This is a genomic window from Streptomyces sulphureus DSM 40104, assembly GCF_000381025.1.
Classification (GTDB): Bacteria; Actinomycetota; Actinomycetes; order Streptomycetales; family Streptomycetaceae; genus Streptomyces; species Streptomyces sulphureus.
Genome location: NZ_KB905813.1, coordinates 411,154 through 468,824, shown reverse-complemented (window position 1 = coordinate 468,824; position 57,671 = coordinate 411,154). Strand labels below are relative to the sequence as shown.

The 57,671-nt window shown below is 72.8% G+C and carries 45 protein-coding genes and 1 pseudogene (2 of these 46 only partly in view); 11 read left to right on the top strand and 35 right to left on the bottom strand.

All coding sequences use genetic code 11. The features are described 5' to 3' along the window. Together F603_RS0102110 and F603_RS0102105 are read left to right on the top strand one after the other, a co-directional pair. Positions 1 to 1,179 carry the 3' portion of a uracil-xanthine permease family protein gene (locus F603_RS0102110; protein ID WP_019544360.1) on the top strand. Its footprint begins 231 nt before the window's first position, so the window shows 1,179 of its 1,410 coding nt (coding positions 232–1,410); its start codon lies beyond the left edge, outside the window; the stop codon is at positions 1,177 to 1,179. A 381-nt stretch (positions 1,180 to 1,560) separates the two neighbouring features. Beyond that, the gene (locus F603_RS0102105; RefSeq protein WP_019544359.1) at positions 1,561 to 2,430 is read left to right on the top strand and encodes an alpha/beta hydrolase; all 870 of its coding nucleotides are present in this window, start codon (positions 1,561 to 1,563) and stop codon (positions 2,428 to 2,430) included. A 307-nt stretch (positions 2,431 to 2,737) separates the two neighbouring features. Here F603_RS0102105 and F603_RS0102100 read toward each other — a convergent pair whose 3' ends face one another. Further along, positions 2,738 to 3,652: a LysR family transcriptional regulator gene (locus F603_RS0102100; protein ID WP_019544358.1), complete on the bottom strand. Its 915-nt coding sequence runs from the start codon at positions 3,650 to 3,652 to the stop codon at positions 2,738 to 2,740. Between the two features lie 164 nt (positions 3,653 to 3,816). Here F603_RS0102100 and F603_RS0102095 point away from each other — a divergent pair, with 164 nt between their 5' ends. Next, positions 3,817 to 5,283, top strand: coding sequence for an MFS transporter (locus F603_RS0102095; protein WP_019544357.1), 1,467 nt, complete (start codon positions 3,817 to 3,819; stop codon positions 5,281 to 5,283). 540 nt (positions 5,284 to 5,823) lie between these two features. Further along, positions 5,824 to 6,498: a DUF5995 family protein gene (locus F603_RS0102090; protein ID WP_019544356.1), complete on the top strand. Its 675-nt coding sequence runs from the start codon at positions 5,824 to 5,826 to the stop codon at positions 6,496 to 6,498. Positions 6,499 to 6,523: 25 nt separating this feature from the next. Here F603_RS0102090 and F603_RS0102085 read toward each other — a convergent pair whose 3' ends face one another. The 7 genes from F603_RS0102085 to fmt form a co-directional block, all read right to left on the bottom strand. Then, positions 6,524 to 7,960: a GuaB1 family IMP dehydrogenase-related protein gene (locus F603_RS0102085; protein WP_019544355.1), complete on the bottom strand. Its 1,437-nt coding sequence runs from the start codon at positions 7,958 to 7,960 to the stop codon at positions 6,524 to 6,526. A gap of 170 nt (positions 7,961 to 8,130) precedes the next feature. Continuing rightward, positions 8,131 to 9,360, bottom strand: a complete 1,230-nt coding sequence (locus tag F603_RS0102080; protein WP_019544354.1) for a cation:proton antiporter — start codon at positions 9,358 to 9,360, stop codon at positions 8,131 to 8,133. 414 nt (positions 9,361 to 9,774) lie between these two features. Beyond that, positions 9,775 to 10,257 (bottom strand): cation:proton antiporter regulatory subunit, encoded by a 483-nt coding sequence (locus tag F603_RS0102075; RefSeq protein WP_019544353.1) that lies wholly within the window; start codon positions 10,255 to 10,257, stop codon positions 9,775 to 9,777. A gap of 823 nt (positions 10,258 to 11,080) precedes the next feature. Continuing rightward, positions 11,081 to 12,082 (bottom strand): sugar-binding transcriptional regulator, encoded by a 1,002-nt coding sequence (locus F603_RS0102070; protein WP_019544352.1) that lies wholly within the window; start codon positions 12,080 to 12,082, stop codon positions 11,081 to 11,083. A gap of 127 nt (positions 12,083 to 12,209) precedes the next feature. Further along, the gene (rpe, locus tag F603_RS0102065) at positions 12,210 to 12,878 is read right to left on the bottom strand and encodes a ribulose-phosphate 3-epimerase (RefSeq protein ID WP_019544351.1); all 669 of its coding nucleotides are present in this window, start codon (positions 12,876 to 12,878) and stop codon (positions 12,210 to 12,212) included. Between the two features lie 1,367 nt (positions 12,879 to 14,245). Continuing rightward, positions 14,246 to 15,679, bottom strand: a complete 1,434-nt coding sequence (locus tag F603_RS0102060; RefSeq protein ID WP_019544350.1) for an RsmB/NOP family class I SAM-dependent RNA methyltransferase — start codon at positions 15,677 to 15,679, stop codon at positions 14,246 to 14,248. A gap of 124 nt (positions 15,680 to 15,803) precedes the next feature. Further along, positions 15,804 to 16,736: a methionyl-tRNA formyltransferase gene (gene fmt / locus F603_RS0102055; RefSeq protein WP_019544349.1), complete on the bottom strand. Its 933-nt coding sequence runs from the start codon at positions 16,734 to 16,736 to the stop codon at positions 15,804 to 15,806. 307 nt (positions 16,737 to 17,043) lie between these two features. Here fmt and F603_RS0102050 point away from each other — a divergent pair, with 307 nt between their 5' ends. Beyond that, a complete protein-coding gene (locus F603_RS0102050) occupies positions 17,044 to 17,550 on the top strand; it encodes a hypothetical protein (RefSeq protein WP_019544348.1) in 507 nt (168 codons plus the stop codon). A gap of 136 nt (positions 17,551 to 17,686) precedes the next feature. Here the strand turns inward: F603_RS0102050 and F603_RS0102045 are convergent, their stop codons facing one another. The 12 genes from F603_RS0102045 to F603_RS0101990 all read right to left on the bottom strand — a co-directional run bounded on the left by F603_RS0102045 (position 17,687) and on the right by F603_RS0101990 (position 31,768). Next, a complete protein-coding gene (locus tag F603_RS0102045) occupies positions 17,687 to 19,813 on the bottom strand; it encodes a primosomal protein N' (protein ID WP_019544347.1) in 2,127 nt (708 codons plus the stop codon). 528 nt (positions 19,814 to 20,341) lie between these two features. Continuing rightward, positions 20,342 to 21,094 (bottom strand): maleate cis-trans isomerase family protein, encoded by a 753-nt coding sequence (locus F603_RS0102040; protein ID WP_019544346.1) that lies wholly within the window; start codon positions 21,092 to 21,094, stop codon positions 20,342 to 20,344. A 14-nt stretch (positions 21,095 to 21,108) separates the two neighbouring features. Continuing rightward, on the bottom strand, positions 21,109 to 21,591 hold the full coding sequence (locus tag F603_RS0102035; protein ID WP_026328061.1) for a MarR family winged helix-turn-helix transcriptional regulator: 483 nt from the start codon (positions 21,589 to 21,591) through the stop codon (positions 21,109 to 21,111). A gap of 60 nt (positions 21,592 to 21,651) precedes the next feature. Continuing rightward, the gene (locus tag F603_RS0102030; RefSeq protein ID WP_019544344.1) at positions 21,652 to 22,518 is read right to left on the bottom strand and encodes an alpha/beta fold hydrolase; all 867 of its coding nucleotides are present in this window, start codon (positions 22,516 to 22,518) and stop codon (positions 21,652 to 21,654) included. Positions 22,519 to 22,571: 53 nt separating this feature from the next. Beyond that, positions 22,572 to 23,231, bottom strand: a complete 660-nt coding sequence (locus F603_RS0102025) for an isochorismatase family protein (protein ID WP_019544343.1) — start codon at positions 23,229 to 23,231, stop codon at positions 22,572 to 22,574. Then, complete coding sequence (locus tag F603_RS0102020) at positions 23,228 to 23,974, bottom strand: SRPBCC family protein (RefSeq protein WP_019544342.1); 747 nt, start codon at positions 23,972 to 23,974, stop codon at positions 23,228 to 23,230. The genes F603_RS0102025 and F603_RS0102020 overlap by 4 nt, the downstream gene beginning before the upstream one ends. Continuing rightward, positions 23,965 to 24,510 carry a (2Fe-2S)-binding protein gene (locus F603_RS0102015; RefSeq protein ID WP_019544341.1) on the bottom strand — a complete coding sequence of 182 codons (546 nt, stop codon included), beginning with the start codon at positions 24,508 to 24,510 and terminating at the stop codon, positions 23,965 to 23,967. The genes F603_RS0102020 and F603_RS0102015 overlap by 10 nt, the downstream gene beginning before the upstream one ends. Then, entirely contained in the window at positions 24,510 to 26,873 is a 2,364-nt protein-coding gene (locus tag F603_RS0102010; RefSeq protein WP_019544340.1) for a xanthine dehydrogenase family protein molybdopterin-binding subunit, read from the bottom strand. Before F603_RS0102010 ends, F603_RS0102015 begins: the two co-directional genes overlap by 1 nt. After that, positions 26,870 to 27,748 carry an FAD binding domain-containing protein gene (locus F603_RS0102005; RefSeq protein ID WP_019544339.1) on the bottom strand — a complete coding sequence of 293 codons (879 nt, stop codon included), beginning with the start codon at positions 27,746 to 27,748 and terminating at the stop codon, positions 26,870 to 26,872. Before F603_RS0102005 ends, F603_RS0102010 begins: the two co-directional genes overlap by 4 nt. 103 nt (positions 27,749 to 27,851) lie before the next feature. Beyond that, a complete protein-coding gene (locus F603_RS0102000; protein WP_019544338.1) occupies positions 27,852 to 29,318 on the bottom strand; it encodes an MFS transporter in 1,467 nt (488 codons plus the stop codon). Positions 29,319 to 29,372: 54 nt separating this feature from the next. Then, positions 29,373 to 30,644 carry an FAD-dependent monooxygenase gene (locus F603_RS0101995; RefSeq protein ID WP_019544337.1) on the bottom strand — a complete coding sequence of 424 codons (1,272 nt, stop codon included), beginning with the start codon at positions 30,642 to 30,644 and terminating at the stop codon, positions 29,373 to 29,375. 92 nt (positions 30,645 to 30,736) lie between these two features. Beyond that, entirely contained in the window at positions 30,737 to 31,768 is a 1,032-nt protein-coding gene (locus tag F603_RS0101990; protein ID WP_019544336.1) for a 2,5-dihydroxypyridine 5,6-dioxygenase NicX family protein, read from the bottom strand. Between the two features lie 657 nt (positions 31,769 to 32,425). Here F603_RS0101990 and F603_RS0101985 point away from each other — a divergent pair. The 4 genes from F603_RS0101985 to F603_RS0101970 are packed head-to-tail and all read left to right on the top strand — an operon-like array spanning position 32,426 to position 37,768. Continuing rightward, positions 32,426 to 33,805: a helix-turn-helix domain-containing protein gene (locus tag F603_RS0101985; RefSeq protein ID WP_019544335.1), complete on the top strand. Its 1,380-nt coding sequence runs from the start codon at positions 32,426 to 32,428 to the stop codon at positions 33,803 to 33,805. 2 nt (positions 33,806 to 33,807) lie between these two features. Beyond that, positions 33,808 to 34,614, top strand: coding sequence for a toll/interleukin-1 receptor domain-containing protein (locus F603_RS0101980; RefSeq protein ID WP_019544334.1), 807 nt, complete (start codon positions 33,808 to 33,810; stop codon positions 34,612 to 34,614). Beyond that, positions 34,611 to 36,575 (top strand): hypothetical protein, encoded by a 1,965-nt coding sequence (locus F603_RS0101975; RefSeq protein WP_158678591.1) that lies wholly within the window; start codon positions 34,611 to 34,613, stop codon positions 36,573 to 36,575. The genes F603_RS0101980 and F603_RS0101975 overlap by 4 nt, the downstream gene beginning before the upstream one ends. A gap of 20 nt (positions 36,576 to 36,595) precedes the next feature. Beyond that, positions 36,596 to 37,768 carry a hypothetical protein gene (locus F603_RS0101970; RefSeq protein WP_019544333.1) on the top strand — a complete coding sequence of 391 codons (1,173 nt, stop codon included), beginning with the start codon at positions 36,596 to 36,598 and terminating at the stop codon, positions 37,766 to 37,768. 577 nt (positions 37,769 to 38,345) lie between these two features. Here F603_RS0101970 and rbsK read toward each other — a convergent pair. Genes rbsK through F603_RS0101955 form a run of 3 tightly spaced genes read right to left on the bottom strand, consistent with a single transcriptional unit; the run spans position 38,346 to position 41,785 of the window. After that, positions 38,346 to 39,287 (bottom strand): ribokinase, encoded by a 942-nt coding sequence (gene rbsK / locus F603_RS31400; protein ID WP_019544332.1) that lies wholly within the window; start codon positions 39,285 to 39,287, stop codon positions 38,346 to 38,348. After that, positions 39,284 to 40,804, bottom strand: coding sequence for a uridine transporter UriT (gene uriT / locus F603_RS31395; RefSeq protein WP_051096098.1), 1,521 nt, complete (start codon positions 40,802 to 40,804; stop codon positions 39,284 to 39,286). The genes rbsK and uriT overlap by 4 nt, the downstream gene beginning before the upstream one ends. A gap of 9 nt (positions 40,805 to 40,813) precedes the next feature. Then, entirely contained in the window at positions 40,814 to 41,785 is a 972-nt protein-coding gene (locus tag F603_RS0101955) for a nucleoside hydrolase (RefSeq protein WP_019544330.1), read from the bottom strand. 376 nt (positions 41,786 to 42,161) lie between these two features. Between F603_RS0101955 and F603_RS0101950 the strand changes: the two genes are divergently transcribed. Both F603_RS0101950 and F603_RS31390 read left to right on the top strand, forming a co-directional pair. Further along, positions 42,162 to 42,977 carry a GntR family transcriptional regulator gene (locus F603_RS0101950; RefSeq protein WP_019544329.1) on the top strand — a complete coding sequence of 272 codons (816 nt, stop codon included), beginning with the start codon at positions 42,162 to 42,164 and terminating at the stop codon, positions 42,975 to 42,977. Between the two features lie 59 nt (positions 42,978 to 43,036). Then, positions 43,037 to 43,387, top strand: a pseudogene (locus F603_RS31390) (HAD family hydrolase); the annotation flags it as partial. Between the two features lie 159 nt (positions 43,388 to 43,546). On the opposite strand, the gene metK reads toward F603_RS31390, so the two are convergent. From metK to F603_RS0101885, 12 genes are all read right to left on the bottom strand, one after another. Beyond that, a complete protein-coding gene (metK, locus tag F603_RS0101940; protein ID WP_019544327.1) occupies positions 43,547 to 44,755 on the bottom strand; it encodes a methionine adenosyltransferase in 1,209 nt (402 codons plus the stop codon). A 597-nt stretch (positions 44,756 to 45,352) separates the two neighbouring features. Next, the gene (gene coaBC / locus F603_RS0101935; protein ID WP_019544326.1) at positions 45,353 to 46,606 is read right to left on the bottom strand and encodes a bifunctional phosphopantothenoylcysteine decarboxylase/phosphopantothenate--cysteine ligase CoaBC; all 1,254 of its coding nucleotides are present in this window, start codon (positions 46,604 to 46,606) and stop codon (positions 45,353 to 45,355) included. 180 nt (positions 46,607 to 46,786) lie between these two features. Next, on the bottom strand, positions 46,787 to 47,068 hold the full coding sequence (gene rpoZ / locus F603_RS0101930; protein ID WP_016905512.1) for a DNA-directed RNA polymerase subunit omega: 282 nt from the start codon (positions 47,066 to 47,068) through the stop codon (positions 46,787 to 46,789). A 163-nt stretch (positions 47,069 to 47,231) separates the two neighbouring features. Then, a complete protein-coding gene (gmk, locus tag F603_RS0101925) occupies positions 47,232 to 47,831 on the bottom strand; it encodes a guanylate kinase (protein ID WP_016905511.1) in 600 nt (199 codons plus the stop codon). A gap of 49 nt (positions 47,832 to 47,880) precedes the next feature. Further along, positions 47,881 to 48,204 (bottom strand): integration host factor, actinobacterial type, encoded by a 324-nt coding sequence (gene mihF / locus F603_RS0101920; protein ID WP_019544325.1) that lies wholly within the window; start codon positions 48,202 to 48,204, stop codon positions 47,881 to 47,883. A gap of 214 nt (positions 48,205 to 48,418) precedes the next feature. Beyond that, entirely contained in the window at positions 48,419 to 49,279 is an 861-nt protein-coding gene (pyrF, locus tag F603_RS0101915; protein WP_019544324.1) for an orotidine-5'-phosphate decarboxylase, read from the bottom strand. Beyond that, positions 49,276 to 50,394 (bottom strand): quinone-dependent dihydroorotate dehydrogenase, encoded by a 1,119-nt coding sequence (locus tag F603_RS0101910; protein ID WP_019544323.1) that lies wholly within the window; start codon positions 50,392 to 50,394, stop codon positions 49,276 to 49,278. Before F603_RS0101910 ends, pyrF begins: the two co-directional genes overlap by 4 nt. Positions 50,395 to 50,472: 78 nt before the next feature. Continuing rightward, positions 50,473 to 53,796 (bottom strand): carbamoyl-phosphate synthase large subunit, encoded by a 3,324-nt coding sequence (gene carB / locus F603_RS0101905; protein ID WP_026328058.1) that lies wholly within the window; start codon positions 53,794 to 53,796, stop codon positions 50,473 to 50,475. After that, complete coding sequence (gene carA, locus F603_RS0101900; protein WP_019544321.1) at positions 53,789 to 54,931, bottom strand: glutamine-hydrolyzing carbamoyl-phosphate synthase small subunit; 1,143 nt, start codon at positions 54,929 to 54,931, stop codon at positions 53,789 to 53,791. The genes carB and carA overlap by 8 nt, the downstream gene beginning before the upstream one ends. Next, entirely contained in the window at positions 54,928 to 55,563 is a 636-nt protein-coding gene (locus F603_RS0101895) for a PH-like domain-containing protein (protein WP_019544320.1), read from the bottom strand. Before F603_RS0101895 ends, carA begins: the two co-directional genes overlap by 4 nt. Then, on the bottom strand, positions 55,560 to 56,849 hold the full coding sequence (locus F603_RS0101890; RefSeq protein WP_019544319.1) for a dihydroorotase: 1,290 nt from the start codon (positions 56,847 to 56,849) through the stop codon (positions 55,560 to 55,562). Before F603_RS0101890 ends, F603_RS0101895 begins: the two co-directional genes overlap by 4 nt. After that, on the bottom strand, positions 56,849 to 57,671 hold the 3' portion of the coding sequence (locus F603_RS0101885) for an aspartate carbamoyltransferase catalytic subunit (RefSeq protein WP_019544318.1). The gene runs 176 nt beyond the window's last position; the window shows 823 of its 999 coding nt (coding positions 177–999); its start codon lies beyond the right edge, outside the window; it ends in the stop codon at positions 56,849 to 56,851. The genes F603_RS0101890 and F603_RS0101885 overlap by 1 nt, the downstream gene beginning before the upstream one ends.

Below are 57,671 nucleotides of genomic sequence, written 5' to 3'. Positions count from 1 at the left end.
GCGACGCGCGGCCGCGTCCCCAGCTACCTCGGGTGCAGCCTCTCCTTCGTCGGCGTCGCCGCCGTGATCCGGGCGCAGGGCGGCGACGCGGCGACGATCACCGGCGCGATCCTCGTCGTGGGAGCGGTGCTCTTCCTCGTCGGCCTCGCGGTGAAGGCGTTCGGCGCGCGCATCGTCCACGCCTCGATGCCGCCCGTGGTCACCGGTGCCGTCGTGATGCTGATCGGCTTCAACCTCGCGCCGGTGACGGCGAGTACGTACTGGCCGCAGGACCAGTGGACGGCGCTGCTGACGATGCTGCTCACCGGGTTCGCGGTGGTCTGCCTGCGCGGGTTCTGGTCGCGGATCGCGATCTTCCTCGGCCTCGTCGTCGGCTACCTCCTCTCCTGGGTCTTCGACCGCGCCTTCGGCAAGATCCACTCGCCGGACGCCAGCGGTGAGACGGTCGACCACTGGCGGCTCGACCTCTCGGGCGTCGGGGACGCCGACTGGTTCGGGCTGCCGTCCTTCCACGGGCCCTCCTTCAGTTGGTCGGCGATCCTCGTCGCACTCCCCGTGGTGATCGCGCTCATCGCCGAGAACACCGGGCACGTCAAGGCCGTCGGCGAGATGACCGGCGATCCGCTCGACGACAAGATGGGCACCGCGATCGCCGCCGACGGCGTCGGCAGCATGGTCTCGACCTCGGTCGGCGGCCCCGCCAACACCACGTACTCCGAGAACATCGGCGTCATGGCGGCGACCCGCGTCTACTCGACGGCCGCCTACTGGGCGGCGGCGATCTTCGCGCTCCTCTTCGGCCTCTGCCCGAAGTTCGGCGCCGTCGTCGCGGCGATCCCCGGCGGCGTACTCGGCGGCATCACCGTGATCCTCTACGGCATGATCGGCCTGCTCGGCGCCCAGATCTGGACGGCCAACAACGTCGACCTGCGCAACCCGCTCAACCTGGTGCCCGTCGCCGCAGGGATCATCATCGGCGTCGGCGGCGTGAGTCTGAAGATCAGCGACAACTTCGAGCTCAGCGGGATCGCGCTCGGCACCCTCGTCGTCATCACCGGCTACCACGCGCTGCGCGCCCTGGCACCCGCCCACCTGAAGGGCCAGGAACCCCTCCTCGACGAGGGCACCAGCAGCTACGACCCCGGGCGCGGGGAAGCGGGACCGTCCCAGCAGGGGTGAACTCCGCACGCCACGTGCGGTGTTGCGTCGCTGGTCGGGTGCGACGTGCATCGGGGCTCCACTGCACACGGAGGGTGACCGCCCTCGTCCCCCGGCGGCGCGTCTCGGCGTTGCCCGCGGGACGGCGGCGTGCTGCCGACGGCAGCTTCCTGACAACTACGTGCCGCCACCCGCGCTCTGTCCCCTCCCGAGGAAGGACGCGCACAAGCGGAACGCCCCGCACCAGTAGTGCGAGTGATCTTCCGTGACTAGTGTGACCACGCGGTGCGCTCGGGCAGCCGCCCGTAAACGTCCGTCGCACCACGGCATTTGACCACTCGACGCCGCCCGGAGGGCGGCGCGCACCGGCTATGCCTCGATGTTCGGAGAGTGAGCAGACAGATGCAACCGACGTTCGTCCTGGTCCACGGCGCCTTCGCCAACTCCTTCTCCTTCGCGCCGCTCCAGGCCGAACTCGGCCTCCTCGGGCACCGTTCGGTCGGCGTCGACCTCCCGGGCCACGGCTTCGGTGCCACCTACCCGCGTGCCTACCAGGCACCGCAGGACCCGGGCGCCCTCGCCACCGCACCGGGCTCGATCGAGGGCGTCACGCTCGCTGACAACGCGGCGCACCTGACGGGCGTGCTGGAGCGGGCCAAGCGGAACGGCCCGGTGGTCCTCGTCTCGCACAGCCGCGGCGGCATCACGGCGACGGCCGCGGCCAACGCACGGCCCGATCTGATCGACCACCTCGTCTACGTCTCGGCCTGGTGCCCGACCGCCCTCGACGTCGGCGAGTACCACGCCGAACCCGAGATGGCGACGGCCGACACCGCCGGCCTGGCGGCCGCGGTCGTCGGCGACCCGGCCCGACTCGGCCTGCTCCGCAGCAACTTCCGCACCGCCGACCCGGAAGCCCTCGCGGCGCTCAAGGCCGCCATGCTCGCCGACGGCACCGACGAGGAGTTCCTGGTCTTCCTGAACACCTTCCAACCCGACGAGAACCTCGACATCGGCGGCCCCGCCGACCGCGCGCAGGCCGAAACCTGGGGCCGCATCCCGAAGACGTACGTACGCCTCACCGACGACGCGAGCATGCCGCTCGCCGCGCAGGACCGGCTGATCCGCGAGGGCGACGAGCTGACGCCTGACAACCCCTACACGGTCCGCACCCTCGAGGGCAGCCACCTGAAGTGGCTCGTCGAACCGGCACCGGCGGCCCGTCTGCTGGCAGAGGTCGCCGCACCGCTCACCGCCCCAGCCGGCTCCTGAGCCCGAGGGCACCGGCCGGCGCGCCCTTCGGCCGTCCGACGGGGCGCCGCGCATCCGTTGACGCGCCTCCGCAGCGCGTGCTCGTGGGTGACGGTCGATGCCGCAGAACCCTGCGTATGCAGCGAGTCGGCAACCGCCCGTCGACGGACCGGCCGACACCTCGACCGGAAGCGTCAGGCCGCGCGGCCAACGGAGCGCCCTTACGAGCTTCCGCGACGGGAGCCCGAACCACCCACAGGCCGAGCCCCGGAAAACCCCACGCCCCACGAGCCGTTGACCACCGGAAGCCGAGGCCCCGCGGCGCTCGTCAACGCTCGGGCAGCAGTTGCGCGGCCGTCGTCGAGATCGTCTCGACGGCGTGGGTCAGGGTGGGGTTCTCCCGCGCTCCGAGGCGGGTGACGGCCATGATGCGGCGGGCCGGCGCGGAATCCCCGTGCAAAGGCAGGCGTGCCAGTGGTGCGTCCTCGCGGAGCTGCGCCAGACGGGGCACGAGGACGACGCCGAAGCCGTGGGCGACGAGCGCCATACCGGTGTCCCACTCGTCCGAGTAATGCGCGATGTGCGGTGTGAATCCCGCGCTCATGCAGGCGGCGAGGACGAGTTGGTGGTAGGTCGACGCTGGGTTGCCGACGATCCAGGGCTCCCTCGCGGCGTCCGCGAGCGTGACCCGCTGCTGTCGGGCGAGGGGGTGGTCGCGGGGGACGACGAGGTCCAACGGGTCGTCGAGGAGGGGCCGTTGGTCGAAGCGCTCGTCGGTCATGGGGGGCGAGTCCGCCGTCACCACGAGGAGGGCGAGATCCGCCTCCTCGGTGAGGAGCAGGTCGAAGCAGCGGTCGGGCTCGGCCTCGATGATGCGCACCGACAGGTGGGGGTGCGCGTCGCGGAGCCCGGCCGCCGCGGGCGGCAGCAGACGGCTCGCCGCGGTGGAGAAGCCGCAGAGCGTGACCTGCCCGCTCGGCTCCGTGCCGGCGGCTGCCAGCTCGCCGCGGGCGAGCTCCCACTGCGCCTGGAGGCGCTCCGCGTGGCGCAGCAGGACGCGGGCCGCATGGGTCAGGCGTATGCCTCTGCCTTGGTAGGCCAGCAGGTCGACGCCCAACTCGGCGGCGAGTTGCCGCAGTTGGTAGGAGACCGCGGAGGGTGTGTAGTGCAGCGCCCGAGCGGCGGCGGTCACGGTACCGTGCTCGGCGACCATCTGGAGGATGCGGAGACGCGAATCAATCATGCAAAAATTTTGCACGATTGAGAGCGGAATCGTTTGATTCCGCTCGCCGGTCCTCCGGACGCACACTGACCGACGTGACTGATGAGCGTTGTGCAACGGCGCGAAGCGCCTTTCGGAACCACACCGTCGTCGCCCCATCGAATCCACAGGACCGACCGCGCCGCATGCCGCGTGCGCGCGTACCCGCGGAGCACGTCGATCGGCGGACGGTGCGCACGGCCGTCCTGCTCGTCGTGGTGCTCACGGCCGGCGCTTACCTGCCGAGCCCGCTCTACCCGGACTACCAGCGTTTGTTCGGCTACGACGACCTCGTGATGACGCTGCTCTTCGCCACGTTCGCTATGGTCAGCGCCCCCGCTCTGCTGCTCTGCGGCCCCGCGGCCGACCGTCTGGGGCGTCGCCCGCTGCTGCGGCTCGGCGCATTGCTCGCGGCGGCGGGCTCGTGCTGCTTCCTCTTCGCCACCTCCCCGGCCTGGCTCTTCGCGGGACGCGTCGGCCAGGCGCTGGCGCTCGGGGCGGCAACGGGCGCCGCCCAGGCGCTCATCGCCCGGCACCGGACGGTCACGGCAAGCATCGGCGGGCCGCTCCTCACCAGCCTCGCCTTCACCGCGGGCACCGCGCTGGGTCCGGCCGTCGCCGGGGCGCTCGCCCGCTACGCGCCGGGGCCGCTCGTCGTCCCGTACGTGCTCCACCTCGTGCTGCTGGCGTGGGCGTGGTGGCGGCTGCGCACCGTGCCCGGCCCTGCACCTGCCCGCGTCGACTCGGCGCGGTGGCGCCCGACTTGGCCGCGCATCGCTCCCGGCACGCGGAAGCTCTTTCTCGCGGCGGGGTTCAACGGGTTCCTCGTCTGGGCCGGCGTGGGTGTCTACCTCGCCCTGGTGCCCGCCCTGCTGGAGCGCACCCTGCGCAGCGACGACCCGGCTCTGAGCGGCGGGGTGCTGGGGGCGGTGCTGGCGCTGTCGCTGCTCGCCCAACTCGCCGGGCGACGCTGCGATCCCGGCGCCGCTCAGCGGCTCGGCGTCGCCGCCGTCACCGTGAGTCTGCTGCTCCTCGCTGCGACGGGGGCCGCCTCGCTGCCGGCCACGCTCGGCGCGGCCGTGCTCGTAGGCGTGGGGCACGGGCTGGCGTTCAGCGGCGCCGCGCGGGCCGTCGACGCGCGGACACCGGCCGAGCAGCGCGCCGGCACCGGTGCCGCGCTCCACCTCCTCTTCTACCTCGGGTCGGGGGTGCCCGCCGTCGCCGTCGGCCTGATGGCCTCCTGGATGCCCCTCACCGTCTCGGTGACCCGGCTCAGTTGGGCCGGCGCGGGGCTCGGCGTGCTGGCGGTGCTCGTCACGGCCCGGCTCGGCGTCCGCACGGGCGCGGCCGAGCAGGAGACGTCCGAGCCGCGCCCTGCAAGGCCGCTGCGCGCCGGTGTCCGCCCGCGGCGGGTCGTCCTCCGCCGTCGCCCGTCGCCCGCCGAGGCCGCTTCCGCTGCCGGGCGGCCCCGCCCCGAGAGCCCGACGGGTGCCTCGCCGCCCCGGCTCCGCTCCCGCCGGGCAGGGACACGGCGGAGGCGGGGACGGGCACCTCGGGGAGCGGTGCGGGACCGCTCCGACGCCGAGCGCCCGCGGAGCGCCACTCGCGGGTGACCGCCCGCGAGCACACAACCGGAGCGGCACGGTGCCGTGCCGCTCCGGCCTCCCGGTTCGGCCTGCCCGGCAGCCAGGGGGCGGCGCGGGTCACCGCCCGCGTGCACGAGCGGGACGCACTCCCTGACCGCTCTGCGGTCCGACGCCCTGGGGGCCGTCCCCGACTCGGCGCGCTGGACGCCGAATCCGCGCATGGCGGTGTCGCCTGTGTTCATGGGACGGACGCTGGCCGCCGCCTCTGACAACGCCGGCTCGGAGAAAGAAGCCGTCCGGGCGAGGAGACTCTGCCCTGCCGTCCTGCCAGTGCCGGCGCCGACGGCCGCCTCTAGACGCCGGAAGGTGAGCCGGCACGCAGTGCTCGGAGGCGGTAACGACCCTGGCTCAGCAACCGAGTTGAGGACCGGGACACGCGGTCGACAAGCCCTCGGTCCCGCAGACGGCAGGTGTCCCGTCACACCCTGCACCCACCGCTTCCCTCGTACGAGCTACATGCCCCGCTCTCACACCTGTGTACCGGGCCGGCTCTGCAACTGTGCGTCCATGACGACAGCCACGAGCCACCCCCCGGCTCCCCCACCACCCCTCGCCGATTCCGCGCACGCACTGCGCACCGTCACGCAGTCCCTCCGCACCGACGACGGCCTCGTCTTCTTCAACTGGCTGTACCTCGCCGCGATCGAGTCCTTCGAGGAGCCGAGCCCCGTCGCAGGCGCACTCGCAGCACGCCTCACCCGCCGGTACCTGGACGCACTCGCCGCCGACGACACCGGCGCCGCACTCCCCGCGTGCTGGCGCCCGCTCCTCCGCTCACGCCGCCACCCGGCCGTGCGCGGCGTGCAGTTCGCACTGAGCGGCGTCTACTCGATGGCGGCGCACGACCTCCCCCTGACGCTGCTGGAGACCTGCCGACTCGACGGCCTCGAACCGCAGGCGATCGAGCGCGACTTCGCGCGCGCCTGCGAGCTGCTCGCCGGCGTCGAGGAGCGGGTGCGCGAGGAGCTGACGTCGGGCCCCGAGACCCTCGTCGTCACGGAGCCGCTGGCCCACCTCGTCGGCGCGTGGAACCTCGACCGGGCGTTGCGCGGCGCGTGGGCGGCGTTCCGTGCGCTGTGGGAACTGCGCGCCGCGCCGTCGCTCGCAGCGGAGTTGGCCGAACGGCTCGACGCCGACGCCGGGACGACGGCACGCTGCCTGCTCACCCCGCTCCCCCGCTGACGCCGCGAGGGAACGGGGCACGGCCTCACCAACTGGCGTGCAGCGGCTTGCCCTCCGCGTATCCGGCGGCGCTCTGGATGCCGACGACCGCACGCTCGGCGAACTCCTCGACGGTCGCCGCACCTGCGTAGGTGCAGGAGGAGCGCACCCCGGCGATGACCGAGTCGATGAGGTCCTCCACCCCGGGGCGGGTCGGGTCGAGGAACATCCGCGAGGTGGAGATCCCCTCCTCGAAGACGGCCTTGCGCGCCCGGTCGTACGCCGACTCCTCGCTGGTGCGGTGGCGCACCGCACGCGCCGAGGCCATACCGAACGACTCCTTGTAGAGGCGCCCCTCGGAGCTGACCTGAAGATCGCCGGGCGACTCGTAGGTGCCGGCGAACCACGAGCCGACCATCACGTTCGACGCCCCGGCCGCGAGCGCCATCGCGACGTCGCGCGGGTGCCGTACGCCGCCGTCGGCCCACACGTGCTTGCCGAACTTCCGCGCCTCGGTGGCGCATTCGAGCACCGCGGAGAACTGCGGCCGACCGACGCCCGTCATCATCCGCGTGGTGCACATCGCGCCGGGCCCGACGCCGACCTTCACGATGTCGGCCCCCGCCTCGACGAGGTCGCGCACCCCCTCGGCCGAAACCACGTTCCCCGCGACGAGCGGCACCTCGGGACCGAGCGCCCGCACGGCCCGCAGCGCCTCGACCATCCGCTCCTGGTGGCCGTGCGCGGTGTCGACGACGAGGGTGTCGACACCGGCGTCGAGGAGCGCGCGGGCCCTTCCCGCCACGTCCCCGTTGATGCCGACGGCCGCCGCCACCCGCAGCCGTCCCTGGGCGTCGGTGGCGGGGGTGTAGAGCGTCGCGCGCAGGGCGCCCTTGCGCGTGAGGATGCCGACGAGGCGGCCGTCCTTGTCGACGGCGGGCGCGAGCTTGCGGTGCGCCTCGTCGAGGCGGTTGAAGGCCTCACGCGGGTCGATCTCGGCGTCGAGGACCAGCAGTTCGGACGACATCACCTCGGAGAGCTGGGTGAAGCGGTCGACCCCGGTCAGGTCCGCCTCGGTGACGACGCCGACGGGCCGCCCGTCCCGCACCACGATGCCGGCGCCGTGCGCCCGCTTCGGGAGGAGGGAGAGCGCGTCGGCGACGGTCTGCCAGGGGTCGAGGGTGATGGGGGTGTCGAGCACCAGGTGGCGGCGCTTCGTCCAGTGGATGACGTCGGTGACAACGTCGAGCGGGATGTCCTGCGGGATGACGACGAGGCCCCCGCGGCGGGCGACGGTCTCGGCCATGCGGCGGCCCGCGATCGCCGTCATGTTGGCGACGACGAGGGGGATGGTGGTCCCCGTCCCGTCCGGCGTGGAGAGGTCGACTCCCTGCCGGGAACCGACCGTTGAACGGTTCGGGACCATGAAGACGTCGTCGTACGTCAGGTCGTACTGCGGCTGCTGGTCATTGAGGAAACGCACGTACTTCAGTCTCCCACGCCGCGGCGAGAGACCGCGAACAGACGATCGACCGAAGGTGTGCGCCGGAGCCCTGTGCCTTTCTACGGAGCACCGGGTTGCCGCTCGCGCTCCGTACGTACCCGCGTACGGAGCGCGAGCGGCAACCCGGTGAACTGCACCGCCGGGAACGCTCAGCGCGGGACGGCGGGCGGCGCCCCTTCGGTCTGCTGCGGCACGGCCTCCGGCGTCGCGGACGAGGGGGACCGCGCGAGCAGGCGTCGGAAGCGGCGGACCGCAGGCTCCGTCCAACGGGCCGCCACGGGCCCGACGATCACCATGATCAGCACGTACGCCGTGGCGAGCGGCACCAGCCGGTGGTCGACCCCCGCGGCGAGCCCCGCGATGACGATGGAGAACTCCCCCCTGGCCGCGAGCCCCGCGCCCGCGCGGAGCCGCCCCGGCAGAGCTACCCCGGCACGATGTGCGGCGTAGGAACCCGTCGCGATCTTGGTCACGGTCGTCACGGCGGCGAGGATCAGCGCGGGGACGATCACCGGCACGATGTCGGCCGGCACGGTGCTCAGCCCGAAGAAGACGAAGAAGACGGCGGCGAAGAGGTCCCGCAGCGGACTCAGCAGGCTCCGTGCGTTCTTCGCCGTCTCGCCCGAGAGGGCGATCCCGACGAGGAAGGCCCCGACGGCGGCCGACACCTGGAGCTTCTGCGCAAGCCCCGCGACGAGCAGCGTCAGCCCCAGGACCACGAGGAGCAGCATCTCCGGCACGTCGGAGCTCACCGCGCGGCTGATCAACCGCCCGTGGCGCAGCGCGACGAAGAGGACGATGCCGACCGTGCCGATCGCCACGAGCAGCGCGACGCTGGTGCCGGCGAGGCCGAGCCCCGCGACGAGCGCCGTGAGCAGCGGAAGGTAGACGGCCATGGAGAGGTCCTCCATGACGAGGACGCCGAGGATGACCGGCGTCTCACGGTTGCCGAGCCGCCCCAGGTCAGTGAGGACCTTGGCGATGACCCCGGAGGACGAGATCCAGGTGACGCCGGCGAGCGCCACGGCGGCAACGGGGCCCCACCCCATGAGCAGGGCGGCGACGGCACCGGGAAGCGCGTTGAGGAGGAAGTCGACGATCCCCGAGGGGTACTGCGTCTTGAGGCTGGTCACCAACTCGGAGGCGCTGTACTCCAGTCCGAGGAGGAGGAGCAGCAGGATGACGCCTATCTCCGAGCCGACGCTGATGAACTCCTCGCTCGCGGTGAGCGGGAAAAGACCCCCTTTGCCGAAGGCGAGCCCGGCGAGCAGGTAGAGGGGGATCGGCGAGAGACCGATGCGGCCGGCGAGCCGGCCCACGAGCCCGAGGCCGAGGATGACTGCGCCCAACTCGATTAGGAGGACGGTGGTTTCGTGCATATAGGGGGCCCCTCTCCCGCATTGCCGGTGCTGTCCGGCTAGTCGCTTACCTTCCGTCAGGCTCCTGTGCAGGCTCCTTCGTCAGGCGGGTTTGTCGGTCGGACGGTTTGTCGACTGGGCAGTTGCTGTCTTGGCGTGGCTGCGGTGCGGACGCGTCGCCGGGGCCCGTGTGGGGCGCGGCGGTGGGGTTCGCCCGAGCTCCGTCGGTGCGTTCGAGTTCTCGCGGTCGTCGGGTTGTCGGTCGTCGGGTGACCGGACCTCTGGGCCGGTCACGGCGCTGTGGGGTGCGCCGCAGATGTGGGCGAACCCCCTTGCCGTGTAAGGGGGTTCGGGTGCTGCGCGGTGTGCTCGACGCCTCCTCTGCTGCGTGGGACCGGGTGAGCCGGGAGTCCGGCGGTGCTGTGTTTCGGCGGTTCAGGTTCCGGAGATGATCCGGGTCAGCTCGTCCACGCCCTCTTTGGTGCCGACGGCGACCAGTACGTCACCGGTCTCCAGCCGGAAGTCCGGCGTCGGCGAGGGGACGGGACCGGTCCGCCGGAGCACGGCGACGATCGAGGCGCCGGTCCTCGTGCGGGCCTTCGTCTCCCCCAACACCTCGCCGCTGTACGGCGAGTGACCGGTGAGCGGGATGCGGACGGTGACCAGGTCGATGTCGAGGCCGCAGGTGCCGAGCCCGGGTGTCTGCGCTTCACCGGGTTCGAGGATCTTCGCCAGCGAGCCGGCCTCGTCCGGGTCGAGCGGGACCGTGGCCTGGCAGGCGTCCGGATCATCCGGCGTGTAGAAGGCGAGGAAGCGACGCCCGTCCTGGTGCGCGACGACCGAGACGCGGCGGCCGGCGCGGGTGGAGATGTCGTACTGCGTGCCCACCCCGGGCAACTTCGTGCTGCGGGTGGTCATTGCGCTTGCCTCCTCGAACGGGTGCGGGGCCGACCGCCTGCGGCCCAGGACGGGAAGCATCTTAACGCTTTCTTAACGCATCTTTGTTGCCGGGGCGTGAATCGACGCCTGATCTCGGTCAGTTGGGTGACGCGGAGGACCGCGCGCGAACAGCCCGCGCGCCGGCGTGCGGTACCGGAGGAAAGAGCGGCTTCAACACCGCGTAATGCCGGGGCGCTTGGGTCCACCGAGCTCCGGCGAGGCAAGGCCGTGTCCTGTAGCGGTGCCCTTCCTGGGCCGCCGCGGTGCAAGAGGGCGGTGTTGGATCAGCGGGACCCAGCGCCGAGTTGGGGTTGCCACGTTGTCGGGCGAGCCGTGCGCCGACGAGGCGGAGTGCCGTATCAGGCGCGGCGAATTCGGCGCAGAATCGGCGAAGAGCTCGGCCGTGCGGCGGTGCAGAACGTGCCGTCATCGGACAGGCGTGCCCGACGGCCTGTGGAACAAAAGGAGTTGGGAGAGGACGGCTCGCTGAGGAGTTGTCACCAGTAGCTGGAACGTCTCCCCGGCGGTACAAAGACACCACCGCGGCGCCGAGGCTCAGGCGACGGGCTGCCGAAGGGAAGGAACCGTCGTCCCCCCACGGCACCGCGCCTCCGGATACGCCGGACCCTGCTCCGGCCTCGTAGCCAACAGCCGGACTTCCCGGGCGCCGCGCAGACGTGCCACAAGCGACGTCACCACCGCGCAATGCCCGATGCCCCGACGGCGGCCAAGAGTTGCACTGGCCAAGTCCGCAGAGACGGAAGCGCCGCGCGCCCTCGGGCACGCGTACGCTCCCGCGTGGTCAGCTTTGCAGAGCCGCGCCGTCGGGGTCCGCGCGCTCCAACGCCGGACGGGGGCCCGGCTGTTCGCCGAGGAGGAGGGCGTCGGCCGCGGCGGTGTCCGTGACGAGGCTGGTCACCAGGCCGGAGCGGAGGACGGCGCCGATCGCGGCCGACTTGCGCTGGCCGCCGGCGATCGCCACGACCTCCGGGATGCGCCGCAGCCGCTCCGCCTCGACGGTGATGCAGCGCTCCCCCAGGTCCCTGCCGATCCTCCGGCCCTCCGAGTCGAAGAGGTGGGCCGACATCTCGGCCGCGACGCCGAGCGAGGAGTAGTGCTCCCGCCCGGTGTCGCTGAGCATGTCGTGGACGGTGGAGATGCCCGGCTCCCAGGAGCCGATCGAGACGGCCGCCACCGTCACCTTGTCGAAGTAGTCGAAGGCGCGCGCGATGCCTGTCTGGCTGCGCAGTGCCGCCGCCGTGCCCGCGTCGGGGAGGAGCATCGGCGCGTAGATCGGGTGGGCCTCGCCGCCCGCGACCTCGGCCGCGCGGCGTACCGCCTCGACGGAGCCGCGGTCGGCGGTGCCAGCGTCGTAGACCCCGGTGAGTTGGACGACGGTGCACGGCGGAAGCTGCCGCAGCGCCGCGGCCATGTGGATCGTGGAACGTCCCCACGCGAGGCCGAGGACGTCCCCCTCGGTGACGAGTTCACCGAGCAGGTCGGCCGCCACCTCGCCGAGGTTCTCCGGGTCGGCGGCGTCGTCCGCCGCCTCGGCGGGCGACTCGACAACCACGACATGCCGCAGGCCGTACCTGGCGCGGAGCGCGTCGGAGCGCTCCGCGTCGAGCTCGGCCGGCACCCGGATCTCGATCCGGATCAGGTCGCGTTCGAGCGCCGTCTCCAGCACACGCGCCACCTTGAAGCGGCTCACGCCGAACTCGTCGGCGATCTGGATCTTGGATTTCCCCTCCAGGTAGAAGCGGCGCGCCATCGCCGCCGCCTGCATCAGCTCGGCGGGTCCCATACGCGTGGCTCGGCCCGACGACACCGCATTCACCTCACAGTCTTGCCTTGTGCGCACTCTGCGCGCTCTGGCGCCGGCGCGTTCATCCTTGCAGATTGCCCCGGTCCCGGAGCCTGTTCGTACTCGCTCAACGGCAGGCGTGGCGCGCGTTCTCGGCCTGCGCGCGCAGTGCGCGCACCGCCTCCGCCGGGTCCTCTGCGCTGTAGACGGCGGACCCGGCGACGAAGACGTCGGCCCCGGCCTCCGCGCACCGCTCGACGGTCTCGGCCGAGACGCCGCCGTCGACCTGGAGCCACATCTCCAGGCCGTGCTTCTCGATCAACTGCCGGGTGCGGCGGATCTTCGGGAGCATGATGTCGAGGAACGCCTGCCCGCCGAAGCCGGGCTCGACCGTCATCACGAGCAGCATGTCGAGCTCGGGAAGGAGGTCCTCGTACGGTTCGATCGGCGTCGCGGGCTTCAGCGCCATCGACGCGCGCGCCCCCTTCGCCCGGAGCTCCCGCGCCAGACGGACCGGCGCAGCGGCCGCCTCCGCGTGGAAGGTGACGGAGCCGGCGCCCGCCTCGACGTACGCGGGGGCCCAGCGGTCCGGCTCCTCGATCATCAGGTGGCAGTCGAGCGGGGTCCGCGTCGCCTTGTGCAGCGACTCGACCACGGGCACGCCGAGCGTGAGGTTGGGGACGAAGTGGTTGTCCATCACGTCGACGTGGAGCCAGTCAGCACCCCGCACCGCCTCCGCCTCTGCGGCGAGGTTGGCGAAGTCCGCGGAAAGGATGCTGGGGTTGATCTGAGCCATACCTGAAACCTATCACAAAGCCGCAGGTCAGAGCCGTGTGGCGGGATTTGCTCGGGCACTTTGCGCGGGCCGGTGCACGACTCTTCCCGGCATCGGGAAAACCGCCGGAGAAACGACCTGGGCACGATCCTGTGCGCTGGGAATATCGACGCGGACGGCCTGGTAAGGCCGCGAATTGCCGGGCGTTCGAAAGGGCGCGGCACGGTCGCCTCTCGCGGGCCGCCCGCGGCGCGGCCTCCGCTCCGAGCAGGCCCGACGGGAGCCTCCCTGTAATGCAGTTCCCCGAATGCGCCGCGCGGCATCTCCTCAACCCGGGTTCTTACCGCACGCCTGTACTCTTTTGCAGCCTGCCTAATTGGCCATGGCGCACCTGGAATATCCGATGTCGCCGGGTCGGAACCGCGGGCGACACCTCCGCGAATTGCGCGAACTCACTGCCGCAACAAGCCGAGTCCGAGCGGTTGCCTCACGGCCATCGATCCGTTACCGGCCGGACGTCTTCCGCTTGCGGTGCCTGCCCGGCCCTCCGCGCCGTCGGCCTCCCTGCTCGTCGTGCGCAGGCACGGCTCCGGGATGCGACTCACGCCGGGCGGCGGCCGCGACTGTGCGTCCTCTTCAACTGCGCCGCTGAGCACGGGAGTTCGGGCGCCCAGCTTCTGAAAAGCCGTCGGTCGCCAGCGGGGGGGGGCGTCAGGCCGTCGTGAGCAGACGCGGTGTCCGTATCGCGCCTTGCGTGAAGTCGCCCTGGCGGACGGGCCGCCACGGCGGCCGACCGCACGGTACTGCCGGACGGCGGCGGGGCAGCCGGCAGTGAGCGCTCCGCAGCCGCAACCTCGCGGCACACACCGCGCGACCCGAGGCGGGAGGACTCCAACTCGACCACAGGCGGCCGGAGTTCGCGCAACTCCGAGCCGGCGCTCCCGACTCCGGCGCGCCGGCACGTCGTTGCCCTGGCCGGCCGGCACACACGGGAAGATTCGACGGCGACCGGCCCACCGCACGTCTTCGCGGGCCGCCTTCGCCTCAAAAGCGCCGGGTGCCCTCCTCGGCGCCGCGACCGGCCCTGCACCACCACTCCCCGGCCCGTACGTCGACGCAGCGTTCACAGCACTCGCGCCCCTGCCGCACCCGGCACAGCAGCGATCGGCACAGCGGTGACCGACCGTCGAGCACCGCCTGCTCCGACCGTCAAGAACGGTACGGCTCTTGCCCGATCACCGGCGGCCGAGGGGCCGCACGCCGAGGCACAATCCGGTCGCAGCGGCGGTGCACACCCCCGCCTCTCCCGGCCTGTTGGTCACCAGCCGTTGGACCACTCCGGTCCTCGCCCAACCGCCCCCGCTCCGGGCAGAGTTGGCGTCGACCCGTCAGGCCGTACGCCGCAGCAGCGCCAGGTACATCGCGTCCGTGCCGTGCAGGTGCGGCCAGAGCTGGACGTCGGGACCTTCGCCGAGGTCGGGGACGCCGGGCAGCAGCGGACGCGCGTCAAGCCGCTCGGCCGCCAGGCCGCCGGGGAGCCGCTCCAGGACGTCGTCCACGACGAGGCGGGTCTCCGCCAGGTGCGGCGAGCAGGTCACGTACGCGACGACGCCGCCGGGGCGCACCGCGCGGAGCGCCTCGTGCAGCAGGCTCCGCTGGAGCGGCGCGAAGCCCTGAAGGTCCTCGGGGCGGCGCCGCCACCGGGCCTCGGGGCGCCGGCGGAGCGCGCCGAGACCCGAGCACGGCACGTCGACGAGGACGCGGTCGAAGCTGCCCGGCTGCCACGGCGGGCGCGTGCCGTCGGCCGTGACCACCGTGTAGGGCCCGGGGTTGCCTGCGAGCGACCGCGCGACGAGCCCGGCGCGGTGCGGCTGCTTCTCCGCCGCCACGAGGCCGGCACCGCGCTCGGCCGCGAGCGCACCGAGCAGTGCGGCCTTGCCGCCCGGGCCCGCGCAGACGTCGAGCCAGGCGCGGTCGTCGCCGTCCACGGGCGCGTTCGCGAGGGCGAGCGCGACGAGTTGGCTCCCCTCGTCCTGCACGCCGGCGCGCCCCTCGCGCACCGCGTCGAGCGCTCCCGGCTCGCCGCCCTCGTCGAGGTGGGCCGCGTACGGCGACCAACTGCCCGCGGTGGCCGTGCCGTTGAGGAGCTCCTCCCGGGTGGCGCGGCCCGGGCGAGCGACGAGAGTGACGGCGGGGCGCTCGTTGTCGGCTTCCAGCGCCTCGGCGACCTGCTCGACCGTCGCCTCGCCCGTGCCCGCGGCGGTGAGCGCGTCCCAGAAGGCCGAGACGATCCACCGCGGGTGCGCATGGTGGACGGCGAGGTGCTCCTCCGGGTCCTCGTCGAGCGGCGGGGCGACCCGGTCGAGCCACTCGCCGTACCCGCGTGCCGAGATGCGCCGGAGCACGGCGTTGACGAACTTCGCGCGGCCGTCCCCCAGCACGGCGCGGGCCAGCTCGACCGTCGCGCTCACCGCCGCGTGCGGGGGGATGCGCGTGCCGAGTAGCTGGTGGGCGCCGAGCGAGAGCACGTCGAGCACCGGCGGGTCCACCTCGCGCAGCGGACGGTCGACGCACTCCGCGATCACCGCGTCGTAGCTGCCCTGGCGGCGCAGGGTGCCGTAGACGAGCTCGGTCGCGAGGGCGGCGTCGCGCTCGTCCAACTCCCCTTTGTCGCGCGCCTTTTTGAGCATCGGGGGGAGGACCAGGTTGGCGTACGCGTCGCGCTCGTCGACGGCGCGCAGCGCCTCGTAGGCAAGGATGCGGACGGGGTCGCGGCGGGGGCGCCGGTAGGGCTTGGCTGGACGCTGCTGCCGGGTGCTCACGGGTGAAGGTGCTCCGGGGGTACTGGGTCCCGCAGGGGCGGGACAGGGTTCTGCGTACGCCCCAGCCTACGTCGGACGGCGCAGCACCGGTGCGGGCGCCCGGCGCCGGCGGCAGCGCCCGTGCCTACTCGCCGAGCCGGGCTCCGTCGGCGAGCCGCAGCCCGCGGGCCCAATCCGCCGCCGCCATGGGCTTCTTGCCCTGCGGCTGCACCCACTCCAGGACGACGGGGTGCGAGCCCGTGCCGACGTGGACGGAGTGCTTGCCCACCCGGAGCTCTCCCGAGGGAAGCGGCGCGGCCTCGGCGTCCGGAGCGAGCGCGCGTACCTTCAGGCGCTCTCCCCGGAAGAGCGTCCACGCGCCGGGCGCGGGCGAGCAGCCGCGCACCACCCTGTCGATACGGAGCGCGGGCGCGCCCCAGTCGATGCGCGCATCCTCGACGGTCAGCTTCGGCGCCAGCGAGACGCCCTCGGCCGGTTGCGGCTTCGGCTCCAGCGTGCCGTCCGCGATGCCGTCCATCGTCGCGCCGAGCAGGCCGGCTCCGGCGAGCGCGAGCCGGGTGAGCAGGTCGCCGCTGGTGTCGGTGCGGCGGACCTCCTCCGTGACGACGCCGTAGACGGGGCCGTCGTCGAGCCCCTCGCCGATGAGGAAGGTGGAGGCACCCGTGACCTCGTCGCCCGCGAGGAGCGCGTGCTGCACGGGGGCCGCGCCCCGCCAGGCCGGGAGGAGCGAGAAGTGCAGGTTCACCCAGCCGTGCCGGGGGACTTCGAGCGCACGCTTGGGCAGCAGCGCCCCGTACGCGACGACGGGGCAGCAGTCGGGCGCGATCTCCCGCAACCGCGCGAGGAACTCGGCGTCCCCGGGCTTCGCCGGCTTGAGGACCTCGATGCCCGCCTCGGTCGCGCGCTCGGCGACCGGGCTCGGGGCGAGCCTGCGCCCCCTTCCGGCACGCGCGTCCGGTCTGGTGACGACCGCGGCGACCTCGTGGTGCGCGGACGAGAGCAGTGTGTCGAGGGCGGGGACGGCGACCTCGGGGGTGCCGGCGAAGACGAGCCTCATCGGTGGCGGACTACCTCTCGGAGGGCGGCTGGCGAGCGGGCCGACCGCAGCGGCCGGGCGCACCAGTCTAGGTACGCGCGAGGGCGCCGTTGCGGCCGGTACGCGCCCGCGTTACGAGCGCCCGGGTACGCCCGGCGCTCGTACGGCGCGGACCAACCCCGACGCGCCCCACCTCGGTTGAGCACACGCCCCAGCAGCGTGACCACAGTGACCGCTCATGCGTTGGTCAAGTCAGATTGACCGATTCCGACCGCTTCGCGGTCCGGTCTCGCCCCCCACTTGTACAGCCGGTTCGAGAGGCTCCTTCATGGCCGATCACGTAACGCACGACGCCCAGGCCCGGGCCACCCTGCACCTCCTGGTACGGGACATCGAACGGGTCCGCCGCCAGGTCGACGCCCTCCGCACCCTCACCGCGCAGCTCGGCAACGTCTACCGCCCCCGGCGTACGGGCCCCTCGACCGGTTTCGTCGTCTACGGCAGGGCGCCGGCCCCGACTGTCCGGCTTGCCCAGGAACTCCGTGACAGTGTCGAAACGCTCGTCACCGCAGCCGTCGACTTCGACCGCTCGCTCGGCTTCTCTTGGGACGCCGTGGGGTCTGCGCTCGGCGTCACCAAGCAGGCCGTCCACCGGCGTTACGGCGCGAGGCGCGCCCCCGCGCGCGAGACCGCCTCCGAACCGCGCCCCGCGCCCGAGGGCGAGGCACCGCGCCCCGCGACGGCGCCCTCCGTGCCCGCGCAGTCCTCGGGGCCGGCCCGGGAGCCCTCCCGCGAATCGCGGACCGGCGCCTTTCCGGGGCCCCGCACGGGCTGAAGGGTGCGCGCGTGCGGGACTCCGCCGTACGTCGGAGTCCCGCACGCCGTGCGCCCCCGTCCTGCCCGGGGAGGCGTCGGCGTGCGAAGAGCAACCCCAGGGCACAGCAGTACGGTTCGCTCCCGGGCGCGGACCGTCATCCGATGTCGATCGGGTCGACCCTGATCTGCACCGGCGGCCCCTCCCGCCGCGTCAGCCGCTGCACCTGGGCCGTCTTCAACGCCGCCGCCATGGCCGCCCCCGACCCGGGCGGCACGCGCACCAGAGCGCGCTCCCACGTCTCCCCCACGGGCGGACCGCCCACCCTGCGCATCCGCGGGGACTCCGCGACCGGCAGCGCAACCGGGCCCAACACCTCGCTCTCCGGCGGGAGTTCGGCGTCGGCGAGCAATCCCGCAACCGCCTCGGGACGCCCGCTCACAGCCGCCATCCGGGAGACCGGAGGGAAACCGAGCTGGGCGCGCTCGGCCAACTCCCGGGCCGCGAAGCCGGACGGGTCCCACCGCACCAGCGCCTGCACCGGCCGCTGCGCCGCATCCGCGACCACGACGACCCGACCGCCGTCCTCGCTCCCGCGCACCAGCGCCGCCGCGCCGAGCCACCGCCGCAGCGCCTCCTCACCCGCGCGCAGGTCGGCGCGGCCGAGGAGCGCCCAACCGTCGAGGAGGAGCGCGGCCGCGTACCCGCACCCGCGCGTCGGCGGCTCGGCGCCGGGGGTGGCGACGACCAGGCCAGGGGCGTCAGGGACGTCGTCGAGGAGGTGGTCGCCGCCCGAGGTGCGCACCGGCACGGAGGGGAAGGCACGCCCCAACTCCTCGGCCGTGCGCAGCGTTCCGAAGACGCGGCCGCGCAGCCGCGCCCCGCCGCAGAACGGGCACCGCCACGGCTCCCGCACCCCGCACCAGCGGCAGCGGGGCGCCTCCTCGCTCCCCGTCAGCTCCAGGGGCCCGGCGCATCGAGCGCACCGCGCCGACTCGCGGCACCGCTCGCACGCCAGCCCCGGTACGTAGCCGCGCCGCGGTACCTGGACCAGCACGGGGCCCGACGCCAGCGCCTCGCGGGCGGCCTGCCACGCGACGCTCGGCAGCCGCGCGGCACGGGCCGCCGCGTCCCGCGCCTCGTCCCCTTCGCCGACCGTGCGCACCTGCGGCGCACGGTCCCTCAGGACACCGCGCGGCGCGACCAACTCGCCCGCCCACCCGGACTCCACGAGCTGCTCCGCCTCGACCGTGCGCCCGTGCGCCCCCAGCAGAAACCCGCACCGCTCGTGGACCGCGCGGAGCAGCAGCACCTCGCGGGCGTGCGGCTGCGGCGCGTGGTCGTCGCTGTGCGCCAGGTCGGCGTCGTCCCAGATCGCGGCGAGCCCCAACTGCTGTACGGGCGCGAACATCGCAGCCCGCGTACCGACGACGGCGCGCACGGCTCCGCGCTTCACCGCGAGCCACCTGCGGTACCGCGCGTCGGGGCCGGCGTCGGCCGTGAGCAGGACGTGGTGCCCCTCGCCGAGCAGCTCCGTCAGCGCGGCGTCCACGCGCCGGGCCGCCCTTCCGTCGGGCAGCACCGCGAGCGCGCCGCGGCCCCCGGCGAGCGTCGCGGCCATCGCGCGGGCCAGCTCCTCGGGCCAGGCACCGGGGAGCGCCGTCCACACGGCACGGGGCGCCTCCCCGCGCTCCAGCGCCGCCAGGTACCCGGGGCCCTCCTCGTACCGCGACCAACCGGCTGGTTCGGGCGCCGCGGGCGGCGGAAGCCGCTCGGGCGACGGCTTCTTCTCCACCCGGGCCACCCGCGGCGGCACCGCCAACTGCACGACGTCGGCGAGCGATCCGGCGTACCTGTCGGCGACGGCCCGGCACAGCTCCCGGAGTTCGGGCGTGAAGACGCGCTCGGTGGAGAGCACCTGCGCGAGCGGCGCGAGCGCCCCCGGAAAGTCGCTGCGGGCCGCCCGCTCGACGATGAAGCCGCCCGTGAGCCTGCCGCCCTCGCGGCGTCCCTCCCGCTCCCCCGCCCCGAACCTCACCCGCACCCGCACCCCGGGCTGTGCCTCCTCGTCCATGGCGGCGGGGACGGCGTAGTCGAAGTACCGGTCGAGGTGGACGAGCCCCTTGTCCACGAGGACACGCGCCACGGGCAGCTCAGGCGCGAGCTCCACGCCGCGCCATGTCCGGGGCTTCGCCTTCGGCGCACGCTTCTTCCGCACCGTCTCCCGGATCAACGCCAACTGCTCGGGCGGCGCCCCGCCCTCCCGCTCGTCCTCGCTGCTCACCCGCCCAGTCTTAGCAGACCACTCCGACAATCGACCCCCGAGCCGGACGGCCTCGGCGCACTTCACGTGCGCTGCAAGTGGCGGTGGGGCGCACGAAGAAGCATGGGAGCTACCGGGGCTCAACGGCCTGGAGGCAGGCACGTCGACGACAGGGCTGCGAAGTGGCGCCCCGTTCTCGGTCCCTCGCGGTCAGCCAGGGAGGGCAGCAGGACGGTCCTCGTCATCACCGCTCCCACCGCACGAGAGGCACGGCGTCGCCATGCCGCACGACCCAACCAGGCGCCGGCCGCGCTCGCCCGCAACTCGGAACGGCGGCTCGGTCGATCGACCCCGGGCGAAGGCGAGTTGAGGCCGGGTAACCGAGGGCGCCGACGTGACAGCGTCGTGGCCGACGTGCGGCCCGCGCCGACGTTTCGGCCACGGGAAGCCCGCCGCGGGCACCCGCTCCCCCGCCGCGCCCCCGCAAGGGAGCGGGACGCGCGGCGTCGGAGGGTGATCTACGGCAGTAAAACGCCCGGTTCGTCCAGGTCAGCCCCGATCTGCGAGCAGACGCCCCGCGTTCGGCACGTAGGGACGCAGCCCGAGTGCGGTGAGGAGACCGTGCACCGTCGCCGTCGCGGCGGAGAGGACGGGGAGCCCCGAGGCGTCCTCGACGTACTGGACCGCGGAGAGCGAGGGCATCTGCACGCACGCGGAGAGGACGATCGCGTCGGCGTCCGCGAGGTCGAGGCGCTGCCAGTGGGTGCGCAGGTCGTCGGGGTCGAGGCGGGCCACGTCGAGGTTGTCGGGGACCTGGAGGCTGAGCGAGTCGACGACCTTGACGCCCGCGTCCTGGATGTAGTCGACGACCTTGCCGGTGAGGTCCTTCATGTACGGGGCGACGAGCGCGACCCGCTCCGCGCCCAGCGCCTCCAGCGCCCCCAACAGCGCCCCGGCGCTGGAGAGGACGGGCGCCGCGCAGTCGCCCGCACGCAGACCCGCGGCGATCTCCCGCTCGGCGGTGCAGTGGTAGCCGGGACCCTGTGCCATCAGCGCCACGAGGCACGCAGAGGCCACCACGTCCGGCTGGGCGTCGGCGAGTTCGAGCGCCGCCCGCTCGGTCTGCGCGTTCATCGCCCGCAGTTGCTCCGGCGTGACGTGCTGCATCCGCATCCGGCTGCTGTGGAAGAGGAACCTGTCCTCCGGAAGCTCCTCCTGTCGGGCGCGCAGCATGCGCGGCAGCTCGTCCTCCATCGTCAGGTTGGAGCTGGGCACGATCATGCCGATGTGGTGGTCTGTCACGGGTCCTCCGGGGGTCAGGATTCGTCGGCCAACTGAACCCAGTGGTCGGCGAGGGCGGTCAGCTCCGCGAGGAGCTCGGTACGGCGCGCGGGTGGGTACGGCGCGAGCAGCGACTCGTCCAACTCCCGTGCGCGGTGGTGCGCCTCACGGAGGGTCCGGGCGCCGAGTTCCGTGAGGTAGAGCAGCTTGCGCCGGCCGTCGGCGGCGGCCGTGCGGCGCTCCAGCAGGCCACGGCGCTCCAACCGCCGTGCGACGTCCGCCATGGTGGAGGTGTCGAGTGCGACGGCGGAGGCCATGGACGACTGGTCCTGGCCCGGATCGGCGTCCACCGCGGTGAGGACCGCGAACTGCGGTCCGGTCAGCGTGGCGTCGACGGTGTGCAGCCAGACGGCGAGGTACGCCTGGTACAGCCGCCTGACCTGGTATCCGGGCGCAGCGGTCAGCGCAGCCGGTGGCACGCTCTCCGAGCGCGTAGCAGGGGGGGTGTTGTCAGCCATGAGCCCACTTAAGCACGGCAGTTGGGCCCTCGAGCGGGCGCCCGACAGCCGGCCGGCCGCTCAGTCGAGGAGGCCGCGCAGCGTCTCGCGCAGCAGGTCGAGGGAGGCTTCCGGGTTGTCCCAGAAGACCATGTGCCCGGCATCCGGTATCTCCCGGAATGTCGCCGTGGGCAGGGCGCGTGCGGCCTCCGCGACGGCCTCGGCGGGCATGACCGGGCTGTCCGCGCCGTACAACAGCGTCGTCGGGCTCGGGACGTCGGGCCAGAGGTGGAAGAAGTCCTCGGTCTCGAAGCCCTCGTGGGTGCCGACGAGCGCCGCCTCGCCGCAGCTCGCGAGCCACCGGGCGCGCAACGCGCGCTCCCGCAGCGGCCAGCGGGGCCAGGAGCGGCCGACCTCCTCCGCGTCGGTGCCGCGCCGCGCCTCGGCGAGTTGGCCGAGGAACGCCTCCCGGCTCGTCGGATAGGCGCCGCGTCCGGGGCCGCTCGTCGGCGGGTCCACCAGCACGGTGCCGGAGAGTTCGACGGTGCCGCGCACCGCGGTGGCCGCGGCGATCCGGGCGCCCATCGAGTGGCCGAGGAGCAGCGGCCGGTCGAGCGCGAGGCCGTCGACGACGGCCTCGACATCGGTCGCGTACTCCGTCAGCGAGTACCCCTCGCCGTCGCCGGAGAGGCCGCGTCCGCGGACGTCGAGGACCAGCGGGCGGACCAGGTCGGTGAGTCGGCGTGCCACGAAGTCCATCGTCACGGCCGGGCTGGTGATGCCGGGGAGGATCAAGAGCGGGGGTGCGTCCCCGCCGTAGTCGAGAAGGTGCAGCGGGAGGGAGCCGGCGCGTACCCAGCGGCTGTGCGCCGGGAGGTCGGCGAGGTCGGCGAGCGCCTCCGGGGTGAGGAAGCGGTCGGGCGGAGTGGCGTGGGCGGGCAGGGACACTGCTGCTCCTGACGGTGGTGGAACGGTGCTGGGGAATCGGGGAGTTGGTCGGGTCAGGCGGTCGCGGTCGGCGGCAACCCGCGCAGGTAGTCGAGCGCTTCCGCGTCGTCGACGACGTCACCGTACTTCGCCTGGATGTCGAAGAGGGCGGCGTCGTGCGGCCCCCGCGCGCGGTCGCCGACGCAGCCGCGCGGCACCAGCACCGGGTAGCCGTACTGCACCGCGTCGACCGCAGTGGCGCGCACACAGCCGCTGGTGGTGGCGCCGCAGACGAGAACGGTGTCGCAACCGAGGCCGGTGAGGGCGGCGGCGAGCGAGGTGCCGAAGAACGCCGAGGCGCCCTTCTTGACCACGAGCAGGTCCTCCTCCCGCCGCGGCAACCGCGGGTCGAGCGCCACCTGCTCGCTCCCCTCCACCAGCGCGCGCATCCCCTGGGCCTTCTCCAGCCAGGTCACCGAGTGGCCCGTGGCCTCGGCCGGGCTGTAGGCGATCGCCGTCCAGAGCACCGGGACGCCGGCGGGCCGCGCCGCCTCGACGAGCGCGGAGGTCGCGGCGACGACGTCGGTGAGGTCGGCCCCGGAGGGGAAGCCCGGTTCGGTGAAGCCGCGGGTGAGGTCGACGACGACCAGCGCCGGGCGACCGCCGCGTCGGACCGGGGCGCCGAAGCCCGCGCGGGAGTAGGTGCGGTCGGTCTCGACGTCGTAGTGGTTCATCGGGCCCTCCCGCGCAGCGCCTGCTGCTTCTCACGCGTCAACACCCGGCCGAGCAGCCAGCCCTCGAAGAGGCCGAAGGCGAACGCGCCCGCGAGCGGCGCGTACTTGGCGACCTTCGGCGGCACGAGCATCGCGAGGCCGTTCAACTCCTCGTCGCCGAGGGGGGACCGGGCGACTGCGGCGGGCGTGGCCGCCGCGGGGGCGGCCGCAGGAACGGGCTGCGCAGTGGCGGCGGGCGTCGTCCCGGCGGCGGGGCTGTCCGGCCCGCCGGACGGAGCCGGCGTCGCGGCCGCCGCGCGGTCCTGGTCGAGGAGGCTGCCGAGGTTCTGCGCGAACTGCTGCAGGAGCTTGTCCGAGACGGTGTTCACCGCGCTCTTGCCGAACTGGGCTATCTTTCCGCGGATCACCAGGTCCGTCTCCAGCCGGAGTTCGGCCCCCTCGGGTGCCGGCGCCACCTCCAGCGCGACGGCCGCCTCCGCGTCGCCGCTGCCGTGCGTGTCCGCGCCGGTGGCCTGCACCCGCAGCGTCCGGCGCTCCTCGTCGACTTCGAGGAACCGCACGGTGCCGGCGTAGGCGGCCGTGATCGGGCCCACCTTGACCTTCACCCGCCCCTGCCAGGCCTCGCCCTCGCGACCGGTGAGGGCGGCGCCCGGCATGCAGGAGACCACCCGCTCGACGTCGTTGACGAGGGCGAAGACCTCCTGCGGCGACGCCTTCACGGTGACGTGGTTGCTCAGTTGCACGGGCCCTCCTCGCTCGTGGCCGCCCGACGCCGGGCGGCGCAGTCCTCGATCGCGTCGACGATCGTCTGGTAGCCGGTGCACCGGCACAGGTTCGCTGCGACCACCTCGCGGATCTCCTCCCTGCTCGGCGCCGGCTGCTCGGCGAGGTGTCCTTCGGCGAGCATCAGGAACCCGGGCGTGCAGAAGCCGCACTGCAACGCGTGGTGCTCCGTGAACGCCTGCTGGAGATCCGAGAGTCGGCGCCCTGGTGCACTGCCCCCACCGCCCCCGTCGAGCGACTCGACGGTCTCGACGGCGCTCCCCTCCGCCTGCGCGGCGAAGGTGAGGCACGCGCGCGCCGGCGCTCCGTCGATCAGGACGGTGCAGGCGCCGCAGATGCCGTGCTCGCAGCCGACGTGGGTGCCGGTGAGCCCCAGGTCGTGCCGGAGGACGTCGACGAGGGTGCGGCGGGACTCGACGAGCACCTCGTGCGCCTCGCCGTTGACCTCCAACGTCAACAACTGCCGGTCCGGCGGCTCGTGGGTGATCTGGGACATCAGGCACGCTCCAGGGCGTCGGCGACGGTTTCCGGGGTGATGGGGGTCTGGTCGAGCTCGACGCCGGTCGGGCGGAGCGCGTCGTTGACGGCGTTGAGCACCGCGCCGGGCGCGCCGATGGTGCCGCCCTCGCCGGCGCCCTTGGCGCCGGTCTCGGTGAAGGCGCACGGCGTCTCCAGGTGGGCGATGCCGATCTCGGGGATCTCCAGGGCGGTGGGCACCCGGTAGTCCATGAAGCTGGTCGCCGAGGGCTCGCCCTGGGCGTCGTAGGTGATCTCCTCGAAGAGCGCCCCGGCGATGCCCTGCGCGATCCCGCCGCGGCACTGGCCCTCGACGACCTGCGGGTTGATCGCCACCCCGCAGTCCTCCACGCAGACGTACCGCACGATCTCCACCTGGCCGGTCGCCTCGTGGAGCTCCACCACGACGCCGTGTGTGGCGTTGGAGAAGGTGCCGTCGTTGAAGACGTCGAAGCTCGCCGTGGCCGAGAGTCCCGGCTCGACGCCCTTCGGCAGCAGGTGCGACTTCAGGTAGGCGATCTCCGCGAGCTCCGGATAGCTGAGCGTGCTGCCGTCGTCGGCGTTGCGCGCCCGGCCGTCGCCCAACTCCACGCGGTCCGGGGCGACTTCCCACCGGGAGGCGGCGAGCAGCCGCAGCTTCTCGCCGAGTTTCCCGGCGGCGAGCCGCACGGCGCTGCCGCCGACGGCGATCGAACGGCTGGCGAAGGTGCCCCAGCCGTAGGTGACGCGGTCGGTGTCGCCCTGGTGGATGCGGACGCGGGCGAGGTCGAGGCCGAGCTCGTCCGCGGCGATCTGCGCCATCGTCGTCTCGTGGCTCTGACCGTGGCTCATCGTCCCGGTGGAGACGGTGAGGGCGCCGGTGACGTCCATGCGCGCCTCGGCGATGTCGAAGCCGGGGACGACCTCCATCTTCCGCTGCGCGAAGGCCGTCGAGCCGTAGCCGGTGCGCTCGCTGAAGCAGGCGTAGCCGATGCCGAGGTGGCGGCCCTCGGCGGCGGCCTCCTCGCGGCGTGCGTACCACCCCTCCTCGCGGAGCGTCCGCTCGCACAGGTCCAGCGACTCCAGGTAGGAACCCGGGTCGTAGGTGACGTTGTTGACGCCTGTGTAGGGGAAGTCGGTGATCAGGTTCCGGCGGCGGATCTCCACCGGGTCGATCCCCAACTCCCGTGCCGCGCGCTCGAAGAGCCGCTCGACGACCATCACGTACTGCGGCCTGCTCACCCCGCGGTAGGGGGCGCTCGGCGCCTTGTTCGTCGTCACGGCGCGGGCGCGGACCCGGTAGGCGGGCACCTTGTAGACGCCGGGCATCTCGGACGAGGCCATCAGCGGCTCGATGCCGGCGGTGAACGGGTAGCAGGAGTAGGCGCCCATGTCGCAGATCAGGTCGGTGTCGAGACCGAGGACGTGTCCCTCGGCGTCGAACGCGGCGCGGGCCTCGTAGTGCTGTTCGCGGGCGAGGAAGGAGGCGGTGAGCGCGTCCTTGCGGTCCTCGGTCCACTTCACCGGGCGGCCCAGCCGCAGGGACGCCGCCGCGACGGCGATCTCCTCCCGGCCGACGACGCACTTCAGTCCGAAGCCGCCCCCCATGTCCGGCACCAGCACCCGCACGGCCCGCTCGTCGAGCCCGAGGCAGCGCGCGGCGACGGTGCGCACCTGGTGCGGCACCTGGGTCGGGGTGCGCAGCGTGAGCTGTTCCTCGCGGTCGTCCCAGGCGGCGAGCGCGGCCCTGGTCTCCAGCGGCAGCGCGTTCTGCCGCCCGGTGCGGACGGAGACGTCGACGACGCAGGGGGCCTCGGCGAAGACGTCGTCGATCCCCTCGGTGGCGAACATCGAGACGTCCAGCAGGGTGTTGGCGGGGGCCTCGGCGTGGACCAGGGGGGCGTCGGGGGCGAGCGCCTCGGTGTCCGAGGTGACGGCCCGTTCGGGAGCGTAGCTCACCCGGGCCGCCTCCAAACCGTCCTCGACGGCGTACGGGTCCCTGGCGACGACGACCGCGAGCGGCTCGCCGGCGTACCGCACCCGGTCCCGCGCGAGGATCGGCATGCTCGTCGGCACGAACTCCGCCGCCGGGCGGCCGAGTCGGGCGGTGATGTCCCCGAGGGCGAGGTCGGCCGCGTCGAACGCGGCGACGACGCCCGGTACCTCGCGCACGGCCGAGAGGTCGAGCGAGGTCACCGTGGCCGAGGCGACGGTGGCGCGGACGAACTGCGCGTAGAGCGTGCCGGGCAGGTGGATGTCGTCGGTGAACGTGCCGCGCCCGGTGAGGAGTCGGGGGTCCTCGCGGCGGCGGGTCGAGGTGCCGACCAACGCGGCGCGGTCCTCGTGGGGTTCGGTCGGGCTCATCGGGCGAACGCCTCCTCGCAGGCCTGGACGACGAGTGTGCGGGCGAGTCGACGCCGGTAGCCGGCGGAACCGGCGTCGTCGGAGGGAGGGTCGACCGCCTCGGCGGCGGCTTGCCCGCACGCGGCGAAGAGCGCGTCGCCGGCCGTGTCGCCGCGGGCGAGGACCGCCTCCGCTTCCGGCACCCGCACCGGCAGCGCGGCGACACCGCCCAGCGCGACGCGCCCGCCGCACACCGTGCGGCCGTCGGCGGCGAGTTCGAGGTCGACGGCGGCGGCGACGGTCGCGAAGTCCCCGTGCCGCTGGGCGAATTCGGTGAGCGCGGCGTGCGGCGCCTCACGCGGGAAGACGACCTCGGTGAGCAGTTCGTCGGCGCCGAGAGCGGTGGTGTAGTAGCCGAGGAAGAACTCCGCGGCCGGCACCCGTCGTCGACCGCCGCCGCCGTGCACGACGAGTTCGGCGTCGAGCAGCGTCGCGAGCAGGCACCACTCGGCGGTGGCGTCCGCGTGCGCGAGGCTGCCGCCGACGGTGCCGCGGGTGCGGATCGGCAGGTGGCCGACCCAGCGCATCGCGTCGCGCAGCACCGCGTGTCCCCGGCCGAGCAACTCCGCCGGCGCGCGCTCGACTTGGTGGTGGGTGGTGAGCGCGCCGAGGTGCAGCGCGCCGTCCGCGTCGGTGTGTATCCCGCGCAGGCAGTCCAGGCGGCCGATGTCGACGAGGTGGGCTGGGCGGGCGAGGCGGAAGTTCATCATCGCGACGAGGCTCTGGCCGCCGGCGAGGACCTTCGGGTCCTCCTCGCGCGCCTCCAACTCGACGAGCAGCCGCGTCGCCCCGTCGAGGTCGCGGGCACGGTGGTAGGTGAACGGTGCGGGTTTCATGGTGCTGGGGGATCTCCTCTCCGTCGGGAGACGGCAGGCGGCGACGGACTGTCCGTGCCGCCTCCCGACGGACGGCCGTGGACGACGGTGCAGGGGCGGTCCGTCAGCCGCGAACGGGCTCCTCACCGGCGGCGGTCGGGGCACCCGTGCCGTCCGTGAGCGTTTCGGTCGACAGGTGCCGCTGCGGGTCCGCCTCGTCGAGCGGGTCGGTGTTGATCGCTTCCGAGTCGAGCTCCCTGCCCCGGGTCTCCGGCGCAGCGACGGCCATCCAGAGCACAGCCGCGAGGACGGTCACGCCGAGCACGGCGAAGGTCCACGGCAGCCCGAGCAGCGGCCACATCACCGAGCCGAAGAGCATCGGCGCGAAGCCCGTGCCGACCCGCGAGACGGAGGAGGCCCAGCCGAAGCCGCTCGCCCGCAGCGTCGTCGGGTACAGCTCGGAGACGTACGCGTACAGCGCGGGGATGGTGAGTTGGATCAGGAAACCGAAGACCGCGATGCCGATGAGCGCGGCCGTCTGCACCTCCAGCACCGCCGCGAAGGCGACGAGGGCGGCGGTCGCGATCGGCGCCGAGAGCCCGATCAGCCACTTGCGGCCGACGACGTCGACGAGCCAGGTGGAGGCGACGACGCCGGCGATGCCCACGCCGCTCATCAGCGTGGTGCTGATGAAGGAGGCGGTGTCGCCGTAGCCCTCCTCCTTGAGGATCGACGGCATCCACGTGAGCGCGGCGTAGTAGACGAGCATGATGGTGACGAAGAGCGCCCAGGCGACGCCGGTGATCCGCGGGCTGTGGCTCCACAGCAGCCGGAACTGCTCCCAGCCGGCGCGCACTCCACCGATGCGGCGCCCCTCGTCCGGGGCGGGCGGCGCGGGGATCGCGTACGGCTCGGGCGTGGCGCCGGTCTGGGCCACCAGCCGGTCGATCACCTCCCGTGCCTCCGCCTCACGGCCGGTCTTGGTGAGGTAGATCGGCGACTCGGGTACGCCGCGGCGGACCCAGAAGAGCAGCAGCGCCGGCAGCACCATCGTCGCCAACATCCAACGCCAGTTGCCGCTCAGCGGGATGAGCGCCGTGGAGGCGATGCCGCACAGCGTGACGCCGATCGGCCACCAGAGGTCGAGCGCGGTGAGGATGCGCCCGCGGTAGCGCTTCGGCGAGAACTCGCTCACCAGCGCGTAGTCGACCGGGATACAGCCGCCGAGGCCGACGCCGGCGAGGAAGCGGAAGAGCAGGAACACCTCGTAGGTGGGAGAGAGCGCGCCGACCACGGAAAAGAGCGCGAAGAGCAACAGCGTGGCGCTGAACGCCTTCTTCCGCCCGATGCGGTCGGCGATGGCGCCCCACACGATCGCGCCGACGGCCATGCCGACGAGGTTCGACGTCGCGACGAGGCCGCGGGCGCTGAGGGTGAGGTCGAACTCGTCGCCCAGCAGCGGCATCAGGAAGCCGTTGAGCGCGATGTCCCATGCGTCGAAGAGGTAGCCGAGACCACCGATGAGGAAGATCCGGCCCTGAACGCCCCATTTCCAGGGGAGTTCCTGGACGATCTGGTCGCCTGTCTTCACCGTGGCTCCAAGGGTCTGGGTCACCGGGTGGTGACCGGGAATGCGGCGGGCGAGTCAGCGGGGGAACTGGTAGGAGAAGTCGGTCTGGTCCGGGTCGTGCAGCGGGGTGCCGCTCCACAGCCACTCGTAGGAGACGTCGGACTCGCCGGTGAAACCCCGGCGGAGCTTGGCGTCCCGCTGCTCCTGGAGCGGCCCGTCCGGGTAGTGGTAGAAGTCCTTGTTGCGCAGCGAGGCCTCCTGCACCATGCCGGCGTGCTTGGCCCGGCGGTCCACGTAGCGGCGCAGCGCCTCCTCGACTCCGTCGACGGTGACGCGTCCCAACTCCTCGGCGAGCACCGCGGCGTCCTCCATCGCCTGGGAGGCGCCCTGCGCCTGGTAGGGGAGCATCGCGTGGCAGGCGTCGCCGAGCAGCGCCACCCGGCCGTCCTGCCAGACGGGGTCGCGGCGGCGGTAGTAGAGGGCGAACGCGGCGACGTCGTCCTTCGCCTTGGAGAGCATCGCGGGGACGCGGTCGTCCCAACCCGGGTAGGCGGCGGCGAGTTCGCTCGGCGAGGAGCGGACGGTCCACTTCTCCGCGACCTCCTCGCTGCACGGCACGATCGCCACGATGTTGAGGTACTCGCCGCCGCGGATCAGGTAGTGCACCAGGTGCCGGTCGGGGCCGTACCAGATGGTGCTCTGGAAGCGGTCGAAGAGCCAGCGGGTGGCCGGGTCGGCGGCGATCGCGTCGCCGGGGATGAGCGCGCGGTAGGCCATCTCGCCGGAGAACTCCAGGGTGTCCTCGGCCCCGATCAGTTCGCGCACCTGGGAGCGGATGCCGTCGGCGCCGAGGAGCAGGTCGGCCGCGAAGCGGCGGCCGTCGTCGGTGCACGCGACGGGGCGGCGCGGGTCGGTGCGGTCGAGTCGGTCGACGCGGCTGTCGGTGTGCAACTCCACCACCGGGCCCGCGCCTTGGGGGTCCGTGCAGGCGTCGAGGAGGACGCGGTGCAGGTCGGCGCGGTGGTAGTGCCAGTACGGCGCGTTGTAGGTGTCCTTGCAGTGCTGCCCGAGGCTCGTCAGCCCGACGACGGCGCCGTCCTTCCAACGGCGACGCACCTGGTCGAGCGGCTCGGTGTGGATCGCCTCCAACTGCCGGCGCAGCCCGAGCCCGAGCAGCAGCCGGCTGGCGTTCGGCGCGGTCTGGATACCGGCGCCCACCTCGCCGAGGGACGGTGCCTGCTCCAGGACGGTGACGCGAACTCCCCGCTGACGCAGGGCGAGCGCGGCGGTGAGACCGCCGAGCCCTCCGCCGACGACGGTGGCTTCGATGGACTGACTGGGCGCCAACGCGGTTCTCCTCACAGCGTGTGCGAACGGGGGCGGACTCGGGCGGCGGGTGCCGCCGCCCGAGTCCGGTGCGGCGGGCGGGGCAAGGCCCCTCAGCGGTCGGTGAGTTCGCCCTCGCGAACAACCTGGGTCTCGTCGACGGCGATCGAGCAGCCGCGCATCGCGATGTCCAGGTGCGCGTAGGACTCGCGGCCGAGGACGGGGTGCGGCCCCGTCGACCACAGGAAGTTGCCGGCGAAGGCGCGGGCGTCCATGCCCATCAGGTCGCCCTTGCCGTACATCGCGGTGGCGAACCAGTCGGCGGAGCGCATCAGACCCCAGCCCATGTGCGAGAGGTAGCGGGCCCACTTGTCGTCGGCGTCCGCAAAGAAGGTCTCCAGCAGCCGGGCTTCGGCGCCCCCTTCGACGCCCTCGATCCGACCGCCGGAGACGTGCAGCGTGGTGGGCGAGGCGACGTACTCCTTGAACGGCAGCAGGATGTCCCCCTCGGCGAGCACGATCTGCCCGTCCGAGATCTCCGGCCAGCAGAGCACCATCGTGCTGGGCCAGTGGTCCCAGCGGCCCGCGTCGTCGGCGAAGCCGACCTGGAACTCCGGCTTGGAGCCGGTGAGTTCGACGGTCAGGTCGGTGCCCGCCGCCGAGGTCACCCGCATCGTGGCGGCGGACTTCAGCAGCTCCGCCTCGCGGCGCACCAGCGCCTTGTCCGCCTCGTTCGGCAGGTTGCGCACGAGCACGTCGGGGGCGTCGCAGACGAAGAGGATGCGGGTGCCTGCCTTGAGGATCTCCTGCTGCACAGGCGCGTGGATGAACCCCTCCTGGGTGAGGTCGACGACGAAGTCGGCCGACTTCAGCAGGTCCTGGGCCGTGGTGTCGTCGAGGACGGAGGAGAGTCCGGGGCCTGCGCCGGTGTGGGTGCTCGGCATCGGTGCGGGGCTGCCGCCCGGCACCGTCGCCGAAATGACGTGCGCACCGAGGGACTTGGCCGCGCCGAACGCCGCCGCCACGTAGTCGCCGCGGCTGTCCGGCTCGGCGAGCACGACCACGTGCTCACCCTCGGAGACCTTGCAGAGACGGAACTCCTTGGTGAAGGCGTCGAGGAGGTCGACGGACGAGAGATCAAACACGAAGGACCCTCCTTGGGCATGCTGAGGCAGTGCGGGGCCGGCCCGCCGGCCACGAGGGCTGCGACGGGTTCACGGGTCGGGAGCTGGGGGTGCGGACGGGGGTCTCGGCAGGCTGATATCGCCTCGCCGTACGGCAGTTGACCAGCGAAGATGCATGTCGGTTCGGTGCCCGACGGAATTAATCCGAACACGTACTAACTCGGCTTGGCAAGGGTTGCGACAGGAGTTCACGCGGATCTTTCCTGAGGCGCCCGGGGTAACGCCCGTGACATCCGGGCGACTTCGGGGAGGGCTTTCGGCCCTTGCGGGGCGCGGTGGTGTGCGCCTTGGCCGCCTCCCGTGCCGTGGTCACGACCGGCTGCACCGTGCCCGGCCTCGCGGCGGCCGCCTCCTCGCAGTGGACGCGTGTCTCGGCGAGGAGCGCCTGCTTCCCCAGCAGCGGCCGCAACGGCGCGAGCGGACTCCCTCCGCGCCCGTCCCGGACAGCCGGCGCCCCGAGCCGGACGGCCTCGGCACCGGTTCCGGGGAGCGCTTGCCTGGCGAGGCTCCTCAGGAGGAAACGGGAAACGCCCGGTTTCTCTTGTCCGTCCGTACCGCCCGGAACCAGGCTGACGTCAGGCGCCCGGCCGTTGTGCGGACCCGTCACTGGAGGTCCACGTGCACGACCGTCCGCTGCCCTTCGGGCCCGAGCTCAGAAGACTCCGACTCCGTGCGGGCTGGACTCTGACACGCCTCGCCGGAGCGGTGCACTACAGCAAGTCCCAGCTCAGCAAGGTGGAGCGGGGCCTGAAGCGGCCCAGCCCCACACTCGTCCGGCTCTGCGACGAGGTGCTCTGCGCGGGCGGCGCTCTCAACGGGCTCGTCGCCGCGCAGCAGCCCGAGGAGCCGGTCGGGGACGGCGCGGCGTCCGCGGGACGGCCGCCGGAAGGCGCACGCGACGGAGAGGAAGGGGAGGTGTGGCTGATGGGCATGGCCCCCGACGGCGGCTGGTTCCGCCCGGTACCGCGGAGCATGGCCCGTAGGGAGGTGATGGCGGCCGGCGCGGCCTCGGTCTTCCTGCTGCCCGGGGCCGGGGCGGCGCGCGCGGAGGGGAGCGGTGTCGTCGCCGCGGCGCGCTCTCTCTTCGGCGAGTACCGCAGGATCGGACAGACGTCGAGCCCGGCGCTGCTGCTGCCCGCGCTGATCGCGCAGACGCATTCCCTCCGCGGCCTCGCAGCAGCTCATGAGCGCCGCACCCGCGCCCAACTCCTCGGTCTCGCCGCCCGATACGCCGAGTACGTCGGCTGGCTCGTCCAGGAGACCGGGGACAACGCCGGAGCAGTGTGGTGGACGGACCAGGCGGTGCAGCTCGCCGAGGCGGGAGGCGACCGCAGTCTCACCGCCTACGCCTCCGTCCGTCGCGGGCTCGTCTCCCTCTACCAGGGCGACGCCGCAGCCACGGTCGCCCTCGCGGCCGCAGCACAGAAGACGGGCCTGCCGTGGCGGATTCGGGGCCTGGCAGCCCAGCGCGAGGCCCAAGGCCACGCGCTGGCCGGTGACTTCGACGCCTGCATGCGCGCCTTGGACAGGACGCGCGACTGGCTCTCGCGCGAACCCTCCGACGGCGGGCCCGTCATCGGCACCTCCCATCTGAGGGACCCCGCGGCGATGGCCGCCGGCTGGTGCCTGCGCGATCTCGGCGACCCCGCCGGGGCCGCGGCCGAGCTCGACCGCGAGATCGCAGCCCTGCCACCGCACGCCGACCGTTCGCACGCGCGCTACGGAGTGCGCCGTGCGCTCGCCTACGCAGAGGCCGGCGAGGTCGAGCACGCCTGTTCACTCCTGGAGAGCCTGCTGCCCACCGTCGACTCCGTCGACTCGGCGACGGTCCGCTCCGACCTGGCCCAACTCGCGCACGTCCTGCGCCGGCACCGCACGCTCCGCGCCGTACGGGCGCTCGAACCCCGCGTCGCTGCCTCGCTCCACCCGGCCGCACCCGCGGTCGGTGGCCACACTCCGCCCTCCGACAGCCCCTTCGACAGCCGAGGAAAGGACTGACGATGCCCGAGGTGTTCGTCAACTACCGCACGCACGACGGCGACAAGACCGCGGCCCACCTCGCCGAGAAGCTCGCCTCCCGCTTCGGCGACGACCTGGTCTTCCGCGCCAGCTCCTCCATCCGGCCAGGCGCCGCCTACCCGGCGGAGATCCTGGACAGCCTGCGCAGTTGCTCCGTCGTCGTCGCCGTCGTCGGACCGCGCTGGCTCACCTACCCGGACGCCGCCGCCCCCGCCCTCGCGCAGGAGGAGGACTGGGTGCGGAGAGAGCTCCTCGAAGCGCTCGTACGCGGCATCCCGATCGTTCCCCTCCTCGACGGCCGCACGACGCCGCGCCTCGTCCGGGCCGAGCTCCCCGCAGACCTCGCCGACCTGGCAGACCTCCAGTACCTGCGCTGGGACACCAGGACCGTGGAGACGGACGCCCAACGCGTGGGCGACGAACTCGCCGCGCGCGTACCGCGGTTGGCGCACGCCGATGCGGAGGCGCCCCAGGAGCCCGGGAAGCGCGACGCCGCGGTCGACAACACGGTGGGGGACGTCACGGGCCCCGTCACCCAGTACGGCGACCTCACGGGCGACTCCACGCACACCTCCATCGGAACGGTGCACGGCTCCGCGCACACCGGCTCGGGCGACCAGAACATCGACGCGCGTCAGTACCGCGACGGCACCCACAACGCACCGGGCGCACGCAGTTACAGCGCCGGGCGGATGACCAACATCGAGGGCGGCTTCCACGGCGACTGGTGGGAGCGGCCGCAGGGAACGACGGGAGAGCGTGCGGGCGAGGCCGAGGACGAGCGTTGACCGGTCACGCGCAGACGTGGATGGACTCCGCGTACGGACACGTCCATACGGGGACGGGCGACCAGAACTTCTACAACGTCGGCTTCGCAGACCTCGGCTCCGTGTTCCGCAACGCTGCCCGCCCGGACCCGCGCCGCATCGCCAGGACCGAACTCGACCGGCTCCGCGCTTCGTTCGTCGCTCCCCCGGAGCTGGGCCTCGCGCACCGCATGCTCGGCTCGGCATGCGCCGTCCTCCTCCTGGGCCGGCCCGGCAGCGGACGCACCACCACCGCCAAGATGCTCCTCGAAGGCGACACGGACGGCGTCCTCGTCCGGCAGCTCCTCGACCAGGAGGAGGAGGGCGAAGGCATCGCCCTCGACCCCGAGCAGATCGAATCGGGCGGGCGGTACCTCCTCGACCTCTCGGCCGTCGAGGAGCCCCGCTTCCGCGTCTTCATGGCCGAGCTCTCCACCGCCGTCGAAGAACTCCCCGACAAACGGGCGCGGTTGTGCATCGTCGCACCATGGGAACGCCGCACCGCGATCCCTCCGGCGCTCCAGCCCCTCAGGGTGGACATCACCGCGCCACCGCAGCCGGAGGTGCTGAAGAAGCACCTCCTCGTGAACGGCTCGAATCTCGACTCACGGATGGTCGTGGGCAGCCCCCGCATCCGCGAGCGGCTGCAGAACGCGACGCTGCACGAGGTGAGCCACCTCGCCGAGGAACTCGTGCGCACCCGACGGCACCGCGGCGAGTCCGACGAGGAGCTGCTCGCCCGCGTGCTCACCGGCGAGGCGAGCTCGGCCGCCGCGCTGGTGGACGTGCTGGAGACCGGCCGGCAGCGCGCGGTCCTCCTCGCCCGCTGCCTCCTGCCGGACGTACGGGCCGCAGGCGTCCTCGACGCCGCCGAGGACCTGGCGGACGCGGCCGCAGAAGCGGGCGAACCCGTCCCGGTACTCGAACGCCGCCCGCTCTCAAGGCAGTTGGACGACCTCGTCGGTCTGCTGCCCGCCGGAGGTGACACGACGAGCCCAGGAGGGGTCAGGCGGGAGAACCTCACCGAGGCGCACTTCGCAGAGGCCGTCGCCGACCACTTCTGGGACCAGTTCCAGGCGCTCCGGCCCCAGATCGCCCGCTGGGTGCAACGCCTCGTGCACAGCGGCCGGTTGGAACCCGCGGAAAGCACCGCGTTCGTGGGAAGGTTCGTCCGGCTCAGCCTCCGCACGTCGCCGGAGCTGCTGGACAAAGCGGTCAGAGCGTGGACCGACGGCAGGCGACCGCACTTCGGACTGCCCGCGGCCGGCACCGCGTTGGAGGCAGCCGTCGTGGACCCGCGCCGCGGAAGCACCTTCCGCCGGCTCCTCTACGACTGGGCCACCTACCCCGGCCTCCCCCGCGAGCGGGCACAGGTCGTCCTCGGGGTCTGCACGGGCGCCATGGCCACCCTGTACCAGCGGCAGGCGATGGTGCGCCTGCACCACCTCTCCCGCCAGCGCGACCCGCAGATCGCCGAAGTCGCCCGCGAGGCTCTGCTGAACTCGACGAGCGGCGCGGCGTGGCTGCAACGCGCCCTGCTGAGTCGCCTGGCCCCCGCAGACCCACGTCACGGCAGCGCGGACGCAGCGCTCTTCGCAGCCTTCGCCGAGCCGGAGCGCCTCACCGAAAGCCGTCAACGACCCCGCATCACCGGGTGGTTCGGCAAGGAGCTCGCCCGTTGCTGGGCCGACGTCCTCGCCGGGCACCCGCAAGGGACCTCGGAGCAGCTCGCACGCGCATGGCTGCGGGCCGCCGCCCCCGGCCGTCCCGGCGCGAGCACGCTGCTGGCGATCCTCGTCCACGCCTGCGGGCGCGACGGCACGCTGCATGCGCTGCTCTACACGCTCGCCGCCGACGTCGAGCGCGAAGACGGCGCGCGGCACGGTCTCGCCGCACACTTCCTCACCGAGAGCAGGAAGCGCCTCGGTCTCTCCTGCCACTGACCAACACCCCTGGAGTCCATGTGAGTTCGGGACACGGCACCGTGGTGGCCTTCGTCACCCTCATCTCCGGCCTCTTCGTCGCCATCGTGGGCCTCGCCACGGGCTGGCCGCTCTGGGCCTGGCCCGCGGCCGGCGCCCTCCTCGTCGGCACGGCCCTCGGCCTGCTCCGCCTTCTCCGTCCACGCGAGGACCCGCTGGGCAAGCAGTACACCTCCTGCCCCGACCTGCCGATCGATCCGCCCGAGCGGAGGGAGGAGCGGCTGACCGCGGTCACGCTCCACAGCGCCGAAGCGGACTACGACTTCCTCTTCTCCGCCGTCGTACGCTGGCGCCCCCTCGTCGAGCCGCTCTGCTCGCCCTCTCCCGGTGCTCTCGCCGTCAGCGCCGTGGTCGAGCGTGCAGCGCAGCTCACTCGCCGACTCCCGCCCGACAGGAGCTCGTTGGGGCAGTACCAACTGCGCGGAGTCCTCGCCGCGATGGCCCCCGAACCGACCGGACAGGTGGAAGCGATGGCCGAACACGTCTCGCTCACCCTCGCCGAGTCGGACGCACGGCGGCTGGAGCGCCTCGCCACGGTCCGCAAGGAGGAGTCCGTCTGGGAGCACGAGAGGCGCTGGGAGACGAGCCGACGGGAGTACCTCGGCGGAGACGTGCTCCAGGACCCCGGCCGGGCCGTCGTGTGGTGGCTCTCGCGCAACAACGACGACGTACGCAGGACCGTCGACGACATCGACCTGCTCGCCCGCCTCTCTTCCGCCGCCAACAACCAACGCGTCCCGGAGGAGTTCAAGGACCTGGTCCACCCCCTCGCCGCCGCCCCGGAGCCGGAGGCCTCCCCGGCCGCCGGAACGTGGGCGGCACCGGACCCCGTGAGCACTGCCGCCGAACACGTCGAGGAGGCCCTGCGGGAGTGGGGATGGAAGACGGGAGACCCCGAAACCGCCTACGCGACGCAGAACTTCGCCGAGCTCCTCCGCCACATGGGCAAGGAGCAGGACGCCGACCAGCTCCTCCAGCACTTCCTCGGTCCGGAGTGGCCGACAGAACCCCCCGAGGAGACGCCCGACGGCACCGACACCGCTCCCCCTCCGACCGACGAGGACATGTTCACCCGCCCCGCAGCCCCGGAACCGCCCTCCGACCCCGGCACACAGGACGACCCACCACCCGACGAGCCGGGGAACGCCGCCTGAACCTTCCATCCCTTCCCCCGCGTTCACTGCGAGGCCCCTGTCCCCCAGCCCCCGCAAAGAGATACGCAAGCCCGATGCAGCCTCCCCGCTACGGCCCCGACGGCCCCTGCGTCCGCCGGCTGCCCGCGCCTCGCCCGCTCCGGTGCGCGCCGTCCTCTTCGACTTCTCCGGCACGCTCTTCCAGATCCGCGACTGCACCGAGCAGCTCCGCGCCCTCCTCCCGGCCTTATCCCGCAGGAGGAGACGGAGCACCTCGACGCCCTCTCCGCCGCCCTCGACGAGCCCGAGGTCGCCGACGCGCAACGTGGCCGCGACACCTCGGCCCGCGCACACCGGGCCGCCTTCGTCCGTCTTCGCCGCACGGATGTGGGACACGCTCAGGCGGGCATCCCGCCGATGGTGGCCGCGCACAAGGCCTGCGCGGACCGGACCCGTACGGAGCTGGGCGACCGGGCGGACGACCGCGCGTACCGCAGCGGCCACGAAACCGACCCGCACATCGGCAGCACGTACGTCCCCACCCCACGCACACCCCGCTTTCGTAAGCTGAACCCGCGCGCGAATCCGGGCCCCACGCTCAACTCTCGCCCCGCTCCTTCCCACCAACCGCCGCAACGGCATTCCCCGTACGGGCGTACACCTCGTGGACCTCCGCGCGGTGGGGAAGTGAGGGCTGGGCTCCGGCGCGGGTCGTGCTCACCGCGGCGGCCGCGCTCGCCCAGCGGGTGGCCGCCTCCAGGCCCGCGCCCTCGGCGAGTGCTACGGCGAGGGCGCCGCAGAAGGCGTCGCCTGCGGCCGTGGTGTCGACCGGTTCGACGGGGTAGGCGGGAAGGTGCAGGTGGGAGCCGCCCTCCACCAGCAGGACGCCGTCTTCGCCGAGGGTGACCAGGACGGCGCCCGGGCCCGTGAGCCGGCGGGCCGCGCTCGCGACCTCGTCCAGTGTCGTGGGGACGGGGCGGCCGGTGAGCGCGGCCAGTTCGGTCCGGTTGGGGACGAGCAGGTCGACGCCGGGCGGCACGGTGGCGCCGGTGACGGCAGGCGCCGGGTTGTACAGGACGGTGCCGCCCGCCAACCGGGCCGCTGCCTCGTTGGCCTCGTCCGGTACCTCCCGCTGGAGCACGGTGACGGCGGCGGCGCCGAGTTGGTCAGCGGCGCTGTGGCAGTCGTCCGCGGTGAGCCGGGAGTTGGCGCCGGGGCTGACCACGATGGTGTTCTCACCCGCCGGGTCCACCGTGATCAGCGCGTGTCCGGTCGCCACCCCCGCCGTACGGGCCACCCGGCCGGTGTCCACTCCCGCGTCCCCGAGCGCTGCCAGCAGCCTGCCGCCCTCCGCGTCGTCCCCGACGCGCCCGACCATGGCGACGGGCGCGCCGAGCCGCGCGGCGGCGACCGCCTGGTTGGCGCCCTTGCCGCCGGGATGCCGGGCCAGATCACCGCCGAGCACGGTCTCGCCGGGCACGGGATGGTGCGGCGCGGGGACGACCAGGTCGAGATTGAGACTGCCGACGACTGCGATCACGGTGTGGTCCTTGAGGAGGAAGAGGTGGAGGAGGGGGCGTCCTTCTGCGACGCGGACTCAGGCTCGGGCCTCGACGCCGCCGAGGATTCCGCCCCCTCCCCGGAGATCTCCGCGGCCCGAGGCCGCGGGATGAGGAAGGAGGCCGCGTAAGCGCCCGCGAGGACTACCGCACCGGTCAGCATCGCCGCGACGTAACCGCCCGCTGAGTCGCTGCCGTCCGGGCTGCCCGTGACCTGTACGGCGGTCAGCAGCGCGAAGCTCAGTCCGGCGCCGAGTCCGAACGCGGCGGAGATCAGTCCCGGCAGGAAGCCGGGGTGGTCCTTGGGGGCGAGTACGACGCCGAGCAGGTTGAGGATGATGTTGGCGATGCCGGCGTACGTGACGCCCAGCAGGACCGCGCAGCCGACCATGACCGGCGCCGAGTACACGCCCACCAGGGCCATCGCCGCGACGATCACGACGCTGCCGAGCAGGCCCCAGCGCAGCAGCCGACCGTAGCCGACGACCGGGGCGAGCCGCCCGGTGAACGGGCCGACGAGCCAGCCGATCAGCGCGATCGGGGTGAGGAAGAGCAGCGAGGCGACGCTCGCGCTCATCCCGAATCCGGCGTGCGGGTTCTGGACGTAGGAGATGAGGACGCCGTTGATGACGGCGAACACGCCGATCAGGGTGAGCAGCGTCGTCAGCAGGGGCGCCCAGGTGGCGCGCTGCTTCAGGTCGCTGATGCGTACCAGCGGGTGCGCGCTGCGTTTCTCGGTGCGCCAGAACGCGGCGAAGGCGAGCGCGGCGACGGCCAGCAGCCCTGCGGCCAGCGGCCAGTTGGCGCCGCCCAGCTTCTTGGCCTGCTCGACGGCCATGAGCAGCGTGGCAGCGCTCACCACCAGGGGCAGTACGCCGGGCCAGTCCATCGTCGTACCGGCCGACGGGCGGGACTCGGGGCAGCCCAGCGCGACCGCGACGACGGCCAGGGCGGCGAAGACCGCGATGGTCCAGAAGATGCTGCGGAAGCCGAAGGCGGAGGCCAGCCAGCCGCCAGCGAGCGCGTCCACCCCGGCGACGCCGCCGTTGACCGCGGTGACCACGCCCATCAGGGTGCCGAACCGCTTCGGGTCGCTGATCTGCGAACGCAGCGTCAGCAGCGAGATCTGCACGACGGGTCCCGAGACGCCCTGGACGACCCGCGCGATGTCCAGCACGACGATGTTCGGCGCGAGCGCGGCCAGCACCGAACCCGCGGTCAGCACGGCCGTCATGCCCAGCAGCACGCGGCGGCGGCCGACGATGTCGCTGAAGCGCGGGAGGAAGAGGGAGAACATCGCGCAGGCGGTGAAGAACGCCGTCTGCGACAGGCCCGTGGCCGCCTCGTCGGTACGCAGCTCGCGCGCCATGGTGACCAGCGCGGGGCTCAGCATGCTCGCGTTGAGCTGGAAGGCCACGCACGCGGCCAGCAGCGCCGTCATCAGCGCCAGGGTGCCCGCCGGCCTCGTTGCCGGTCGGGCGGGGGAGTCAGGTGCCATCGCCATTTCTCACTTCGTCGTCCGGCACAGCCGCTCGACGAGCAGCTCGGGGAAGGTGCCGTCGGTCTCCAGGACCACGGCCGTGTGCGCGTCGGGCTGTTCGGGGTAGCCGCGGTGCATGCCGCGGGTGTCGGCGACGATCGCGCCGCGCGCCGCCCCGTCGGCCGTGTCGACGGTGACCGCGAGGCGGGGCGCGGAGACCGGCGTGACCTCGCCGACGGCGATCCCGGCGGCCAGCGGGTCGTGCAGTGCCGAGCCGCGGAAGGGGAGGGCGACCTCCTCGTGGAAAGCGAAGTAGAAGTCGAGTATCTCGCCGGCCAGCGTGCTCACCGGGGTGCCGGCGGCGAGCAGCCGCTGTCGGTGCGCCTCGGTGAGGTTCTCGCGCATCGTCACGTCCAGCGGTACGAGCGTGAGGTCCCAGTCGGCGGCGAACACCAGCTCCGCGGCCTCCGGGTCGTTGCCGATGTTGGCCTCGGCGACCGGGCTGACGTTGCCGGGGTGGTGGACGGCACCGCCCATCACCGTGACGTGCCGGATCAGTTCCGGCAGCCGGGGCTCCTCGCGCAGCGCGAGCGCCAGGTTGGTCAGCGGCGCCGTGGCTAGGATGTCCAGCTCGCCGCCCGCCTCCCGCGCGGTGTCGATGATGAGCCGCGCGGCGTGCCGCGGGTCGAGCGCGGCGCTGGGCGCGGGCCGGGTGACGCCGCCGAGCCCGCCCTTCCCGTGCACGTGGTCGGCCTCGGGACGGCTCTCGCCGCGCAGCGTGGTGCCGGCGCCGGCGGCGACGGGGATGTCGGTGCGGCCCGCGGCTTCCAGTACCTGGAGCGAGTTGCGCGCGGCCTGCGCGGCGCTGGTGTTCCCGGCGACGGTGGTGACGGCGAGCAGGTCGACGCCGGGGGTCAGGCACAGGTACATGAGCGCCACGGCGTCGTCGATGCCGGTGTCGCAGTCCATGAGCAGCGGACGGGGGGAGATGTCGGGCATGGGGTGACTTCCGGGGTAGGAGTGCGGCGGACCGGTGCGGGCACGGCGATGCACCCAACACCCGTCCAAGATTGTCGGACAAATATCGTGCCGTGAGGCTAGCCCCGAGGTCCGGCCGCGACAAGAGGTTCCCCGACGGGAGTTCCAGCGAGCACGCGCTCGGAAGGCGTCGCACGCCTTGGGGTACTGCGGACGTCACGGCCGTACGAGCCTCCGGCCGCCGCTCGCGAGGGCGTTGGGAGGCGAGCACCGAGGCCCGGGACCCCTGGCGGTCCGCGTGCGTCCGCGCGGGACTACGCTGGAGCGCACCCACGGCCCACGTGGCGAGACCGCCACCCGAGGGCCGATAAATGTCCTACATAAATCCGGAGCTGCCGTGCCCCGTCAGGGAGACCGCCGACACTCGCCCCGCGTCCGCCTCTACCAGCGGATCGTGGCCGCCATCGACGACGGCACCTTCCCGCTCGGCGCCAGGCTGCCACCGGAACCCGAGCTGGCGACCCGACTGAGCGTGAGCCGCTCGGCGTTGCGCGAGGTGCTCATCCTGCTCCAGGAGGACGGCGTCATCACCCGCCGCCAGGGCGCCGGCAGTACGGTCAACCAGCGCCCGCCGACCCCCGGCCTGGAGCGTCTGCTGCCCGTCGAGACGCTGCTCGGGGCCGGCGCCGTACGCTGCCGGCGGCTCGCCGTCGACCTGGAGGAGCCGACCGACTTCTCCGGCCACCACCTGCTCATGGCCCCGGCGGAACGCTCCCGCTTCTGGGAGACCGTCGTCGAGGTGGACGGCACCCCCGCGTGCTTCGCGCACGAGTGGGCGGCCGACGCGTCCGTCCTGCGCGAGATGGCGGGCCCCGCGCTCCTCGACGCGCTCGGCCCGCCACCGGCGACGGCCCGCACAGCGGCGACATCGGCGGCTTCCGCCGAAGCGGCACCGGACGGCGCCGCCGAGGACGAGGCCGGCACCATGCTCGCCGTCTTCCTGGAAGCGGCGCCAGGACTCGCCTTCACGGCCCGCAGCACCCTCGGCGCCACGGTCCTCGGCGAGGAGCGCGGCCGCGCGGTCTCCCGCGCGCCGGAGACCCCCGCTGTGCTCCTCACCCAGACCGTCTCGGCGTCGGGACGACCGCTGCTGGCCGCCAAGTACGTCTTCCCCGGCGGCGCCCCGGCCCTCGCCCTGACCCCCCGCCACTGACCGTTGCGTCCAGCGCGGCGTCCGGTGTGACCTGAGTCGGGGCCGGTGCCGCCGGGACCCGCCGGTACGTCGGAGCCTGGGTGCACTCCTTCGAGCACGGCACGGAGAAGCCTGACCCGCTCCTCTTCGCGCACGCCTGCGTGGAATTGGGCGTCACCGAGGAGGAGGCGCTGATGGTCGGCGACAACCCCGTCAAGGACGGTGGCGCCGTTGCGGCGGGGCCGCGCTCCTCCGTGCTGCCGACCGGTGCAGCGCCGGGCGCGCACCGCGGTCTCGATGCGGTGCCGCACCTCGCGGGCGCGGTCGGCGGACCCCGCTCCTCCGACACCGCCGCTTCCCGCCGGCGAGAACCCCGATCGGCCTGTGAGCGGGCCGAGTTGCGCGTACGATCGCCGGTGGCGACGGCCTGAGGCCCCGTCACCACTCCCGTGTTCTCTTGGTGCCTCCCGGCCACCGCTCGTCCGCTCCCGCGGAGTGGGCGCAGGCGGCGACCGGCAGCGCCGGAACCCGGCCCGCCAGAGGCGGCGCCGGGTTCCGGATGCTCATCCCCGCGAAGGGGGCGTGGCGTCTCAGACGCCTGCGGCCTTCTTCAGCGCGTCGACGCGGTCGGTGCGCTCCCAGGTGAAGTCCGGGAGGGCGCGGCCGAAGTGACCGTACGCCGCCGTCTGCGAGTAGATCGGACGCAGCAGGTCGAGGTCGCGGACGATCGCGGCCGGACGCAGGTCGAAGACCTCCGAGATGGCCCGCTCGATCTTCTCGGCGTCGATGGTGGCGGTGCCGAAGGTCTCGACGAAGAGGCCGACGGGCTCCGCCTTGCCGATCGCGTACGCGACCTGCACCTCGCAGCGGCCGGCGAGACCGGCGGCGACCACGTTCTTCGCGACCCAGCGCATCGCGTACGCGGCCGAACGGTCCACCTTGGACGGGTCCTTGCCGGAGAAGGCACCGCCACCGTGACGGGCCATGCCGCCGTAGGTGTCGATGATGATCTTCCGTCCGGTGAGACCGGCGTCGCCCATCGGGCCGCCGACCTCGAACCGCCCCGTCGGGTTGACGAGCAGGCGGTAGCCCTCGGTCTCCAGCTTGATGCCCTCGTCGACGAGGGCCTTCAGCTCCGGCTCCACGACGTACTCGCGGATGTCGGGGGCGAGCAGGGAGTCGAGGTCGATGTCGGCCGCGTGCTGCGACGAGACGACGACCGTGTCGAGACGGACGGCCTTGTCGCCGTCGTACTCGATGGTGACCTGGGTCTTGCCGTCGGGGCGCAGGTACGGGATGGTCCCGTTCTTGCGGACGGCCGAGAGGCGCTCGGAGAGCCGGTGCGCGAGGGTGATCGGCAGCGGCATGAACTCGGAGGTCTCGTCGCAGGCGTACCCGAACATCAGGCCCTGGTCGCCCGCGCCCTGCTTGTCGAGCTCGTCGTCGTCGCCTTCGACGCGCTTCTCGTAGGCGGTGTCGACGCCCTGCGCGATGTCGGGCGACTGGGCGCCGATGGACTCCTGGACGCCGCACGAAGCGCCGTCGAAGCCCTTCTTCGACGAGTCGTAGCCGATCTCCAGGATCTTGTTGCGCACGAGCGCGGAGATCGGGGCGTAGGCGTTGGTGGTGACCTCGCCGGCCACGTGCACCTGGCCGGTGGTGATCATCGTCTCGACGGCGACCCGGGACTTCGGGTCCTCTTTGAGGAGGGCGTCGAGGATGGTGTCGCTGATCTGGTCAGCGATCTTGTCAGGGTGACCCTCGGTCACGGATTCCGAGGTGAACAAGCGGCGCGACACATCGCTCCCTGGGGTTGCAGCGGCTGCTGGCTGAACATGACGGACCGGTCGGGGGCTGCGCCCAAGCACGGTCCGACGTCAGTTTATCCATCCCGACCCGCTTCCAGTCACGGGCTCTCGCAGTACGAGACGAGCCCCACCTGCGCTCTCGCCCGGAAGGGACCACCGGAAACCCCGCCTAGATCAGGCTATGTCGCACTCTGTCGACCCCGGGAACAGGCGGATTTCCACAACACGAAGTAACTGCGCAGACACACGAGAGCACGCAAAGAGAAATCGAGGAGCCGGGCGTGTATCCCCTGAACAAGCACCTTGCTCGCGAACTGTGCGGGATGCCCGATAAGCAGACGGGCCAGACTTATCGGTCATCGCGCTCCGACGAGCACCGACCGCTTTCACCTCACCGACCCGTCCGTCACGGCGACTACTCTCCGCATCCAATCCCCTCTCCTCGACAGCCCCAACTCCCGCCCGGAAAAGCCGCATTGCCTCCTTTTGCCCGTTCGTGCCGTGCACCGGAAATTGCGCGTCACCCCGAGCGCGCGAGGTGGCGTTCCTCACCACCGCGCCGCCTGGCCCGCCCGCGCGAGCCCGCGGTCAACCGAGGCGCTCGGCGACGAGGTCCCACACCCGCTCCGCCAGCGTCTCCTTCGGCCCGTACGGCACCGGCGTCTCGCCCCCGTCCGCGGCGAGGACGACCGCCTCGTTCTCCTCGCTCCCGAACGTCCGGTCCTCCCCCACCTCGTTGACGACGAGAAGGTCGCACCCCTTGGCGCGCAGCTTCTCGCGCCCGTGCGCGAGGACGTCGTCCGTCTCGGCCGCGAAGCCGACGAGCACCTGCCCCTCCCGCGGACGCTCCGCCCCCAACTCGGCGAGGACGTCGGGGTTCCGGACCAGGGCCAGCGGGTCCGGCTCGGCCCCGGACCGCTTCTTGATCTTCCCCGCGGCGTACTCGGCCGGACGGAAGTCCGCCACCGCCGCCGCCATCACCACCGCGTCGGCCTCGCCCGCCGCCGAGACCATCGCAGCACGGAGCTCCCGCGCCGTACCGACCTCGACGACCTCCACACCGGCCGGCGCCGGAAGCGAGCTGTTCGCGGCGACCAGCGTGACCCGCGCCCCCCTGGCGGCCGCGGTACGAGCGAGCGCGTAACCCTGCTTCCCCGACGAGCGGTTACCGAGGAACCGCACCGGGTCGAGCGGCTCCCGGGTGCCGCCCGCGCTGATCACCACGTGCCGGCCCGCGAGATCGGGGACGAGCGCCTCGGGACCGCGCGCCAGCACCCGGCGGCAGAGGGCGAAGATCTCCGCGGGGTCGGGGAACCTGCCCTTGCCCGAGTCCTCACCCGTGAGCCGCCCGACGTCCGGCTCGACGACGACGGCGCCTCGCGAGCGCAGCTTCGCGACGTTCTCCTGGGTTGCCGGGTGCTCCCACATCTCGGTGTGCATCGCCGGCGCGAAGACGACGGGACAGCGCGCCGTGAGCAGCGTGTTGGTGAGCAGGTCGTCCGCGAGACCCCCGGCGGCCCTGGCGAGGAGGTCCGCCGTCGCCGGCGCGACGACGACGAGGTCGGCGCTCTGCCCGATGCGCACGTGCGGCACCTCGTGGACGGACTCCCACACCTGCTCGGAGACGGGGTGCCCGCTCAGGGCCGACCACGTGGCCGCCCCGACGAAGTGGAGCGCCGAGGCGGTCGGCACCACCTGCACGTCGTGCCCGCTCTCCGCGAACCGCCGCAGCAGCTCGCACGCCTTGTACGCGGCGATACCGCCCGAGACACCGAGCACCACCCGCGGGGCCTCGCCACCGCGGCCGTGCTCGTGCTGCTCCGCCTGCGTCTGCTCCACCATCGCCCGCTCTCTCCCCTGCACCCGCACGCCGGCGGGTGCCTTGCGACCGGAAGTGCGCGCGGATGCGCGCCGCCGGTTCCATCACACACCAGGGGCCCGGCAGCCGCGCTGCCGGGCCCCTGGAGGGATGTTGCCCGTGGCCGGTCTCCCGCTCGGCGCCGGCCGCGCCTTCCCGCCCGCCTACGGCGCGACGGGAGCGGGCGCCTCGATGGCCTCGGAGGTCAGCAGGCCCGCGTTGATCTCGCGCAGTGCAATGGAGAGCGGCTTCTCGTGGACGTGCGTGTCGACCAGGGGGCCGACGTACTCGAGAAGGCCCTCACCGAGCTGCGAGTAGTACGCGTTGATCTGACGCGCGCGCTTGGCGGCGTAGATCACGAGGCTGTACTTCGAGTCGGTCGCCTCCAGCAGCTCATCAATCGGCGGGTTGATGATGCCCTCGGGCGTGGTGATGGGAGAGGACACGCTCTGCCTTCCGAAGGGGTGGAATCGGTACGGCCGGCGCGGAGCCGACCTGTTGGGCCCGGGGCGCCCGACGATGGTGTCCGCGGTGCGTTCCCCGGGAAGGCCGGCAACTGGCAGCGCCAGGAGCCGACCGGGATGTGGACCGAGCCCTCGGGTACCTACCTCAGGGAGCGATCCGCATCAAGGCTAGCAGCTCGTCCGTGACCTCCTCGACGGAGGTGTTGATCAGGCTGCGGTCGAACTCCGCCTCGGCGGCCAGCTCGACGCGTGCCGCCTCCAGCCGGCGCTCCACCACCTCGGGAGGCTCGGTCCCCCTGCCGGTGAGCCGGCGTACGAGCTCCTCCCAACTGGGCGGAGCGAGGAAGACCAACTGCGCCTCCGGCATGGACTCACGGACGAGCCGCGCCCCCTGGAGATCGATCTCCAGGAGGACGGGCTCGCCGCGCTCCAGGTGCTGCAGGACGGCCTGGCGGGGGGTGCCGTACCGGTTGCCGGCGAATTCGGCCCACTCCAGCAGTTCGCCGTTGGCGACCAGCTTGTCGAACTGCTCGTCGTCGACGAAGTGGTACTGCACCCCGTCGCGCTCGCCCGGTCGGGGCCGGCGGGTGGTCGCGGAGACCGAGAGCCAGACCTCGGGATGGGCTTTGCGCAGGTGCGCGACGACCGTGCTCTTGCCGACACCGGACGGGCCGGAGAGTACGGTCAGCCGCGCGGTGCCGACCGGGGGTGCCGGATTTTCTCGCGGGGGGACTGCGGAACTCATGCCGTGATTATCCCGGTTCCGAGAGGGTGCCCGGCACCAGTGGGGCACCTCAGGCGTTCGCGCCGCCGAACTCGCTCTCGAGAGCGGCGATCTGGTTGGAGCCAAGACCGCGCACCCGGCGGCTCTCGGAGATACCGAGCCGCTCCATGATCTGCTTGGCGCGGACCTTGCCCACGCCGGGCAGTGACTCCAGGAGAGCCGAGACCTTCATCTTGCCGATCACGTCGTTCTCCTGGCCCTGCTTGATCACGTCGTGCAGGGAAGCGCCGGAGTGCTTGAGCCGGTTCTTGACCTCGGCGCGCTCCCGGCGAGCCGCGGCGGCCTTTTCGAGCGCGGCTGCGCGCTGTTCAGGGGTAAGGGGCGGAAGAGCCACGCCTGCGTCACCTCGGATGTCGAACTGTCGGATATGGACCGGTGAGGAACCTAGTAGCCCCACACCTGCGGAGCAACGAGCAACGCGCCTGTTCGCGCCGCTGAAGGGGAGACTAGCGGCCGGGAGCGCAACAGTCAGCGAGAACAAGCGAAAAGTCCAGGTCAGGCTCAACCGAGGCAGACATTTCCGGGCAAACTCGATGGTTTCTCCGGCCTCAACTCACCGCTCTCCACACCTCGTCGGCGAATCGCTCGGCGGAAGCCCACAATCCGCTTGCCTGCGGGCCGTGTTGCAGCACCCCGCGGCTGACGCTCGCGAGCACGCTGCCCGCAGCGGAGCCGAAGACGGCGGGCAGGTCCTCCGGCCGCGCCCCCTGTGCACCGATCCCGGGCGCCAACAGCGGCCCGCCGCAGGCGAGCTCGGCACCGGCCGCCCCCGCGCCGACCGTCGCGCCGACGACGGCGCCGAATGAACCCATCGGCTCCGCACCGGCGTTGGCCGCCGCCAGCCCGCGCAGCACTCCGCTCGCGACGGTCCCGCCCGCCGGCGTGACCGCGCGCTGCACCTCGGCGCCCTCCGGGTTGGAGGTGAGTGCGAGGACGAAGAGCCCGCTCCCCGCGGCGCTCGCCCGCTCGAAGGCCGGGCGAAGCGAACCGAAGCCGAGGTAGGGGCTGACGGTGAGCGCGTCGCTGAAGAGAGGGGAGGCCGGGTCCAGGAAAGCGTCCGCGTAGGCGCCCATCGTCGAGCCGATGTCGCCGCGCTTCGCGTCCATGAGCACCAGGGCACCGCCCGCGCGTGCCTCGGCCACCGCGCGCTCCAGCACGGCGACGCCGCGGGAGCCGTACCTCTCGTAGAACGCCGACTGCGGCTTGAGCACCGCGACCCGGTCGGCGAGCGCCTCGACCGTGGTACGCGTGAACCGCTCCAGCCCTGCGACGTCGTCGTCGAGCCCCCACGCGGAGAGCAGCGAGGGGTGCGGATCGATACCGACGCAGAGCGGGCCGCGTACGTCCATGGCGCGTCGCAGGCGGGCGCCGAACGGCTCGGCGGTAGCGGGGACTTGGGGCTCGGTCATGCGGACTCCGTCCTCGGGGCGTCGTCGCGCGCTTCGGCGCCGACCGCCTCGGCGAGCGTCGCGTACGGGCTCTCGCGCAGGAGCCGCGCGAGGCCGTCGTGGACGGCACGGGACCACAACGGCCCGCGGTAGACGAAGGCGCTGTACCCCTGGACGAGGGTGGCGCCCGCGAGGATGCGCCGCCAGGCGTCCTCGGCCGTCTCGATGCCGCCGACGCCGACGAGCGTGAGCCGGTCCCCGACCCGCCCGTGGAGCCGGCGCAGGACCTGGAGCGACCGCTCCTTGAGAGGGGCGCCCGAGAGGCCGCCGGTCTCGGCGGCCGACTCCGACCGCAGACCCAACCCCTTCCGCGCGACGGTGGTGTTGGTGGCGATGATGCCGTCGAGGCCGAGCTCGACGGCGAGGTCGGCGACGGCGTCGACGTCCTCGTCCGCCAGGTCGGGGGCGATCTTCACCAGCAGCGGCACCCGGCGCCCGCGCGACGTGCGGTCGGCGGCCTCGCGCACGGCGCGCAGCAGCGGGCGGAGTTCGGCGGTTGCCTGGAGGTTCCGCAGTCCGGGTGTGTTCGGGGACGAGACGTTGACGGCGAGGTAGTCCGCGTACGGCGCGAGCCGCTCGGCGGACACGACGTAGTCCGCCGTCGCCTCGGACTCCGGAACCGCCTTCGTCTTACCGATGTTGACGCCGACCGTCGTACGAAAGACGGGCCTCCGTGCACCGAGACGGGCGGCGACGGCGGCCGAGCCCTCGTTGTTGAACCCCATCCGGTTGATGAGCGCACGGTCGCGCGGGAGCCGGAAGAGCCGCTTCGGCGGGTTTCCGGGTTGGGGCTCGCCCGTGACGGTTCCGACCTCGACGTGGTCGAAGCCGAGCAGCGCGAGGCCGTCGATGCCGACCGCGTTCTTGTCGAAGCCGGCGGCGAGTCCGAAGGGCCCGTGCATACGCAGCCCGAACGCCTCGGTGCGCAACTCGCGGTGGCGCGGCGCGAGGACGGCGGCGGCGAAGGTGCGGAGCACCGGGACGCGCGCGGCGAGCCGAATCCAGGCGAAGGCCGCACGGTGCGCGCGCTCGGGGTCCATACGCGCGAAGAGGAGCCGGAAGAGGAGATGGTACAAGACGGTGCCGCCTTCTGCGGTGGATGGGGCCGGCGCCGACGGCGGGGGCGGGCCGTGGAGAGCGGCCCGCCCCCGCCGTCAGAGCGCCCTGGCGGAGGTGAGCTGCTCGGCGTGCTCCTGGAGGGACCGGACGCCGACCTCCCCGCGGGTGAGCGCCTCGATCCCCTGCACCGCGGCGGCGAGCGCCTGGACGGTGGTGAGGCAGGGCACTGCGCGGGCGACGGCGGCCGTGCGGATGTCGTAGCCGTCGAGGCGACCGCCGGTGCCGTAGGGGGTGTTGACGATGAGGTCGACGTCGCCGTCGTGGATGAGCTGGACGATCGTCTTCTCCCCCTGCGGGCCCTCGCCCTGGCCGTGCTTGCGCACGACCGTGGTCTCGATGCCGTTGCGCCGCAGTACCTCGGCGGTACCCGAGGTGGCGAGCAATTCGAAGCCCATGGCGACGAGTTCCCGCGCGGGGAAGATCAGCGCCCGCTTGTCGCGGTTGGCGACGGAGACGAAGGCGCGTCCCTTGTGGGGCAGCGCACCGTAGGCGGCCGCCTGGGACTTGGCGTACGCGGTGCCGAAGACCGCGTCGATGCCCATGACTTCGCCGGTGGAGCGCATCTCGGGGCCGAGGACCGTGTCCACCCCGTGGCCGTGCACGTCGCGGAACCGGTTCCAGGGCAGCACCGCCTCCTTGACGGAGATCGGCGCGTCCATCGGCAGGTCGCCGCCGTCCCCGCTCTCGGGGAGGAGGCCCTCGGCGCGCAGCTCGGCGATGGTCGCCCCGAGGGAGATGCGGGCCGCGGCCTTCGCCAGCGGCACCGCGGTCGCCTTCGAGGTGAACGGAACGGTGCGCGAGGCGCGGGGGTTGGCCTCCAGGACATAGAGGATGTCTCCGGAGAGCGCGAACTGGATGTTGATGAGTCCCCGCACGCCGACGCCGGCGGCGATCCCCTCCGTCGAGGTGCGGAGGCGCTTGATGTCGTAGCCGCCGAGCGTGATCGGGGGCAGGGCGCAGGCGGAGTCGCCGGAGTGGATGCCGGCCTCCTCGATGTGCTCCATCACGCCGCCCAGGTACAGCTCGTGACCGTCGTAGAGGGCGTCGACGTCGATCTCTATCGCGTCGTCGAGGAACCGGTCGATCAGCACCGGGTGCTGCTCGATGAGTCCGGCGTGCCGCTCCAGGTACTCGGCGAGGGCGTTCTCGTCGTAGACGATCTCCATCCCGCGCCCGCCGAGCACGTAGGACGGGCGGACCATCACCGGGTAGGTGATCTGAGCGGCGATCCGCTTCGCCTCCTCGAAGGAGAACGCGGTGCCGTACTTCGGCGCCGGCAGCCCCGCATCGGCGAGCACCCGGCCGAACGCGCCGCGCTCCTCGGCGAGTTCGATCGCCTCGGGAGAGGTGCCCACGATCGGCACGCCGTTGTCCTTGAGCCCCTGAGCCAGGCCGAGCGGCGTCTGGCCGCCGAGCTGGACGACGACTCCGGCGACCGGGCCCGCCTGCTGCTCGGCGTGGACGATCTCCAGGACGTCCTCGAGCGTGAGCGGCTCGAAGTACAGACGGTCGGAGGTGTCGTAGTCGGTGGAGACGGTCTCAGGGTTGCAGTTGACCATCACCGTCTCGTAGCCCGCCTCGTGGAGCGCGAAGGAGGCGTGGACGCAGGAGTAGTCGAACTCGATGCCCTGCCCGATCCGGTTCGGCCCCGAGCCGAGGATGATCACGGCCGGCTTCTCGCGGGGCGCCACCTCGGTCTCCTCGTCGTAGGACGAGTAGAAGTACGGGGTGCGCGCGGCGAATTCGGCGGCGCAGGTGTCGACCGTCTTGTAGACGGGGCGCACGCCGAGTGCGTGCCGCACCTCGCGCACCACGTCCTCGCGCAGCAAGCGGATCTGGCCGATCTGCGCATCGGAGAAGCCGTAGCGCTTCGCCTCCGCGAGCAGTGCGGGCTGCAGCTCGGGAGCGGCCGCGAGCTCGTCGGCGATCTCCTTGATGAGGAACATCTGGTCCGTGAACCACGGGTCGATGTGCGTCGCCTCGAAGATCTGCTCGGGGGTGGCACCGGCGCGGATCGCGCCCATCACCGCCTGCACCCGGCCGTCGGTCGGGCGGCGCGCCTCCTCCAGCAGCTCGGCGGCGAGCGCCGGATCGCTCTTGCCGCCCGCCGTGAAGTCGAACTGGCTGCCGCGCTTCTCCAACGAGCGGAGCGCCTTGTTGAGCGCCTCGGGGAAGTTCCGGCCGATCGCCATCGCCTCGCCGACCGACTTCATCGTCGTGGTCAGCGTGGAGTCGGCGGCGGGGAACTTCTCGAAGGCGAACCGGGGGGCCTTGACGACGACGTAGTCCAGCGTCGGCTCGAAGGAGGCCGGCGTCTCGCCCGTGATGTCGTTGGGGATCTCGTCGAGCGTGTACCCGACGGCGAGCTTCGCAGCGATCTTGGCGATCGGGAAGCCCGTGGCCTTCGAGGCGAGCGCGGAGGACCGCGAGACGCGCGGGTTCATCTCGATCACCACGACCCGGCCGTCCGCGGGGTTCACCGCGAACTGGATGTTGCAGCCGCCGGTGTCCACCCCGACCTCGCGGATCACCTCGATGCCGATGTCCCGCAGCACCTGGTACTCGCGGTCGGTGAGCGTCATCGCGGGTGCCACGGTGATCGAGTCGCCGGTGTGCACGCCCATCGGGTCGAAGTTCTCGATCGAGCAGACGACGACCACGTTGTCGTTGCGGTCGCGCATCAGCTCCAGCTCGTACTCCTTCCACCCGAGGATCGACTCCTCCAGCAGCACCTCGGTGGTCGGCGACAGCGTGAGTCCCTGCCCCGCGATCCGGCGCAGCTCCTCCTCGTCGTGCGCAAAGCCGGAGCCGGCCCCGCCCATCGTGAACGACGGGCGGACGACCACCGGGTAGCCGCCGAGCTCCTCGACGCCCTTGAGGACGTCGTCCATCGAGTGGCAGATGTAGGAGCGAGCCGACTCGCCGTGCCCGATCCGGTCGGCGACGGCGGCGACGACCTCCTTGAACTGGTCGCGGTCCTCGCCCTTGTTGATCGCGGCGACGTTGGCGCCGATCAGCTCGACGCCGTACTCCGCCAGCGTCCCCGCGTCGTGCAGCGAGATGGCGGCGTTCAGCGCCGTCTGTCCGCCGAGCGTCGGCAGCAGCGCGTCGGGGCGCTCCTTGGCGATGATCCGCTCCACGAACTCCGGCGTGATCGGCTCCACGTACGTCGCGTCCGCGATCTCGGGGTCGGTCATGATCGTCGCCGGGTTGGAGTTGACGAGGACGACCCGCAGCCCTTCGGCCTTCAACACCCGGCACGCCTGCGTACCGGAGTAGTCGAACTCCGCAGCCTGACCAATCACGATCGGCCCCGAACCGATCACCAACACGGACTGGATATCGGTGCGCTTAGGCACGCTGGCCCTCCATCAGGCTCACGAAGCGGTCGAAGAGGTAGGCGGCGTCGTGCGGACCCGCTGCCGCTTCGGGGTGGTACTGGACGCTGAACGCAGGCCGGTCGAGGAGCCGCAGCCCCTCGACGACGTCGTCGTTGAGGCAGACGTGGGAGACCTCGGCGCGGCCGTAGGGGGTGTCGCTCGGCGCTCCGAGCGGTGCGTCGACGGCGAAGCCGTGGTTGTGCGCGGTGACCTCGACCTTGCCCGTGGCCCTGTCCTGCACCGGCTGGTTGATGCCGCGGTGGCCGTACTTGAGCTTGAAGGTGCCGAACCCGAGCGCCCGTCCGAGCATCTGGTTGCCGAGGCAGATCCCGAAGAGCGGGGTGCCCCGCTCCAGTACGCCGCGCATCAGCTCCACCGGGTGGTCGGTCGCCGACGGGTCGCCCGGGCCGTTGGAGAAGAAGACGCCGTCCGGATCGACGGCGTAGACCTCCTCCAGCGAGGCGTCCGCCGGCAGCACGTGCACCTCGATCCCCCGCTCCGCCATGCGCTGCGGCGTCATGCCCTTGATCCCGAGGTCGACGGCGGCGACGGTGAACCGCTTCGTCCCCTGCGCCGGAACGGTGTACGCCTCCGTGGTCGCCACCTCGTCGGCGAGCGCACGTCCCGACATCGCCGGCTCCTCGCGCACCCGCGCCAGCAGCAGCTCGACGTCGGCGACGGCCGGTCCCGAGAAGATCCCGACCCGCATCGCGCCGCGCTCCCGCAGGTGCCGGGTGAGCGCGCGGGTGTCGACCCCGCTGATCCCGACGACGCCCTGCGCGCAGAGCTCCTCGTCGAGCGAACGGGTCGCCCGCCAGCTCGACGGGGTGCGCGCCGGGTCGCGGACCACGTAGCCGGAGACCCAGATCCGGTCCGACTCGCGGTCCTCGTCGTTGACGCCCGTGTTCCCCACGTGCGGGGCCGTCATCACGACCACCTGCCGGTGGTACGACGGGTCGGTGAGCGTCTCCTGGTAGCCGGTCATGCCGGTGGAGAAGACGGCCTCGCCGAACGTCTCCCCCAGGGCCCCGTAGGCGCGGCCCCTGAAGCTGCGCCCGTCCTCCAGGACGAGTACGGCGGGAGCCTTTCCGGCTCCCCTGGTGGAGGTGGTCATCGTGCGCCTTTCTCGGTGGCCGCCGGCTCGGTGCCGGCGGTGTCCTGCTCGGGTGTGCCTGCTCCGCCGCGCTCGGTGAGGAGGGTGTGCAGCTCCTCGACCCACGCCGGGTGCTCCGCCGCGCGGTCGGCGCGGAAGCCCGAGTCGAGGAGCCTCTCGCCGTGCTGCCAGACGACGACGAGGAGCCCGCCCTCGGTGAGCACCTTGCCGGCGATGCCCTTGTCGAGCCGGGCGTCCCGGAGCTGGGCGAGGGGGATGAAGAAGTCCTGTGCTCCGGGTCGCCTGACGTCCAACCCCTCGGCGGTGAGCGTCAGTTCGGCCCGGCTGCGGACGCCCAGGCCGTGCGCGACGATCCGGTCGAGCCACTGCCCCGCCGTCGTCGACCCGTGGTAGCGGCCCGACGCGGTGCGCAGCACCTCACCGCGCTCTGCCGGCGTCGAGGGCAGCTCGGGAAGGTCCCCCTGGAGGGTGCCGCGCCACTTCCAACCCTGGCGCATCAGCCAGTACAGCAGCGCGATGAAGAGCACCAGACCCACGACCCAGCCGATCCGGGCCGCCCAGTCGGTGACCTCCTGGGACTTCTGTTCCGCGGCGAGCCAGTGCGGCACGGCGAGGGTGGTCGATGCGTTCACGCGAGCTTCCCGTCCACGACAGTCGTACGTCCCCGCAGCCAGCAGTGGGTGACGCGGCCGGGCAGCTCAAGGCTCCGGTAGGGCGTGTTCCGGCTGCGGGAGGCGAACCCGTTCGGGTTCACCTCTCCACGGTATGCGGCGTCGAGCAGAACCAGGTTCGCGGGCTCGCCTGCGGCGATCGGCCGGCCCTGGCCGTCGAGCCGCCCGATCTCCGCCGGCCGGTGCGACATCCGCTCGGCGACCTGCCGCCAGTCGAGCAGCCCCGTCTCGACCATGGTGTGCTGCACCACCGAGAGGGCCGTCTCCAGGCCGAGCATCCCCATGGCGGCTGCTCCCCACTCGCAGTCCTTGTCCTCGCCGGGGTGCGGGGCGTGGTCGGTGGCGACGCAGTCGATCGTGCCGTCGGCGAGCGCCTCGCGGAGCGCCATGACGTCGGCCTCGGTGCGCAGCGGCGGGTTCACCTTGTAGACGGGGTCGAAGGTGCGCACCGAGTCGTCGGTGAGGAGCAGATGGTGCGGCGTGACCTCGGCCGTGACGTCCCAGCCCTTCGACTTCGCCCACCGCACGATCTCCACGGAGCCCGCCGTCGAGAGGTGGCAGACGTGCAGCCGGGAGCCGACGTGGGCGGCGAGGAGGACGTCGCGGGCGACGATCGACTCCTCGGCCACCGCGGGCCAGCCCCCGAGCCCGAGTTCGGCGGAGACGGCGCCCTCGTTCATCTGCGCGCCCTCAGTGAGCCTCGGTTCCTGCGCGTGCTGCGCCACCACCCCGTCGAACGCCTTGACGTACTCCAGGGCCCGCCGCATGATCACCGCGTCGTCGACGCACTTGCCGTCGTCTGAGAAGACCCGCACCCCCGCCGCGGAGTCGTGCATCGCGCCGAGCTCCGCGAGCTGCCTGCCCTCCAGGCCGACGGTGACGGCGCCCACCGGCTGCACGTCGCAGTACCCGGACTCCCTGCCGAGCCGCCACACCTGCTCCACGACGCCCGCCGAGTCCGCGACGGGGAAGGTGTTCGCCATCGCGTGGACGGCCGTGTACCCGCCGCGCGCCGCGGCCCGGGTGCCGGTGAGGACCGTCTCCGAGTCCTCGCGGCCCGGCTCCCGCAGGTGCGTGTGGAGGTCGACGAGACCGGGGAGGAGCACGGCGCCCGCCGCGTCGACCACCTCGGCGCCCGGGGCATCGAGCCCGGTGCCGACCTCGGCGATCGTCTCCCCGTCGAGCAGTACGTCCTGCTCCTCGCCGCCGAGGACGCGTGCGGAGGTGATCAGGGTCTTCGTTGCCATCAGGCGCTCTCCTCGGCGTCGGCGGGGCGCCCTGCCGTTCCGGCGGGCGTGGGGCTGCCGGCGGGCTCGGCGCCGCCAAGCAGCAGGTACAGCACGGCCATCCGCACGCTCACGCCTGCGGTGACCTGCTCGACGGCGGTGCACCGCGGGGAGTCGGCGACCTGCGCGGTGATCTCCATGCCGCGGTTCATCGGGCCGGGATGCATCACCACGGCGTGCTCGGGCATCCGGGCCATCCGCTCCCCGTCGAGCCCGTAGCGCCGCGCGTACTCCCGCTCGGTGGGGAAGAACGCGTCCCGCATCCGCTCGCGCTGGACGCGGAGCATCATCACCGCGTCCGACTTGGCCAGCACCGGGTCGAGCGCGTAACTCACCTCGCACGGCCACTCCTCCACCCCCACAGGCACCAGCGTCGGCGGCGCGACGAGCGTGACCTCGGCGCCGAGAGTGCTGAGCAACCGCACGTTGGAGCGCGCGACCCGGCTGTGCAGGATGTCCCCGACGACCGTGACGCGCTTTCCCGCGAGGTCCTGCCCCTCGGCGCCGACGAGCCGCCTTCGCAAGGTGAACGCGTCGAGGAGCGCCTGCGTCGGGTGCTCGTGCGTCCCGTCCCCCGCGTTGATCACGGAGCCGCCGATCCATCCGGAGGTGGCGAGCCGGTGCGGGGCCCCGGAATCGGGGTGGCGGATGACGACGGCGTCGGCGCCCATCGCCTCCAGCGTCAGCGCCGTGTCCTTGAGCGACTCCCCTTTCGAGACGGAGGAGCCCTTCGCGGAGAAGTTGATGACGTCGGCCGAGAGGCGCTTCGCCGCTGCCTCGAAC

Bases quoted from the DNA above. Each gene is read 5' to 3' on its own strand.
- F603_RS0102105 (WP_019544359.1), top strand. From the start codon at position 1,561: ATGCAACCGACGTTCGTCCTGGTCCACGGCGCCTTCGCCAACTCCTTC.
- F603_RS0102100 (WP_019544358.1), bottom strand. From the start codon at position 3,652: ATGATTGATTCGCGTCTCCGCATCCTCCAGATGGTCGCCGAGCACGGT.
- F603_RS0102095 (WP_019544357.1), top strand. From the start codon at position 3,817: ATGCCGCGTGCGCGCGTACCCGCGGAGCACGTCGATCGGCGGACGGTG.
- F603_RS0102090 (WP_019544356.1), top strand. From the start codon at position 5,824: ATGACGACAGCCACGAGCCACCCCCCGGCTCCCCCACCACCCCTCGCC.
- F603_RS0102080 (WP_019544354.1), bottom strand. From the start codon at position 9,360: ATGCACGAAACCACCGTCCTCCTAATCGAGTTGGGCGCAGTCATCCTC.
- F603_RS0102075 (WP_019544353.1), bottom strand. From the start codon at position 10,257: ATGACCACCCGCAGCACGAAGTTGCCCGGGGTGGGCACGCAGTACGAC.
- F603_RS0102070 (WP_019544352.1), bottom strand. From the start codon at position 12,082: ATGGGACCCGCCGAGCTGATGCAGGCGGCGGCGATGGCGCGCCGCTTC.
- rpe (WP_019544351.1), bottom strand. From the start codon at position 12,878: ATGGCTCAGATCAACCCCAGCATCCTTTCCGCGGACTTCGCCAACCTC.
- fmt (WP_019544349.1), bottom strand. From the start codon at position 16,736: ATGAGGCTCGTCTTCGCCGGCACCCCCGAGGTCGCCGTCCCCGCCCTC.
- F603_RS0102050 (WP_019544348.1), top strand. From the start codon at position 17,044: ATGGCCGATCACGTAACGCACGACGCCCAGGCCCGGGCCACCCTGCAC.
- F603_RS0102035 (WP_026328061.1), bottom strand. From the start codon at position 21,591: ATGGCTGACAACACCCCCCCTGCTACGCGCTCGGAGAGCGTGCCACCG.
- F603_RS0102025 (WP_019544343.1), bottom strand. From the start codon at position 23,231: ATGAACCACTACGACGTCGAGACCGACCGCACCTACTCCCGCGCGGGC.
- F603_RS0102015 (WP_019544341.1), bottom strand. From the start codon at position 24,510: ATGTCCCAGATCACCCACGAGCCGCCGGACCGGCAGTTGTTGACGTTG.
- F603_RS0102010 (WP_019544340.1), bottom strand. From the start codon at position 26,873: ATGAGCCCGACCGAACCCCACGAGGACCGCGCCGCGTTGGTCGGCACC.
- F603_RS0102005 (WP_019544339.1), bottom strand. From the start codon at position 27,748: ATGAAACCCGCACCGTTCACCTACCACCGTGCCCGCGACCTCGACGGG.
- F603_RS0101980 (WP_019544334.1), top strand. From the start codon at position 33,808: ATGCCCGAGGTGTTCGTCAACTACCGCACGCACGACGGCGACAAGACC.
- uriT (WP_051096098.1), bottom strand. From the start codon at position 40,804: ATGGCACCTGACTCCCCCGCCCGACCGGCAACGAGGCCGGCGGGCACC.
- F603_RS0101955 (WP_019544330.1), bottom strand. From the start codon at position 41,785: ATGCCCGACATCTCCCCCCGTCCGCTGCTCATGGACTGCGACACCGGC.
- coaBC (WP_019544326.1), bottom strand. From the start codon at position 46,606: ATGGTGGAGCAGACGCAGGCGGAGCAGCACGAGCACGGCCGCGGTGGC.
- gmk (WP_016905511.1), bottom strand. From the start codon at position 47,831: ATGAGTTCCGCAGTCCCCCCGCGAGAAAATCCGGCACCCCCGGTCGGC.
- pyrF (WP_019544324.1), bottom strand. From the start codon at position 49,279: ATGACCGAGCCCCAAGTCCCCGCTACCGCCGAGCCGTTCGGCGCCCGC.
- carA (WP_019544321.1), bottom strand. From the start codon at position 54,931: ATGACCACCTCCACCAGGGGAGCCGGAAAGGCTCCCGCCGTACTCGTC.
- F603_RS0101890 (WP_019544319.1), bottom strand. From the start codon at position 56,849: ATGGCAACGAAGACCCTGATCACCTCCGCACGCGTCCTCGGCGGCGAG.